Here is a 53,369-nt window from a genome sequence, read left to right as displayed (position 1 = left end):
GTTAAAAAGAAAGAAAATCCCTGTGAAAGAAGAACCATTTCCATTTCGCTGGTGATTGGAGATCTATTCCTAATCAAATCCCTGTACCAGCGAGGAAAAAGCATACTATAAATTCAGCTACCGAGCTTTAGTCCCTCCGGGACAATGGATTGTTGAATCTTATCCTTTGCGTCTTTGCGCCTCCGCGAGAAACCTTATGTGTCTATGTGGTTTTAATGTTGGAAGTTAGGGAGTTGGGATGTTTGATGGGCCGTATCTTTTTTTCTCTATGTGTCTATGTGGTAAAAGAAAGAAAATCCCTGTGAAAGAAGAACCATTTCCATTTCGCTGGTGATTGGAGATCTATTCCTAATCAAATCCCTGTACCAGCGAGGAAAAAGCATACTATAAATTCAGCTACCGAGCTTTAGTCCCTCCGGGACAATGGATTGTTGAATCTTATCCTTTGCGTCTTTGCGCCTCCGCGAGAAACCTTATATGTCTATGTGGTTTTAATGTTGGAAGTTGGGGAGTTTGGAGGTTCGGAGGCTGGGATGACCGATGTTTGATGGGGGATATCTTATTTTCTCTATGTGTCTATGTTGTTAAAAAAAGAAAATTCCTGTGAAAAAAGAATCAATTCCATTTCGCTGGTAATTGAATATCCATTCCCAATAAAATCCCTGCACCAGCGAGGAAAAAACATTATTTATTTGCCTACCGAGCTTAAGTCCCTCCGGGACAATTGGTATTGAATCTTATCCTTTGCGTCTTTGCGCCTTTGCGAGAAACCGTATGTGTTAATGTGGTTTTAATGTCGGAAGTTAGGGAGTTGGGAGGTTCGGAGGCTGGGATGACCGGTGTTTCATGGGAGATATCTTATTTTCTCTATGTGTCTATGTGGTTAAAAAGAAAGAAAATCCCTGTGAAAGAAGAATAATTTCCATTTCGCTGGTAAATGAATATCCAATCCCAACAAAATCCCTGCACCAGCGAGGAAAAAACATACTATCAATTAGGCTACCGAGCTTAGGTCCCTACAGGACAATTGGTATTGAATCTTATCCTTTGCGTCTTTGCGGTTTAAAGTGGGAAGCTAGGGAGTTGGGATGTCTGATGTTTGATCGGGGATATCTTATTTTCTCTATGTGGTCTATGTGGTTAAAAAGAAAGAAAATCCTTGTGAAAGAAGAATCATTTCCATTTCGCTGGTGATTGAAAATCCATTCCTAATCAAATCCCTGCACCAGCGAGGAAAAAACATTATTTATTTGCCTACCGAGCTTTAGTCCCTACGGGACAATTGACAATTGAACCTTTTTCTCTGCGCCTCTGCGGTTTAAAGTGGGAAGTTGAAAGGTTAGGAAGTTTGGAGGTTCGGAGGTTGGGATGATCGGTGTTTGATGGGATTTATCTTTTTTCTCTATGTGTCTATGTGGTTAAAAAGAAAGAAAATCCCTCCCGCTTTCTTATCTTGAAATCCTAATTCCCAAAACCACCAACCATGATCCAACTCTTACCCAATCGCTTTTCTGAGGATAAAAAATCCGCTCCAAATACCAAAGTCAGGGGATTTATCCCTATTCCCGGAACTCCCGTCGAAATGCCCTTTACTTTTATCCAGGGAGCCAAGCCGGGAAAAACCATCCTACTTACCGCAGGTGTACATGGTGGAGAATATCCTTGCATTGAAACAGCGATTCAATTGGCTAATGAACTGGATCCCGCCGAGGTAGCAGGTTCTATTTTGATCATTCATCCCGTTAACCCCTCCGCCTTTTTGGCAAAATTGCAGTATTACGGGCCCTATGATGGAAAGAACTTAAATCGGGTCTTTCCAGGAAAAGCCACAGGGACAGTCAGTGAGCGGATAGCCTATGAAGTTCACCAGCTTCAGCAAGCGGCTGATTTCTTTTTGGATTTGCATGGAGGAGACATTCATGAAGGCCTGGTTCCTTTTGTGATCTACTCCAAACTAGGCGGTTCGGCTACCGCAGAAAAATCAAGAGAGATTTCGGCCCTTTTGGGTTTTCCCTATGTGGTAGGTTCGGTTTCGGATAATGGTTCTATCGGAGCGGCTGCATTAGCTGGGACTCCTGGTTTTTTGGCAGAATTAGGCCAATGTGGACGTTGGAGTCCGGAAGAAGTAGAACAATACAAAAAAGCTGTTCGGAATGTCCTCAAGTATTTGGAGGTAATCCCAGGAATGCCAGAGCAATTTGCGGTAACTTATTTAGACAAAATGCTGGTCACCACCTCCTCCGTGGATGGATGCTGGTATCCTTTCGTGCAACTGGAAGAAGAAGTAAAAAAAGGGCAGAAATTGGGAGAAATCCGAGATTACTTTGGTACCCCAAAAGCCGAATACCTTGCTGATGAAGATGGAATCGTCCTGTATCTGGTTACTTCTCTAGCAATTACCAAAAATGATCCCCTCTGTGCTATCGGGGTGAGATAATCCCCTGCAAAAAACACTTTATATCATCCAACCAAACCAGAACTTATGCGTCAGCTTTTCCCTATCCTAATTTTCGCTCTACTTTTCACAGCTTGTGAAAAACCAAAAGAAACTTCCTCTCAACTAGACGAAGACACCCAATCCTGGTGGGACATTACCACTACACTTTCCAGTGATGAAATGGAAGGTCGGGATACCGGTTCACCGGGATATGCCCGGGCAGCAGATGTGGTTGCCAAAGCCTTTGCAGAAGCAGGCCTACAACCTTTGGGAGAAAATGGAGGCTGGTATCAGGAGGTGGCGATGGAAGAAACAGCCATTATTCAGGCAAGCGTCTTTGCTGGGGATAGAGAATTAAAATTCCTGCATGACATCTATGCTGGGGCGACAAGCGTTTCTGAGAGCGTTGAGGCCCCCATGATCTATTGCGGATATTGTGACTCAGCCAGTTTGGGAGAGGTAAAAAACAAACTGGTCATTTGCCACGGTTCCCAAAAGGAAGGTCTTCCCAGCAATGAAGACCGGTTCAAAGCCTTAAGCGAGGCAGGAGCATTGGGTATGATCCTGATTGCCGATCCGGGCTACACCATTGAACCTCCAAGATGGCCTTTTGCCTATAGCCGTAGCGTTCGTTTGGCTGGATCCCCTTCTACTCCAAGCTCTTTCCTAAACTTCAGACTTCATGCAGATGCATTGGGTAAACTGATTGAAGGAAGTAAGCAAAACGCCACAGAACTGATTGAGTTAGGAAGTCAGGGGAAGCCCTTGCCTACCTTTGAGATTCCTGATAGCTTCAAGGCTAGTTTTACCAAGGCAGACCGAACTTTAACTTCCCCAAATATCCTTGCTCGCTTGGAGGGTACTGATCCTAGTCTGGCAAATCAGGCAATTGTATTGACTGCTCATTTGGATGGCTATGGGTACGGAGAACCTGTGGACGGGGATAGTCTGTACAACGGAACTCTGGATGATGCTGCCTATGTCGCTCTTTTGGTTCAATTGGCGAAAAGGCAGAATGGCAAGGGTTTTAAGCGTCCTATAATTTTTGCGATTGTGACTGGAGAAGAAAAAGGATTATTAGGCTCCAGATATCTGGTTCAAAACCTTCCTGTTGCTAAAGAAAGTATTGCTGCCAATATCAATTTGGACCAGCTTCGGCCTATTTTTCCTCTGGACCTTATGACGGTTCATGCTTTGGATGAAACCACCTTGGGAGACGATGCCGCTGCTGTTGCCGCAAGTATGCAGATCCGAGTTCAGAATGACCCAGAACCTTCCCGAAACCTGATTCGGCGTTCAGACCATTGGAACTTTATCCAAGCAGGAATTCCAGCGATCAATTTTGTCTTTGGCTACGAACCCGGAAGTGAAAGTGAAAAGATCTATCGTCAATGGTATCGAGAGGGTTATCATACCCCAAAGGATGATCTCAAGCAAAAAATTGATTGGGAAGCTGCAGCCAAGTTTAATACGTTTTTCTATGGATTGGTAGAGCGAGTGGCTAACAGTGAGATAGCGCCTGCCTGGAAGCCAGGGAGTACGCTTAAGCCTTCGGTAGAGAAATAAACCAACTTTCATGCTTTAAATCCCCCCACCCCCTTATTAAGGGGGAATTGTGCTTTTTTGAACCTCAAAACAAATTGAATAACTCGAACCGAAATTCAGAATTTGGAGGAGATTGCTTACTAACTCCCCCTTTATAAAGGGGGCAAGGGGGATTAAATCAATTAACAAGTCTACTCAGAAATAGAAAACAAAAAAGCCCAAATCAAAGGACTTGGGCTTTGGAAAAAGTAGACAAAAAAGCTATCAAGGATCTATACAAAAAGATCCACTTACTTCAGCGTACTGATTATTAAGAGAGGGATATCCATCTCCCGAAGCTTTGAAGGAATAGGTCCCGGTAATTTTGGGGGTAACAGTCTTGATGGTTAGCGTTCCCATATTCTTGTTCTTTCCAAAATCCCTGTTGGTCCTCCAATCATCGGATACCGATCCATTCTTCGCATAAAGTATTCCTATTGCTCCAGCATTGGTTAACCCTGCTCCAGCACCTCCATTTTGAAAGTTGATGGTTTTATTCGCAACCAAATTAGCGGAGGTAAACAAAATCTGAACGACATACCGCGTACCGCCTGATGTCGCATCAATAAATAATCCCACGTCTGAGGCCTTTAAATCGGAAAAAACTTGGTTCGCTGCTATTCTTTTACCGGTACCCGTCGCTAGAGCAACAGGTTTGATTTGATCCCAATAAGCGACCAATTTTGGAGCTTTGATTTCATTGACACAAGTACCAGTACCCCCTGAGCCACCGGTTCCACCTGTAGATCCCGATCCACCACCGGTACTTCCCCCTCCTCCAGCGATTCCGCCAGTGCGACTGGTGTCAAAATCAAAATTCATTTGAAGAGAGAATTGCTTGATTGCCCCACCGGTCGTAAGTTGAATCTCTCCCACAGCTGTAACTCCAAATGATCCAGATCCTTCATAGGTATCTGTGGCCTCGACTGAAAAATTTGACAAGTTTCCAATACCCCCTAGGGTCCTATATCCTCCTCCGGTGAAAGCCATAACTTGTCCCTCATATTCATCAAACAAATCATATGTTTTTTCTACCGAAGGCACCGCCAAAAAATAAATATCATTCCCAAATTCCATGGTAATGAAAATCTCTTTGTCAGAAACAGAAAGATCAAGAATATCTTTGGTCGTGACATCTGTGGTCACCCCATCAATAAACAGGGTTCCATCTACAATCACCTGATTCATAGTTCCATCCGCAGCATTGAACTCTAATAGAAATTCTTTGACCTTTGTCTCGAGGAATTGACAGCCTGGAAGAAGAAAGCAGAAAAAGAGAAATAAAAAGCTTCTAACTAGTAGGGAATTAGCCTTTCCAAAAGATGAACTAATCCAATTTTTTTGAATTTTCATTTGACTTAATTTGAGTGATTGATTCTTGGAATTGGCATTTTACCAAGCCCAAAGAATTCTCACCCCAATATTCTACCCATTTCCTTTCACCCACAATACCTAAAAGTTGGTAATTTTTAAGAATAAACATTTTGTAAAATGAGCTCATGAAATTTCCTTATAGACCTAAAATTCTGTCTATTTTAATCCACTTTGGTAATTCATTTGGTAGAATAAAGGAAGATTTAAACTAGGTAAAAGGATTATACCGTCTTCAAATTTTAGGTTTTTTAGGAAGAATAATAAAGGCTTATTAACCCTGAAAAAAAACAAAACTGTATGTTTGGGTTTTGAAAGTTGGATTTCCATGAGTGATAAAAGAAAGATCTGTCTTGTTTCCGGGCATTATCCCAGCGGGGTGCTTTTTGCCGAACTTACCCGATTGAGTCTTGAAGAGTACGCCAAAACCCACGGTTATGACCTGTATTATGATGCCGAAACTCCGGTACCGAGTAAGGTTTCTGAATTACACTTCAGAAGATGTTTACTTCTATTAAAGGCAAGTGAAAAATACCCAGATGCTGAATGGTACATATGGCTGGACACAGACATATATGTACAATTCATGGACAGGAGAATTGAGGAATTTATAGACCTCAGTGATCCTAACATTCTTTACCATTTATTTCATGAACGACCAAAAGGCTTTCCAGTAAATACTGGCGTGAAATTGGTTCACCGATCCGCTATTCATTGGGAACAGGAAATTCATGATATGAGACATGATTGTCCTTTTCCTTTTGAGCAGAAAATTGTAGCAGAACATATCATTCCAAAGTATAAGGAAAAGATAATCGTCCATGACCCCTATTACCTCAATTGTATCTTAGGAAAACACGACACTTCCGGAGCCTTATTCGTCCATGTTTGCGGAAATTCTGAAGCTAACAGAAACGTAAAAATTCTGAAGAACACCAGAAAGATCTATCAATCCAGAAAGCATCTTCTTCAAACTCCCCACTACCAAAAATTCTATTTTCACTTCCTTACCAATTATTCCAAAAGGGTTTTTCAGGCAGGAATGAAAGCCTTAGGATTAGGTAACTAGTAGACATTTCTTGGATAATTAATTTTTTGGAATTGGTGTATTGCAAGCATGCATTTTGGAAAAGGCAAAAATCCTTTTTTCCAAATATCTTTACCCCATGCCCAAATGGTACTATACTCTTATTGCAATCTGGATTTTAATTGCGCTTGTAACCTTTGTGATTCTTTTCAAAAGGGTGGCCCCTTTTGGTAGACACACTCAAAAGGGTTTTGGAAAACTGATTCCTAATCGATTGGGATGGATAGTGATGGAGTCTCCCTCAATTTGGTTGATGGCTCTTTTGGTGATTTTGGGTCCAGGAGAGAAAACAAGCACGGTTTGGATCATCTTCGGACTTTTTGAATTTCATTACATTCATCGAACCTTAATCTTTCCTTTTCGCACACGAACAGCCGGTAAGAAAATGCCTATGGCAATTGTCTTTAGTGCATTTGGCTTTCAGCTGGTCAATGTGAGTTTGATCGGGTACGTTTTGGGATGGCATGGAGAAATGTTCCCTGATTCCTGGCTTACAGATGGCAGATTTCTCTTGGGTTTAGCCCTGTTTTTTGTGGGGATGATACTAAACATCCGATCTGATAATACCCTGATTAGTTTGAGGAAGCCAGGTGAAACAGGATATAAAATTCCCAAAGGAGGACTTTTCGAATGGGTGACTTGTCCGAATTTTACCGGAGAACTTTTGGAATGGGCAGGATTTGCCCTTTTGAGCTGGAATTTGGCCTCCCTTTCCTTTTTTATTTGGTCAGCTGCAAATCTTCTTCCACGAGCTTGGGCACACCATCGATGGTATTTGGAGAAATTTCCCGAATACCCTAAAGAGAGAAAGATTGTGATTCCTTTTTTATGGTAATTCAATAATCCTAATCGGATTTATCTCCAAATTATTAAAGTCCAATAATTAAAGAGGAGCTGATATAATTATTCAATTCTCAATCAATCCCAAATGGGGATACCTTGATTTCGAATCAAAACCCAATTGAGCCATGAAATCTTGTTATCTACTAATTTTCCTTATAGCAATACTTACCTCATGCTATTCCAACAAGCCTTTATCAAAAAACATATTGGAAGACATTTCTGAAGAAGAAAGGATTCTAATTCTCAACCAACAGCTACGTCAAATTGAAGAGGGAGCAAAAATTCAAGTAAAATCAATTTCAGGAAAAGCAATTGGCGTGAAGTATCAGTATGTATCCCAAGACACTTTGTATGCAAATTACAACATGCCCAAGAACAAATTCCCAACAAAAATTCCGCTTCAGGATATCAATGAAATCAAAATTTCAAAGTTGGATGTTCCGATTACAATTTTTGCAGCTGGAGCAGGAACTGCATTGTTGGTATGGATGGCAATGGATGGGTTATCCTTCTCTATTGGAGGTTCTGGCTTAGTATTCTAAACCAATCAAAATAATTACCTGAAAAATTCTACCAATTTCAAAAAATTAACCAATAACTACCCTTTAATCAAAACTCAAGGAATCCTCCTTTTTAATCCTTAACTTCCTTTTAAGAAATAATTCCCTGATTCAACAAGTTTATCCCCAAAACTTCAGGAAATCATGGTACACAAAAAACTTAAGTACCTCGCTCCTTTAATGGGCTTGATCCTTTTGATTTTTCCAAAAGTATCAAGTGCCCAGACTCAAATAGACCTTGGTCTAAGAAGTCAAAAAGCTTTCGGTTTATATTTTGAAAATGGTCCTGTAGCCAAGTTCTCTTTTGAAAGATTTGCTCCTGAAAGGTTGGCTTTGGGAATAGGCTATACCACAAGCAGACTTGGGTCAGCAATAGGTTCTAATGCTATCCGTCAGGACAATTACCAACTATGGCTAGCTTACTACCTGAAAAAAGAGCATAAACTCCGACCGGTATTCAGTCTTGGAACGGGATATTTCAACGCAGATTATGAATCTAATGACTTTGAAGTTCTCGATCATGGTTCTCCCTTGCTTTATGCCACTGCCGGATTAGAATATGCAACTGCGATTCCCTTGAAAATCAACCTCAGTCTAGGATATAATTTTATTTCTGGAAATGGTGATAAGGGTCCCGGAACTCTTTATCCAACATTTGCTCAGCTCAATTTCTTTTATCCACTAAAATGAAATCCTTCTCCTACTTCCGAAAAAGGTCAATTGTTCTATGTGGAATTGGACTAAGCCTTAGCTTAATGTTGGGTTCTTGTGGAGATCCTTCTGAGATTTCAGATGATCTTCTGGATGGAAAAATACTGGTTGATCCAGCCTTACTTTCTCCTGAAACTTATTTGACTTCTTTACGAAATCCAAATCCAACTTCTGAAGAGGCTACTCGTCCGGTTTTTATACTTTGCCACGGGTACAGCGCGACTACCTTTGAATGGGAGGAATTTGTTGATTGGTCAGATGGAACTCAAGAATACTACACATCCAGAGTATTATTGGGAGGACATGGAAGAAGTTATGAGGATTTTAAATCAGCCAGTTGGCAGGATTGGCAAAAGGCGATTTTTGATGAATATGAAGCGCTTTTAGAGGCAGGCTATACAAATTTACATTTGGTAGGTTCATCGACCGGAGGTGCATTGATTTTAGAAGCCATCTCTTCTGGATATTTCAAAAATAAAATCACTCCCAAAAGCATCACACTCGTTGATCCTATAGTTTTGCCATCTGATAAACTTCTTCCTTTGATTGGGGTTTTAGGTCCTTTAGTTGGTTATACCGAAACGGAAAACACAGCTGGTGAATCCAAATACTGGTATACCTATAGACCTCAAGAGACTCTTCAGGAACTTCAGGAATTAATCAAGAAAGTTCGATTAAACCTTCAAAAAGGCATTACCCTTCCAAGTAATACTTTTTTAAGCGTTTATAAGTCCACTGAGGACTCAAGTGCAGACCCGGCAAGCGCAGTGCTTATTTCAAAAGGGATAAGTCCAAACAATCAGGTGAAAATTAAAATGGTGGATTCGAAACTTCATGTATTTACCCGGCTTGAGTTTAGGGCCGATCCGGTTACTAGCAAAGATCGAATGAACCAATTGGAAACCTTTCAGGAAATAGTCGCTAGAGCTTTATTGAAATAAATAAAAAGGTTTCTGCCCTCAATAAATTCAAATACTCAGACCTTCATGATTTCTCAGCTGAAGTATTAAACTACTTCAGCAACCACTTTTTCTCTAGGCTCAGCCAGCTCTCCCTCCCACTTACTTACAGCCGTTGTCGCTAAACCATTACCCAAAACATTGGTAGCACTCCGGAACATATCACAAAAGTGATCGATAGGTAGAATCAAAGCGATTCCTTCTACCGGAATATCAAACATGCCACAGGTAGCAGCGACCACAACCAAACTGGCTCTGGGAACTCCAGCCACTCCTTTACTGCTTAACATCAATACCAAAAGCATGGTCAACTGTGTTCCTAAATCAAGTTCAATCCCATAAACTTGGGCAATAAAAATGCTGGCGAAAGTCATGTACATCATGCTTCCGTCAAGATTGAAGGAATAGCCTAAAGGAAGGATAAAAGACACGATTCGCTCGTTGCAACCAAAACGTTTGAGTTCTTCAGTAAGCTTTGGGAAAACAGCTTCCGAACTGGTAGTACTGAATGCAATGACCATGGAGCCGAAGAGACGCTGAAGTAATTCCCATAACCTTTTACCCAATACCAAATACCCAACAGCCATCAAGACCACCCACAAAGCTCCAATTCCTGCTATAAATGCCCCAAAATAACGCGCATAGGTAAGCAGAATATCCAAGCCTCGGGTAGCAATCACTGCTGATATGGCTCCAAATACGCCTAAGGGAGCTGTCATCATCACATAACCCACCATTTTCAAAACCACATGAGCCACCACATCCAAAGCCTTGATCAAAGGATAGCCATATTGTCCCATGCCTGAGAGCGCTATTCCAAAGAAGATGGAAAATACCACCAATTGCAAGATCTCATTGGTCGCCATGGCCTCAAATACACTTTTGGGAACGATATGCTCCACAAAGTTTTGAAGGGAAAAACTTTGAGTCTTACCTGTAACATCAGCCACACCTGAAGAATCAGCAACGGCCAGATTCATTCCCACGCCTGGTTCAAAATAATTGACCATTACCAAACCTATCAAAAGGGAAATTAAGGAAGCGGTAAAAAACCAAAGCATAGATTTTCCACCCAATCTGCTCACTGCCTTTACATCTCCTAGCTTAGCGATACCCACCACCAAGGTGCTGAAAACCAAAGGAGCAATAATCATCTGAACCAATCTGATAAAGATGGTGGCCAGTAATTTGATATTCCCTGAATAGGTGGTTATATACTCCTGTTGTCCGGTAGAATGAATGAAATAGCCCACAGCTACACCAAGCAGCATCGCCCCAATAATGGAGTAAGTCAAGAAGTTCTTTTTCATAAAATAGGTGGGCGATTCACTTTTTCCCACGCAAATAAAGTCAATTGAATTGATCAATTTTACATGTCCCTATTTCGGGAGAAAAGATTTTTTTGATCGGTAATAAAATTAAAAAACCACCCCTGATTTTCAGGATATTATAAATGCAATCTTCTCTATTGAGAGGCTTTAGAATTACTAGTATTTCTTCCAGAAGAGCTATTTGGAATCTAAAAATGAAGCCAATAGGCTTTGAAAATGATGCACTCCTTTTTCCATTTTCGGTGAAAACCTTCCGGTTTTATAAACTCGAGAAGACATCCCTTTAAATACTCCTTCTACCACGAATTCATCCTCGCGTTCGACTTTGTCCAAAGCAGCTCCTGCTCCGGTGTCCAACTTGGATTCATCGTAGACATAAGAGATAAAGCTGACCTTGGTTCGATTGACTGAAATTGGCTTGACCACATTGATGGAACATCCCCAAGGGTAAAAATTGAACATCATATTGGGAAAGATCCAGAAGTAATAGGCTGAAATCTGCTTTCCGTAATCCTCATGATCCTTTGGCAGATCAAATACATGTTCTCCTCCTGAAGAATGACCTACCTGCAAATTGCAATAGGGATAAAGAATCGTTTCGTATTTCCTATAATCCAGCACAGCATTTAATCCCTCATGGACAAAAGGAATATGAAATCCTTCCAGATAATTGTCGCAATACAAGGCCCAATGGGAATTGACCAGGTAATCCTTGTTTCTGCTTTTATCTTCTTTGAATTCCTCCAAAGGCAAAAATCCCACTTTTCGATCCATTGTATCCAAGACCGATTGAAAATCCATACTATCTTCCAAACCGGCAAACAACCAGGGACCCCATTGTTTAAAGGGAAAGCTGTGCAAATTATCGGCAGGTCTTGGAAAGTCTTTGGCCTCTTTGAATTCCGGCATAAACTGAAATTCCCCATTCAGATTAAACCTTCTGCCATGGTAAGCGCAGGTGATTTGTCTGGTTTTGCAGGGATCATGGCAAAGGATATTTCCCCGGTGGGTGCACACATTCGAAATACAGGAAATATTTCCATCAGCATTGGTTAACAAAAGAGGTTCCTCCAACCCAAATTCCAAAAATGAAACTGGCTTGACTTGCTGAGGAATTGCCACCATCGTTTTGTCCCCAATGAATTGCCAAGTTTTGGCAAATACCTTTTCGATAAGCTCCTCAAAAACTTCCTGAGAGCGATAAAAAGAAGAAGGAAGGGTTTCGGCTTGGCTTATATCGGGGTGGATGGTGTATTTCGACATATCTTTTTATCTTTCTGACAAGCCAAAATAGTTAAAACCCACCAATCCGTATTTTCTTTTGAAAAATTCTTCATCCCGACAGCTTGGACTGATTACAGTAGTTTCATTAGTAGCTGGAGGAATGATCGGTTCGGGTATTTTTTCTCTTCCATCAGTATTAGGACAATTTGGAGCTATAAGTTTGGTGGGATGGATTGTGGCGGCAGCAGGAGCTTATACTTTGGCCATCATCATGGGAAAACTCAGTAAGGTCATCCCTGAAAGCGGTGGTTCCTATGCCTACACCAAAACAGCTTTTGGAAACTTACCAGCCTTCGTAGTTGCTTGGGGTTTTTGGCTTTCCAACTGCAGTACGAATGCAGCGATTGCCTTAGCATTCACAGGATATTTAAGTGTCTTTTTCCCAGCTTTGGAAAGTTCTCTTCTCCTCTTTGGAATGACTGCTTTAGGGGCAATTTGGAGTTTGACAGCCCTGAATTGCTATTCTATAAGATCTTCAGGCAATCTACAGGTGGTCACCACGGCATTGAAAATTCTTCCCCTACTCATTATCGCCATTGGAGGAGTATTCTTTTTTGATCCTGATCATTTTGTGCCATTGAATATTTCTGGAGAATCAGATTTTCAAGCGATTACTGGAGCTTCGGTACTATGCTTTTTTGCCTTTATGGGAATTGAAGCTGCTACCATCCCAGCCGATAACATTAAGGACCCAGAAAGAAACATTCCCAAAGGAACCTTAATCGGGGTTTCCCTAGTCGTATTGCTTTATTTATTCAGCACGATCTCTCTATTCGGAGTCATGTCACCTGCAGAATTATCCCAAAGCATGGCGCCGTTGAGCGATGCAGGTGTACATATTTTTGGAAAGAATTCAAGCTATATTATCTCATTAGGGGCTTGTATTTCCACTTTTGGAGCTTTAAATGCTTGGATATTGATTCAGGGTCAAATATCCTATGCGATGGCCAAGGACGGTTTGCTACCAAAACCCATGGCAAAGAAAAATCGCTTTGGAATTCCAAGCAATGGGCTTATTGTCTCCAGTATTCTGGTGACGATCATTATGATTTTCAATTTCAGCGAAAGCTTCGGGAATCTTTATGCTTTTATGATTCGATTAACTACAGTGACCTCCCTTTACTTTTATTTGGCAGCCTCCCTGGCTTTTGGCTATTTCTGCTATAAAAATCGCTTTGGTTTTGAATTAAACTGGAAAACAATACTTCTCAGCTTTTTAGGCCTTTGCTTTAGCGTCTGGTTATTTGTGGGATCGGGATTAGAGGCTATTATCTGGGGAACATTGGGGATAATCTTGGGTTTGCCTGTCTACTTTTGGAGTATTCGGAAAAAATAAATTAAGTTTCAAAAGGGTGATTAAAATCAGAAGGGCTCTCTCTAATAAGGCCAAAAAAGAAAAACACACTTTTCATTAGAAAATTAACCTAATCATAACCCCTACCTCTTTCATTCAACCAAAAGAAAACTTCAATTTTATAACCAAATCTAACTCTACTTATATGATTAAAACTTTACGCGGATTACTCTTTTTCTTTTTTGCCTTTTGGGGCCTCACAGCTTCTGCCCAGCAGGTATTTATCAATGAAATTCACTATGACAACACTGGGGCAGATGTTGGAGAAGCAATCGAAATTGCCGGACCGGCCGGAACTGACCTGACAGGTTGGTCTATCGTGTTATATAATGGAGCAAATGGGGCAGTTTATGATACCAAAAACCTAAGCGGAACCCTGACAAATTCAGGAAATGGGTTTGGATTTGTCACTCAAACCTATCCATCAAATGGGCTTCAAAATGGGGCCCCAGATGGTATTGCTTTGGTAAATAATGGTGTTGTTGTCCAGTTTTTAAGTTATGAAGGAAGCTTTGTAGCAGTTGGAGGACCAGCAAACGGTATTACCAGTACAGATATTGGCGTTGCAGAGAATGGTACCGGGCCCGTTGGATTTTCCCTTCAATTAACAGGCACGGGATCCACTTACACTGATTTTACTTGGGCAAGTTCTATGTCAGCCACTTTTGGCTCATTAAATACTGGGCAATCTTTTGAGCCCGTTCTTTTTATCAATGAATTCCATTATGACAATGCCGGAGCAGATGTCAATGAGGGCATTGAAGTGGCAGGAACAGCAGGTTTGGATTTAACTGGATATAGTCTTGTGCTTTATAATGGAAATGGAGGAGCACCTTATAGCACCATTAATCTTACCGGAGTTCTCCCTAATCAGGACAATGGATTTGGCACCTTGTTTTTCTCTGCTTCAGGGCTACAGAATGGATCTCCTGACGGCTTTGCCTTAATTGGACCTGCTCCAAGTTCAAAATTGATTCAATTTTTAAGTTACGAAGGAAGCTTTGTAGCAGTCGGAGGCCCAGCTGATGGATTGACTAGCGTAGACCTTGGAGTTTCGCAGTCATCAACCTCTCCTGTTGGAGCATCCTTGCAACTTCAAGGAACAGGCAACAAATATGCTGATTTCACCTGGTCAGCTTCTTCTATAACAAGTACTTACAATGCAGTAAATACAGGCCAAAGCTTTGGCGGAGTTATTGTCGATCCAGGACCTGTGTTGATTACAATTGCAGAAGCTAGACAAAAGTCTCAGGGATCTGAAGTTTTGGTAAAAGGGATTTTGACCGCTACAGATCAATTTGGAGGCCCTGCCTTTATCCAGGATGCAACTGGTGGAATTCCGGTGTTTGATTCTCAGGTACATGGAGCAGGTCTATTTACAATTGGTGACGAAATCGAAATCACCGGTAAAATCGGAGCCTTCAACCAGCAAATCCAGTTGGGCACAATTACCAAATTGGAAGTTAAAAGCAATGGAAACCCTGTTACTCCAAAAGTTGTAACTATCAGCCAGATAAATGCTGGTTTGGAAGGCCAGTTGATTCAAATCCCTGCTGCCTCCTTTGCAGTACCTAAAGGGCTGTTATTCCCTGAAAGCAATTACATCATCACCGATGGTTCAGGCAATCTTGAATTGAGGATTGACGGACAGGTCAGCAGCCTAATCGGAAGAGTCATTCCTACAGGATCACAAACTATCACCGGGGTATTGGGAAGCTTCAGAGGAACTTTACAATTACTTCCAAGATTCATTGCGGATTTACCTGGTACTAATCCATATGAAGCAGAAGGATCAGATATCCCAGCCGGAGAAACCCTGGATGTAATGACCTGGAACATGGAATTCTTCGGAGCTACCATTTCCAACTTTGGTCCTAATGACGTAAGTCTTCAAGCAGCTAATGCTTTGAAGGTTTTCCAGGCTACCCTGCCTGATGTTATTGCAGTTCAGGAAATCAGTGATGAGAACTTATTGGCACAGATTGTGGCCCAATTGCCAGGATACGCAGTAATTTGTTCAGACAGGTTCTCCAGATCTTTTGAAGCTCCAGACCCTAGCTTCCCTCCTCAAAAACTCTGTTTGATATACAATACAGCTGTGGTGGAGGTGTTAAGCGAGAAGGTATTATTTGAGCAGGTATATGATGAGGCAAGAATGGGATTAAACTCTCTATTGGATAGTTATCCAACAGGTACAGCTTCATCATTCTGGTCTAGTGGTAGATTACCATGGATGGTAACTGTAAGAGCTGATATTAATGGGGTTAAGGAGAAAATCAACCTGATTAATATTCATGCTAAATCCGGTTCTGCTTCCGAAGATTTGGAAAGAAGAAGATTTGACAACTTAGCCTTGAAAGATACCCTTGACGCTTATTATGCAAATAATAACATCATTCTACTAGGTGATTACAATGATGATTTGGATGAATCAATCGGATTTGGTCCAAGTACATACGCGGTGATAACTAGCGATCCTGATTTTGATGGGGTTACTGTTTCTCTCAGCGAAGCTGGATTGAGATCATTTATTTTCAATGATAATATGATCGATCATATCACACTGTCCAATGAGCTTTATGACAATTACCTTGAAGGATCAGAAGTCTTGTATATTCCTTTCAATCAGATTGACAATTATGCCAATACCACTTCAGATCACTTGCCAGTTTCTGTAAGGTTGCTTGCAGGAGAACCATTGCTTTCAGATGCTGGAGAAGGTAGAGTTGTTTATTTAGGTTACCCACCACTTTCTAGCATTAAATTAAGAGCAGCTGATGCTATGGGAGGAAATGGGGCTTATACCTATTCATGGAGTGATGGGCAGGTTGGGCAGGAAATAACAGTTTCTCCTACTACAACTACCATTTATACCTTAACAGTAGCAGATGAAGCTGGAAACAGCTTTACTGACACTGTAACCGTTTGCGTTGTAGATGTGAGAAGTGGAAATAATGGGGACAAGGTTATTGTTTGCTTACCTGCCGGAAACTCAGGAAAGAGCAATACACTAAGTGTAGCGCTTGCAGCAGTACCAGCCTTGCTGGAAAAAGGTGCAACCTTGGGTGCTTGTGGTACTGTTCCTTGCGAAAGCCAACAAAATCAAGCCACTCCAGAAACAAACTTTAGGGGAGCCAAAATTCAGAGAACCTTCCCTAACCCAATGGATGATCAGATATCCGTTGATTTGGACCAAGCCTTAAGTATCGAGGTAGCCTATATTCTATTCAATGAAATAGGAGAAATGATCCAAAGCGGAGTTTCTGGATTTGAAAATGGAAGTCTCAAAATTCAGTTTAACAGCAATAGGCTTAAGAAAGGAACTTATTACCTGCACCTCAATCAGGGTCAGGAAACCAAGATAATTAGATTACTTAAGCGGTAAGATTTCTTTCAATAAAGAAGCCCGGCCAATCCTAGGATTAAGCCGGGCTTTTTTTGTTTTTGAGACTCCTGGATATTTCTAGGAATTCTAATAAGGGTTTGAAATTCAAAGGAAAGCCATATCTTCCAAAATGTATAAATCACCCACCAACTCAAAATTTAGCCTGACCTTCTTCAAAAGTAAATTAGGCTTAACCTTAGCATTTATAATGCTTTTACTTTCTGGTCAAATTTCAATTGCTCAGGAAAACATACCACCCCAATACGATGCATTTCGAAAAAATACCTTTCATGGCGGACTGGGTTTCGGAGGCTTAATTGTCACTGCCACTTTGAATTACGAAAGAATGGTTACCCAACATCTGGACAAAAAAGTGTCAGCTACCTTCGTTAAAGTTGGATTTGGAACTTATGGATCCATTGATGGTTCTGGGCAATATTTAATTCCCCAATATGGATTCCTGACTGGAAGCAAGGCAAATCATCTGGAAGTAAGCGTTGGTCCTAATTTTACCCTCAATGGCGATTTAAACCTACCTGTTTCCGCAAATGTTGGATATCGTCGACAGAAACCTGGAAAGCCATTTCTAATACGTACAGGAGTAGCTCTCCCTGAAGCTATTTATTTCGGAATGGGTTTATCCTTCTAAACGAATTGTTTTTTGTCTAATCAATACTAGGACTTTTATCCTTATTTACTTATTGAGCATTACTTCAAATGATTAGGTTTTCCATCTAATTATCAATATCTTATATTCTTACCAGACCCAAAATAGCTATGAAGAAAATTCACTTAACTGCTCGTTTTCATATTCATCCTGGAAAAGAAGCTGAATTCAAGGGGCTAATTCCTACCTGTGTAGCAAAAGTAAAAGCAGAAGAACCCGGAGTAGAACGATACCAATGGTTTTTAAATCCAGAAGGAACAATTTGTCATGTTTTGGAGACTTATTCGGATTCTGAAGCAGTCTTGAATCACATGATTAATATGGGAGAATTGCTCGGAAGGCTAATGGGAATGTCCACTCTGGAAGGCGAGCTATATTGGGATTTATCAGATCAACTCAAAGACGCAGCCTCTGGCTTACCTTTAAAAACCTTTTCGTTTTTGGAGGGATTCTGAACAAATCAAAATTACTCTTTTATCCTTTGGTAAAGAGCGTAACTATAAGGCCGCACTTGCCCAGAGGGCATCAGGTAATTGTGGATAAAAGTATCCATTAGCTTGAATTCTTCTCCAAGCCGTTCCTGATACATTTTTTCCTCGTATCGAAAAACTGGTAATCCAGAGCATTTTTCAGCTCCAGAAAGATGAAACTCTGCGAAAATCACATATCCACCTGGCTTTAGCTTATTCTTGAGTTGGTCGAAATAGAGATCCTGATCCTCTTTTTCGGTAAAAAAGTGCAGAACCGCCCGATCAAACCATAATTGGACAGGAGGGATATTTTCCAGCGTTTGGGGAGAAAGAATATCTCCAACCCCGTACTTGATTTTATCACCCATTCTATCCTTAACTTCTTGGATAGCCACTTCACTGATATCTGTAATCCAAAGGTTGGAAATCCCTTTTTCTAAAAGCTGGTCAGGCAATCGGCTACTTCCTGAACCTACAAAAACAATAGGATCTCCGGAATTCAACTCACATTGATCAATAAGCTTAAAACTCGGGCTAAAGTCATTTTCAAACCAGCCCAGTTTATCTTCTGGACTCTTGAGGTAGGCCTGATCCCAATGTCCTGCCAAGAAAGGTTTCTCTTCTAAGGCTAAGGTTGACGAGCAGCAGGACTTCGTTTTATCTTCTATTTTACAACTTGGAGCTTTAGACATAATTTTCTATTTAGGCCCAAAGTTCAGCATGGATAAAGCCTCAAACAGTGTCTTCTGTCACATTGGAGAAAAGGCTGAAATGAGGAAAAATTTAGTTTTTTAGGTTTCTATCGAAAAAATAAATCGAGTCTGATAGGCTCCAAACCCTGTTTTCAGAAAATAAAGACATAAGTATAGTACCAAGCCCGATTCTTTAGCCTACCTTTAATGCATTGGAATCGTAATAACCTAAAAGTAGATTATCCATTTCCAGTTTATTGCATCGGTAATTTCCCTGCCCCAAGTAGCATTTCAAGAGTTTTTCCACGGTAACAATTCTTTTCTTCCTACTTTTTAGTTCCCCACTAGACTTGTCTAGACGAAGAATTGAATTCCGCAGATTGATTTTAACAAACACCTTGAAAAGTAACCTTACCCCTATTAATTCCCCTTCTTATTAAAACCATTCGATTTTCGGAATCAGCTCTTTCTGATTTCTCTCTCACCCTGCGCAGCCGGGTCAACACCTATTTCAAAACAACAAATCAAAGTAAGTTTGGAAACCGGGAAATGGTCATCAAAACCATTGTCATGCTGTCCATTTATTTTGTCCCTGTTTTATTGGTAAGCTCAGGCCTGCTCACCCAAACTTGGCAACTCTTTGCCTGTTTCATTCTAAGCGGCTTCGGCATGGCTGGAATCGGAATGGGGATCATGCATGATGCCATTCACGGAACTTATTCTTCCAATCTCAAAATCAATAAGCTTCTAAGCTACACGCTAAACATGGTTGGTGCGAACGCGACCGTTTGGAAAGTACAGCATAACGTACTCCATCATAGCTATACCAATATCCATGAAGGAGACGATGACATCAATGCGCCTTTCTTTCTGAGATTTTCGCCTAATGTCAAGAAAAACAAATTGCATTCTTACCAACATTGGTATACCTGGTTTTTCTATGGGCTTTCCACGCTCTCTTGGGTGACGACGAAAGACTTTATCCGTCTTAATCGCTACTATAAAATGGGTTTGCTGAAAGGAAAGAACATTTATAGAAATACAGTCCTCAAAATCGTAGCCTGGAAAATAGCCTATTACCTATTCACCTTAGGACTTCCGCTTATTTTCTCTCCTTTTAGTTTTGGGGAAATTATCTTGGCTTTTCTTGCTCTCCATTTTGTAACTGGATTGGCTATATCCTTGGTCTTCCAAACAGCCCACATTATGCCTGATATGGCATTTCCACAAGCTGACGAAGAGGGAATGGTAGAAGGTGAAAGATTGGTTCATCAATTGGCTACCACTTGTAATTATTCTCCAAAAAGCCGAGTCTTTTCTTGGATGATCGGAGGATTGAATTATCAGGTTGAACACCACTTGTTTCCGGACATTTGCCATGTTCACTACCGAAAGATTGCCTCTATTGTTCAAAGTACAGCAGCTGAGTATCAACTGCCTTATTACTATAAAAAAACCTTTTTTCACGCTTTAAAGGCCCATTTTAAAATGCTCCATCAATTAGGAACGATGGAAGCAGTGCCTGTTAAAAGCCAAAACCATTAATCATGAATACTTCAAGAAAAAATAATCGCCCCAACTTTAGAGGGGCTCCAACTTCCCCGGGAAGACATCAACCTAAAAGAAAGGCTGTTTCTTCCTTGGACCCTAAGCTTTTGGTCAAAAAAGCTAAACCAACAGTTTCTCTGACTGGTCCCTCTTTAGGGAAAAAGTTCAGCGAACTACCTCTGGATTCTAAGCTTCAGCTTAATATCCAAAAGAAAGGATACACCAACCTTACACCTATTCAGGAGCAAGCAGTTCCTGTGTTATTGGATGGAAAAGATATGTTGGCGATCTCCAGAACAGGTTCTGGAAAAACTGCAGCTTTCTTGATTCCTCTGATCATGCGACTACTTAAGAAGCCTTTGGCCTCTTCGGTATTAATCGTTGCTCCTACCCGAGAACTTGCACTTCAGATCGGAGAAGAATTCAAAGGCTTGACACTGGGAATGAATTTTAGATGGGCCACCTTCATCGGAGGCACCAATCTTCAAAGCGATTTGAACCATTTGTCTCAGAAGCCTCAGGTTTTGATCGGTACTCCGGGAAGGCTATTGGATCTTGCGAGACAAAAAGTCCTTCATTTGAAACATGTCAACACCTTGGTTTTGGATGAATTTGACCGAATGCTGGACATGGGATTTATTCAGGATGTCAAGCGATTGGTGGAAATGATCGGGCCAAGAGAGCAAACGCTTCTTTTCTCCGCAACATTAGATCCTACTCAACAGAAGCTGATTTCAGGACTGTTGAATAACCCAGTGGAAATTCATGTGGATCCGGGAACAAGTGCGAATGAACATATCGATCAGGAAACCATTTTCGTCCCAGAAGGAGAAGATAAGTTTATGGTTTTGGAGAAGCTTCTTCGAAATCCTGAATTAAACAAAGTCATCCTTTTTGCAGAGACCAAAAGACTTGCTGATCGTCTTGCCAAGAAATTAGTCCAAGGTGGAATTACTGCCGGACAAATTCACGGAGACAAATCACAGAACTTCAGAAACCGAGTTTTAGGAGAATTCAAATCCGGAACTATCCGGGTTTTGGTAGCAACTGATGTAGCTGCCCGAGGAATCGATGTGGCTGATGTCAGCCATGTGATCAACTATCAAATGCCTATGACGATGGATGCATATATCCATAGAATTGGGCGAACAGGACGTGCCGGAAAAACCGGTAAGGCCATCACCTTTATCAATTGAGAATCCCTTTATGTCTAAGAATCAAAACACATTTATCAAGAAACAAAAGGCTGAACTCAAGAGAAGGAAGCAAAAAGAAAAATTAGAGAAAAAGCTTGAACGCAAGTCCCAACCCAAAGACGGGAGTCTAGAAAATATGACGGTGTATGTGGATGAAAATGGAAATCTTTCCGACCTCCCTCCTGCTCCGCCAGTACCAAAAAAACAATTAAATCAATCCAATTTCCTCAGCAGAAAAGCTGAACAAAACAAGTAAAATTATGAATGAAGGAACAGTAAAATTCTTTAATGATACCAAAGGCTTTGGTTTCATAACTCCAGATGACAACAGTGAAGATGTATTCGTACACCACACAGGTCTAGTACACGAAATCCGTGAGCGTGACAAAGTTACTTTTGACGTGGTTCAAGGTAAAAAAGGCGTTAACGCAGTTAATGTGAAGGTAGTAGGTTAATTCAAACCTATTTTATCAAAGCCCAGAAAGCTGGGGGTTAATCTTTATGAGATGTCCCTTGGTTTTCTGGGTTTTTATTTTTTCTAATTTTTTCAGATCCTGAAAGGTGAAAATAGAATACCAGATTACTCTTAGGTATATTTAAAAACCGTTTACCCAATCATTTTAAACCACTTACCCAGCTAATCCAAAAATTGTCATGAAATCTTTCAAGCTCCTACTGACTCTATTAATTCTAGCCTCTTGGGCATGTTCCGGTCCTGATGAATCCCAGAATAAAGTCATTACTGATGCTGCCAAGGCTCGCCTAGATTCTGCATTAAATGAAATGGTAGAATCAAGAATGGTGGCCGGAGCTTCGGCTTTGATTTTTGAAAAAGGCGAAGAAGTTTATTTCCATGCAACTGGCTTTGCAGATCGAGAGGCCCAAAAGCCCATGGGTAGAAATACCATTGCAATCATTTATTCCATGACCAAACCCGTAACCGGGGTGGCTCTGATGACCTTGTATGAAAAGGGAGCTTTTCAACTGGATGATCCTTTGGAAAAATATGCTCCTGAGTTTGCCAATATGCAGGTTTTCTCTGGAGTTGATTCCATTTCGGGAGTGATCAAACTGGAGCCATTAAACCGTCCAATAACCATCCGTGACATAACACGGCATACAGCCGGTTTTGCTATAAATCCTAATCAACCCGGATTAGGAGAATTGTTAAAAGCTGCCGATGCAGGAAATCCAAATAATACCTTGGTTCAAATGGCTGAGAAAATGGGTACAGTTCCCCTGATGTTTCAGCCGGGAACTCAATGGGCCTATGGACCATCTGTGGATGTTCAGGCATTTTTGGTTGAGAGACTTTCTGGAAAACCCTATGGAGAATATGTCAGGGAAAATGTCCTTGATCCTCTGGGAATGAGCGAAACCCGATACTTTGTTCCGGAGGCAGATAGAGGAAGAATGTCTGCCATGTACCGAAGAGGAGAAGATGAAAGTTTAAGCCAAGTCCCAGATTCCATTGCTCATGCATTCAATACCAAAGAATGGGCTTTGACTCCGGGAGGATATGGATTGACATCCACTTTGGATGATTACATGAAGTTTACCCAAATGCTAGTCAATGAAGGCACCTATAATGGAGTAACTATTCTAAAACCAGAAACTGTCCAATTAATGGCTACCAATCAATTGGATGACAGTGTTACCGAGCGGATGTTTCTACCTTCAAAAGGAAATGTAGGTTTCGGAATTGACTTTGCCGTAAGAGTGGCTCCTACTTCAAGTCCTGAAGAAAATATGGGTGTAGTTGGGGAGTTTTTCTGGGATGGAGCTGCCAGTACTTTATTCTGGGTCGATCCTAAGCATGATTTGACAGCAGTTTTATTTGTGCAAGTCATGCCATTTGCAGGACAAGTTCACAAGAAATTTAGAGATGCTGTCTATGGTCCCTATGTTGCCCAACCAGAAAAGAAGTAAACACTATAACTCATAATCTATTAAGCAAAAGGGTTGCGTTACTGCAGCCCTTTCTTATTTTGAAAACAAAGGAGGAAGCTTTTCCTCAAAGTCGGTGGCATCTTGGTAAGCTTTTGCCAGTTCCAAAATTTTACCTTCTTGGTAAAGATTCCCAAGCAAAGTCAAACTAGTTGGTCGACCCTTTTGATCCAAGCCATTGGGAATACTCAAGGCAGGATGTCCAGTCAAATTCGTAATTAAAAGTTGCCGACCTCTATTGGGTGGAGCTATGATCACATCAAAATCCTTGAATAGCGCATGTATATCCTCGATTAGTTGAGTCCTAACTCGATTCGCCTGAATGTATTCGACAGCAGGGATAAAGCGGGATTGACGCAGGGAATTAGCTCTAGAGCCTTCGTCCTGTTCCACCATTAAGTCCACCTCACCAGACCGAACCAATTCATCAAAAAAAGCACCTGCCTCGGCACGAAGAATAATGTCAAAAACCCCATAAGGGAAATTTTCCGGAAGTTCTATGGGAACCAACTCATATCCAATACTTTTAAAGACCTCCAATGAAGCCTGTAAATTCTTTCCTGAGTCTGTGGTGTCTTTTTCTATATCCTTTTTCAAATAAGCCAATTTTAAGGATTTGGCTTCTTTAGGGGAAAACTGAAAACCTACAGCATTTGTACTTGGGTCGCCAGAATCTTTTCCATAGATCGCTTGAAAAATGATCGCACAATCCTCGGCTGTTCTAGCCATTGGACCGATTTTATCCATAGACCAACTCAAACTCATGGCTCCAAAACGGCTCACTCGTCCATAAGTTGGTCGAAGACCTGTAATCCCTGTCCTTGCGGAAGGAGATGTTATCGACCCTAAAGTTTCTGTTCCAATTGCAAAAGGAACCAATCCTGCTGAGGTTGCTGCTCCGGAGCCTGCTGAAGATCCAGTTGCTCCTTGCGTTAAGTCCCAAGGATTTAAGGTCCTTCCACCAAACCAAACGTCTCCCCTTGCCAAAGCCCCCGAAACTAGCTTTGCAACCAAAACAGCCCCCTGTTCTTCAAGTTTTCTGACCACAGTGGCAGTTTCCTCGAATTCTTGATCTTTATAGGGCATTGCGCCCCAAGTGGTAGGATAGCCAGGGACTGAAAATAAATCTTTAATTCCATAAGGAATCCCATGTAATATGCCCCTAACCTTCCCGGCGGCTAATTCCTCATCTGCTTTTTTGGCCTGAGTAATCGCAAGCTCCTCCGTCAAAGTAATGACACTATGCAGTTGATTATCATATTTCTTGATTCGGGCGATAAAAAACTCGGTAAGCTCCAAAAAGCTGATTTTCTTATTTTGAATCAGGGATGCCAATTGGGGAATGGTATAAAAGGCCAATTGATTTCGATCTTCTGGGAGGTCTATATCCTTTGGAATTGAAAAAGTAGGAGCCTCCAGAAATTTAGGAAATTCAAATCCTTTCGGATGTGGGTCAAATTGGACGGCAGGAAAAGTCTCGTTGGAAATTGGATACATACGCATGCTGTCATATCCCAATTTATTTCTTGAGAGATAACCCTCCATGGTTTCGATTCTGCTTTTGTCAAACTCAATTCCTATTAATTTCTGAGCGTGGGTAATGTCCTTTTTGGTAAAACCATAAGGATTAGAGCGACATCCATAAATCAAGAGCCCGAAAAGAAATAAAAATGAAAACTTGAAAACTTTTCTCATGGTATCTATCTAGAGTATAGAATTAAAATTTGACTATAAGGCAAATTAGAAAAATTCAATTCCGGAAATAATTTTATTTGCCGATCGGCAAAATCCTAGATTGAAAACCTTTTCTTAAATAGTCAATCCATGAAATAATTCGCAATTTGAATATTCATTGCCACCCTAAACCCCATGGATCAATACCAATCTTTGTTCGAATACATAAACAGGTTGATTCCAATCGATAGGGATGAATTTGAGAAGCTAAGCCCTAATTTTCATTTTCAAAAAGCAAAGAGAAAGGAATTTATTCTTAGAGAAGGTGAGGTCTGTCAGGCCATCTATTTCATCCTAAAAGGCTCTTTTCGGATGTACCAAATCAACGAATCCGGACAAGAGATGATCAGGTATTTTGCCTTGGAGGATAAATTTGGGACAAACCTGACTAGTTTAATTGAGGGCAGTCCTTCCATGGAATTTATCCAAGCGATCGAAGAAACAGAATTCCTCAAAATTCATAAAACTGATTTTTTTCGATTGGTAGAAACCTCTCCACATTTCAATAAGGTCTACCGAAATATTTTAGAAAATGCCTACATCACTTCTCAGAAGCGGATTTACAAGCTTCAGGGAATGTCTGCTCTAGATAAATTAAAATGGCTTAACCAGCACTATCCCGGAATATTAACAAGAATTCCGAGCCGGATGATTGCTTCCTATTTAGGAATCACCCCTTTTACCCTAAGTCGGCTCAAATCCGAATTGAACTGAGACAAAGTATTGTTCTAGAGCAAGAATCAAGAAATTTTCAAAGCTTAGGTTTGTAGTGAATTAAGTTTCACTTCCCATGACTAAAGGCTTTCTCTCTAAAAAATTCCTTCTTTTTTCTTTAGCATTCCTCAGCGGTCTAGCTTCATGGGCTCAAAGCCCTGTCCCTCCCACTCCAGTTGAATTTATGTTTGGGAATAGAAAATTAGATTTTCAACTAGTCTACAAGAAAAACTTTACACCAGAAAGCAAATTCAGCCTTTTGACGATTTCTGTTTTTAGTCACAATTATGATCCAGAAGTCACTCTGGGAAATTCCATTGTGGTTCCGGTACAGGTAAATTATGCTTTAGGAAAAAAAGGATTTGCATTGGCTGGAGGTGTTGAGGCAAACTCAATAGCAGGAGTCAATACATTTGGAGGACTAGCTCACAATTTTGCCAACCGAAAGTTTCTTGCCATAACTGTCTGGAGTTTCTTCTTTAATGAAGGAAAAGACATGAAACTATTTGGTTTATATGAGTTTAAACCTCAGTTAAACGAAAAATGGACTTGGTACAACAGAATGCAATTTGTCTACAATACCAGCCTTTCGGAATCAGTCCACAATCGAAGTTTCCTTTATTTACGTTCGGGTTTGAAAACCGGACCTTTGGCCTTTGGTTTAGGAGCAGATTGGGATGCTTATGGTCCAAATAAGATCAATAAAGGCAATTTTGGAGTATTCACCCGCTGGGAATTTTAAAAGAATTCAGATAATTCGATGCGGTTTGTTTAACTTAAATGAGTTAAAGCCAATTTTAAAACAAAACCAGCACGTATGAAAACCCAACTATTATCCATTGCGGCCTTGGCATTGGCCGTTTTTTCCTGCAGTCCAAGATCTCAGGAAGACTCCGACAATCGATTTGAAGAAACCAGAGATATTTCTGGAGTTTCAAGATTGAAAATCAGCGGAGTATTTAATGTAAATCTTATCCAATCGGATCAGGAATCCATCAGCATCGATGGGAGCCAGGAACTATCAGAGAATTTGAAAATCACTCAAGAAGGAGATCTTTTGACCCTGGATTTGGAGGAATTGAAAGGTGGTTTCTTTAAAGATCAAAAACTGGAGGTGAATCTGAGTATTTCAGACCTGAGAAGTTTTGAATTTGAAGGCGTCGGAAATATTAAAACTCAATCGGCATTTAACTTGGAAGAAATTACCATCAACGGTGAAGGAGTTGGAAATATCTCCATGGAAATCAATGCGAAAAAGATTGATGCTGATCTGAATATGTTGGGAAATATGAACCTGAAAGGAAAAGCGGATCTATTCAATTTAAAAAATGAGGGTATTGGAAATATTGATGCTTCAGAATTGATTGTTCAGGATGTGAATTTGCAAAGCTCTGGAATTGGTCGAGTTGCTGTCCACTGTGAGAATGAAATTTCCCTGGATGTTTCAGGTATCGGAGAAATTAAATACACCGGAAATCCAACTGTTATCAGAGATAATGTAAGCGGAATCGGCAGGGTAAATAGAAATTAACCCAATTTCCCCTAAGTAATTAGGGTTTGCTTTTCAGCAAACCCTCTTTTGTTTTTCTCAATTCTGGGTAAAAGCACATTGGGAATTTTCAGGCTTCCAAATCACTTTTCCTTCCTTCACATCATCAGGTTGAATTCCGTCTTGTTGCCCAATATATCCCAAACTATTTCCCTGACAATCAAAAATCGGTACCGCATAACTGCAGAAAGGGCAACAGCTTTGTACCAAAAAAATGGTCTTTCCCCTATAGGTAGATTGGACTACGTAATTGTATTCACTTAAGGAATAGCCTTCAATTTCTGTAATTAGATTTTTGAGCCAGGCTAAATCTTCAATTGGATTTTCCGTTCCGCAAGCTCTAGGTCCCTCTTGATCTTGGCAAGACCACAATCCTAGAATGAGAACAAGAATTGGGAAAAGTTTTTTCATGAGTTTGTCTTTTGGAACTAGACGAAACATGGGACAATTGAGCTACACCCAAAGGGGAATTTCACCATTTTTTCAGTTGCTCATAGACTAGATGCAAGGGAAATCCCATCACCGTAAAGTATGAACCCTGAATTGAACTCACTCCAATAAACCCAATCCATTCCTGAATCCCATAGGCTCCAGCCTTGTCAAATGGTTTGTATTTCCGGATATAATGCCAAATTTCATCTTCTTCCAAAAATCGAAAAGTCACTTTTGCCTCATCTTCCAAAGTGGTACTTTTTGATTTATCCTTCAGTGTAACCGCCGTCATTACCGTATGGGTGGATCCAGATAAACTCTTGATCATATCAAAAGCTTCTTCCTCGTTCTGAGGTTTTCCAAGAATATGCCCCTTTTCGATTACCACCGTGTCTGAGGTAATGAGAATTTCTCCTTCTAAAAGCTCCTGAGGATAACTATCCGCTTTTAATTTGGACAAATAGGCTGCAACATACTCAGCAGGAACTTCATCAGGAATTGTTTCGTCCACATCCAAAGACTGAACACGAAATTCTACCTCAAGCCCTTTGAGCAACTCCTGCCTTCTAGGTGATCCAGAGGCCAAAATGATTTTTTTATCCTTGAGTTTATTTAAGAAAGGCTCCATAATCGTAGTCAAATTCAGCTTGATTGATGCTTGCAAAGAGCAAACCTCCCAGCGCTTTTGGATAAAAGTAAGTAGATTTTTGTGGCATTACAGTTCCGGACTTACAAACATCCAGAACTTGAGACAATTCTATTTCTCGGGTGATTATGGCAAAGCTTGCCTTACCGCTTTTCACCTCACGTATGCATCTGGAGAAATTTCGTTCAAAGGCCAATTGATCTGATTTCCGTTGATCTTCGGGACTAAGGCCAAGGATTTTCTCAAAAAGCACATCATGCAAAACCACCAAATCCAGCTTACGAAGGGCTTCTGGAAGTTCGGGTCTCACCAAACCCCATTTTTCAGGTTTTAGCTTGATGATCCAGGCCACTTCTTGAAAAACCAAACCAAAGGACCATTGTCTTTGAAACGTATAGGTAGTCAATTCCTCAGGATCTCCGAAAACACGCATATCAAACCACTCCCCTAGCTTTTCTAACAACTCCTGCTCCCCAATCTCTAAACCATAAAATAAACGATGGGTAGGAAGAATTTTAAGATGATTCCCATGCACATTAGTCAAATACATCAAGTGATAATCAGAACCTTTCCATTTGGCATCTGGGAATGTATTTTCTTGTTGCTTTCGGTAAGCAATAGCTCCTTCCAGTCTATGATGTCCGTCAGCCAGAATTACTTTTTTTTCTTTCAAAACGGCCAAAAACCTGGAAATAACTTTTGCATCATGGATCACAGCCAAGACCTCGCGAACACCTTGGTAATCCTCCAACTCATAAATCGGCGAACACATAGCCGCATCCATGTAGGCTTCAAGTTCATTGCTTTCGTCTTCATACAAGCCATGGGTCGGGCTTACCTGGATTTCAGTGGCTTTGAGCAAATCTATCCGGTCATTAACAGCAGAGACAATAGTACTTTCATGACGAAGGATTTCTTTCTCTTCCCAATCATAGGCCTTTATCTGAGCGATAAAACCCTTTCTGCATCGCTCCTCCAAATCTCCCGGAAGTCGGAAATACTGATAATACACATAGATTCCCGGAAGATAATCTTGAACGAGGATCTTGTCTTCTTTCCATTTCTTTAGGATTCTTGCCGCATTTTCAGCTGGAAAATCTCCCTGAGGTACTGAAAGGTGAATGCTATTCAGAGGATTTTGATACAATAATTCCCGCTGCTTCGCAGAAACTACATCAAACAAAGGAGCAGTTAATTCTTCGATAGTTCCATTAAACTGATCTCCATACCTCCAAGCTTTTAGGGGTAAAATCTCCGCCATCAGATCAATCTATTTTTCCAGTTGGTGGTAGGTAAGGTGTTTTTTGGAGTTTTTGGGTTGATTCTATTCTCTTCTTTTTCATAGAAAACCACAGCCATTGCAGCCAGAATCTGCTTTTCTTCATCAGAAAAAACAGGTTCTAGTTTCTCAGGAGTAAAATACCTCTCTACAAATTTGGTATCGAACATCCCTGAGGTAAAGGCTTCATGCTGCAAGGCAAATCGGCAAAAATCCAAAGTGGTTTCAATTCCCGTGATTCTATAATCATTGATGGCGCGAATCATCCTGTCGATCGCATCTTGACGATTTTCTCCATGCGTGATCAGCTTGGCAATCATCGGATCATAATAAATCGGAATATCCATTCCTTCCTCAAATCCATCATCTACCCTAATTCCAGGTCCTTGAGGTCTTCTGTAAGTGATCAACTTTCCGATATCTGGTAAAAAGTTGTTTTTCGGATCTTCTGCATAAACCCGAATTTCCACCGCATGCCCGTAGATTTTTAAGTCTTCTTGGGCAAATGGAAGGGGATTTCCTTCGGCAATTCGAATTTGTTCTCGTACCAAATCTTTCCCAGTGATCATCTCCGTCACCGGATGCTCCACTTGAAGACGGGTATTCATCTCCAAAAAGTAGAAATTCAATTGATCGTCGACGATAAACTCCACAGTTCCTGCACCATAATAATTACACGCCTTGGCTACACCAACAGCTGCTTCACCCATGGCTTTTCGCATTTCAGGCGAAACCACCGCTGAAGGGGCTTCCTCAATTACTTTTTGATGACGTCTTTGGATGGAGCATTCTCTTTCAAAGAGATAAACAGTATTTCCATGCTGATCACCAAGAACCTGAATTTCAATATGTCTCGGAGAAGTAATGAATTTCTCAATGAAAACAGCCCCATCTCCAAAAGCAGACTGAGCCTCTGATACAGCTCGCTGCATTTGCTCCTCAAATTCGACTTCGGATTCTACTATCCTCATCCCTTTTCCTCCTCCCCCAGCAGAAGCCTTGATCAAGATCGGATAGCCAATTTCGGCGGCTTTCTTTTTCGCAGCAGAAATATCCGAAATAGCCTCTTCTGTACCCGGCACCAAAGGAATATTGTATTTGGCTACAGCTTGCTTTGCTGCCAATTTACTTCCCATCACCTCAATTGATTCAGGAGAAGGACCTACAAAAATGATCCCTGCATCAGTTACTTTTTTTGCAAAGCCTGCATTCTCTGAAAGGAATCCATATCCTGGATGGATTGCATCTACATTTAATTCCTTACAAACCTGAATTATTTTGTCTCCCAATAAATAGGATTGATTGGAAGGCGGAGGCCCTAAGCAAACGGCCTCATCTGCAAATTTTACATGGGGAGAAAGTCGGTCAGCTTCGGAATAAACCGCAACAGTGGAAATACCCATTTCACGGGCTGTCCTCATGATTCTGAGGGCAATTTCCCCACGGTTGGCGACTAGTAGCTTTTTAATATTTGGCATAGTTCACTAAAGATTATTTGGGTAGACAAGAAGTCCAAAAGCGAAATAAGGAAAATAATCTGAGGATTTGGGGACAGAAATTCCAAAAAACTGATTTTTGGTTCAAAGGTAGAATAATCTTATTTTTGGCCGATTTTAATCCAAAATCACTCAACTCGCATTTACACTAAATTCAAACTGCTTTGGATCTATTTGCAAAATTAAAAACGAATATGGGACCCTTGGGCAAACACTCTGAGTTTGCTGACGGGTATTGGTCATTTCCTAAACTTGAGGGCGAAATTGCTCCCCGCATGAAATTCAAGGGAAAAGAAGTTCTCACTTGGAGTTTAAATAACTACCTCGGACTTGCTAACCACCCAGAAATCAGAAAGGCTGATGCCGACGCTGCTGCCAAATGGGGCGCCGCCTATCCTATGGGAGCCCGTATGATGTCCGGCCAAACTAATCTTCACGAACAATTAGAAGACGAATTGGCTGCATTCGTAGGCAAAGAAAAATCCTACCTGTTGAATTATGGCTATCAGGGAATCATGTCTGTGATCGATTCTATCTTGGATAGAAAAGACGTGGTGGTTTATGACTCCGAATGTCATGCCTGTATTATTGATGCCTTGAGGATGCATTTGGGTAAGCGCTATGTATACCCTCACAATGATATCGAGAGCTGCGAGAAGCAATTGGAAAGAGCTACCAAATTAGCCGCTGAAACTGGCGGTGGAATTTTGGTGATCACTGAAGGTGTATTCGGAATGACCGGAGACCAAGGAAAGCTCAAAGAAATTGTAGAGCTAAAGAAAAAGTTTGAATTCAGACTTTTGGTTGACGACGCCCACGGATTCGGAACTTTGGGTAAAACCGGAGCTGGTGCAGGTGAAGAGCAAGGAGTTCAAGATGAGATCGATCTTTACTTCTCCACTTTCGCAAAATCTATGGCATCTATTGGTGCATTTATCGCCGGAGATGCTGATGTGATTTTGTTTTTGAGATATAATATGCGTTCTCAGATTTTCGCGAAATCTCTTCCAATGCTTTTGGTTGAAGGTGCTCTTAAGCGTCTTGAACTAATCAGAACACAGCCTCAGCTGAAAGATAACCTTTGGAAAATCGTCAATGCACTTCGCGATGGCTTGCATAAAAATGGCTTTAGCACCGGTAAATCAAATTCTCCGGTAACTCCAGTGGTTTTGAACGGAACTGTGGGTGAAGCCGCAGCACTTTCCATGGACTTGAGAGAAAACTACGGAATCTTCTGTTCAGTGGTGATTTACCCAGTGGTGCCTAAAGGCATGATTATCTTGAGATTAATCCCAACTGCTGTTCATACCTTGGCTGATGTGGAAGAGACCATAACGGCTTTTGCTGCGGTAAAAGACAAGCTGGTTTCTGGAGTTTACAAGAATTCTGAGATCGCTCTTTCTTTTGGAGAATAAAAAATTTTTCAAAAAAAAAGGCCTCTGGATTGAATTAGAAAGTATTTGGACTATATTCGATCACAGTAAACTTATCATCAACCTAAAAAATAAACTTTTACTATGAGCAGATTTAGTGAAGTAAAAAATCTAGTAATGAGCTTAGAAGCTGATTTCGAAAAATTTTATGACAAGGGAAATCAGGCTGCTGGAACTCGAGTGAGAAAAGGTATGCAAGAGCTAAAGAATTTGGCTCAGGATATCAGAACCGAGGTTCAGAACAAGAAAAACGCCGGTTGATCCGAAACAAGATAAAAAAGGGTGGTTCGAAAGATCACCCTTTTTTTATGCCATTTAATTTTTTGAATTTTCTAATCTATCGATGCCAATAAATGGTCTAAGGCAATTGAAAGCTTTTCCTCGTCAAATCGATTTCCTGTTGTAAGAACCCCTGTTCCAACCCCCATCCAGGCAATTTCCAAGTTATTGGCATCCTGAATTAAAAAAATCACTTTTCCGATCATCCCCTTATTAATTACAAACTTACTTCTTCCTCCCGAGGAGCCACTGATCCCATTGGGCGAATAAATAAATGGACCGGGTGAAGCATAAGTTTGACCAAGTTCTTGGATAAACTCCCTAGTCACCAAAACAGATTGAATCAAAAAGTCTGGATTTTCATCTGATTGCTCAAATCCATATTCCAGAAGACGATCTTGAAATACCTTGGTGAGTTCATTATTTCGCTTTTCCTTGAAAGGAGTCTCTACCATTTTAAAAGTTTGATAGCCCTTGATATTCTCTTTGTCGGATAAAGAATCAATGGTTATGGTATCGGAAACTTTGCAAGAGAACATTAGGGCTGCAACTCCCATTAGTATAAAAATTCGTTTCATCATTTTTTGGGTTAGGTTGAAAATTAAGAAAGATTACGTTGATTTTCTACCTAAAGTTTCACGGATCAGAATTTAAAGCGGAATAATCAAAGAAAAACCATTTGGACCTAGGCTTAAATTCTGAACTAGCCCAGGCAAATCTTTGGCATGCGCATGATGAAAACCATACATAACTCCGTCAAAAGCCATTAAAAATGCCCCCTGAAGGATAATAGACTTCCCAAATCCCACCAATCGTTCGTTGTCTTTTCTCAGTCCTCTTTCTTTTAAATACAAGCCACCAGCCATGTAGGCTACATCGAGAGCAGCATTCACCAAAAGAACTTTCTCAATTCCTTGCTGAGCTTCAAGGGTTGCCCAAAAATCAGTTCCGGGAACTTCCTTAGTAGCTTGCCAATATCCAAAACCAGCAATGGCTAAATTGACAGTATTCCAATAGAGGTTCATTTGGTGAAAAGCTTTCACTTCCCCAGAAGTCTGACTGGCCCCTATCCCACCCCATATCATATTTCCAACTGCCCAGGAACCCAAAATCAACATTCCTTTTTGGTTGTAATCCAGTCTAACCGAATTGAAATCTTTGAGAGCGGGAATTTCTTGGGCCAGCAAAGGAATAACTCCAAGTCCGAAAAAAACCAGTAGAAATATTCCGAGACGGATTGAATTGGATGCTTTCATAGGTTTAAAACTAGGAATAAGTTGATTGGTTTTTATTTTATCCAAGTCAGGTAAATCATCCTCACTCCATAAAAAATAATCAAGAGGCCTACGGTTTTATTCAGGATTCCCATCACCCTTGGAGTTACAAATCTCGAAAGCTGCTTGGCTATAAAAGCCTTGAGAAGGTCAATACAAAAGACCGTCACTAGTATTCCAGAATAATAAGCAAACACATTTCCTTTGGTCCAATTCACCTTCAGGGAAACCAAACTTGCAATAGAAATCCAGAATAAAAGGACAAAAGGATTAACCCCATTGACTCCAAATCCTTTTGCAAATGCAGTCTTTTTCGAGAGGTTGGAAAAACTCAAACCACCTGTATTCGGTCTTTCAACCCTCTTTTTAAGTAAAGACTTTAAGCCAAAACCTATTAAAATAAGTCCTCCAACATATCCCAGTATTTTCTCAAAGAGAGAAACATCCGCTAATAGCTTCACTCCAAAATAGGTAAGCAAAACATACAGGGTATCGCTGCACAAAATCCCAAGGGCCAAAACCATCGCATACCGAAAGCCATGCTGGAGGCTATTAGTGATTAGTGTGAAAAATACGGGACCAACTATTACACTTAGCAAGAGACCCATACTCACACCTTCCAGAAGGGAACTTTCCATTTAACTAGCTTTTGGAGTGATTGGAAATGAGCAACCCAAAGTTTGATTCATAATGATTCTTATTCGAGGGATTGAGCTTGTTTTTAAACAAATTGCTAAGGATTGCGATATCTTTGTTTGAAGCCTTTTGGCAAATGTGAATACAAAAATTTGAAAATGGACATCAAAGCCAATCTCGAAACAGTAAAAAAATCATTCATTAATCCAGGTTGCAAATTAATTGCTGTCAGCAAAACCAAACCCATTGAGGATCTCAAAGCTGCCTATGAAGCTGGAATTCGGGACTTTGGAGAAAACAAGGTTCAGGAAATCCAAGCGAAACAACCCCAAATGCCTAATGATACTCGCTGGCATATGATTGGACACTTACAGAGCAATAAGGTAAAATACATCGCTCCATTTGTCTACCTGATTCATGGGGTAGATTCATTTAAGCTGCTCAAAGAAATTGATAAGCAGGGCAAAAAGATTGATCGAAAAATTCCTGTTTTGCTTCAAATTCACATTGCTGAAGAAGAAAGTAAATTCGGTTTTGACTTAAAGGAATTGGAGGAAATGCTCAACTCTCCTGAATTTTCAAACCTTACCCATGTGACCATAAAAGGCCTAATGGGAATGGCAACTTTTACAGAAAATGAAAACCAAATCAGAAAAGAATTCAAAGGTCTGAAATCTCTTTTTGAAAGCTTAAAAACAAGAAATCTTCCTGACTTTGTAAAACTGGAAGAGCTATCCATGGGTATGAGCGGAGACTATCTTATTGCCCAAGAAGAAGGGAGTACGATGGTGAGGATTGGTTCAGCTATTTTTGGAGCTAGAAATTATTCTGGAGCATGAAAGGAAAAACAATTTTGATGATCGCCGGACTATTTGGTGCCTTGGCCGTTGGTTTGGGAGCTTTTGGAGCGCATGGATTGGCTGATATTTTACAAAAAACCGGAAGAACAGAAACCTATCAAACAGCGGTTAGCTATCACTTTTATCATTCCTTAGCCCTATTCCTTTTGGGTATTTTAGCTCTGGTCAAGCCAGAATGGAAGAGTTTAAACTTCGTGGCTTGGTCTTTCATTCTTGGAATTTTGATTTTCTCAGGCTCCCTTTACATTCTTTCTTTAAGTGGAATCACATGGCTGGGAGCCATCACTCCACTTGGAGGAGTTGGGTTCATCATGGGATGGCTAGGATTGTTTTATGCTGCTTTGAGACATGATCAAATCCTTACCAAATAAACTCTTTACCCTCCTTTTTTTCCTTTTGGTTTCAAAAGGACTGGCCCAGACAAGTAGGGAAAACTACATTGCCTTGGACCGGGCCCTCGGGGATCAAAGCTTTTTTAGCGGGCATCTCACGGGATTCCTGCTTTATGATTTGGATTCCCAGCGTGTACTTTTTGAAAAAAACTCTCAGATCAGATTTATCCCTGCCTCGACAACCAAGCTTTGGACCTTGTTCGCAGCAAGCCTGATCCTGCAAGACAGTACGCAAACGCTTCGGTATGTGAGTTCAGGAGATACTTTGAAAATCTGGGGAAGCGGTGATCCAAGTTGGAAGTACAAGGAATTCAAACAACCTGATTTTCAAAAATTTCTTTCACCCTACAAAATCATCCAATTTTCAGATGCCAATCAAGTTTCTCCAGCTTTCGGGTATGGATGGCAATGGGATGACTACTATTATGACTATTCTGCAGAGCGAAGTAGCCTGCCGATATATGGGAATTTAGTAGAGGTCAAAAAAGTCGGCAATCGCCCCGAAGTCTTCCCTAAAAGATTTCAATCCTCCATTTCTATAACTGATAGGACCATTCGAGAATTGGAGCGAAAATTCCATTCCAATGGGTTTGAATACAATCCAAACAACTTCTCAGGCGGAGAAAGATTTATCCCTTTGATCACCAGTCCTCAATTGACGGTGGAATTGGCCACAGAAATCACCGGTAAAAAATGGATCTATAAACCAGAAAAACTACCGGCAGAAAATCAGATTTGGAGAGGTGCTGCATTGGCCCCTTTGCTCCAAGAAATGATGCTGGAGAGCGATAATTTCATTGCTGAGCAGATGCTTTTTATGGTTTCCGATCGCCTGTTCCAAACTTTGGATACGGAGCGAGCCATTGAATACATGGTAAAAACCTACTTAGGAGACTTACCTGATTCGCCAAAATGGGTAGATGGTTCCGGCCTTAGCCGACACAATTTATTTACTCCAAGGTCTATGGTGGCTTTGATGGAAAAGCTTTACAGAGTTCTTCCAGAAAGTCAACTTTACTCGCTTTTACCAACCGGAGGACAAACAGGAACTTTGAAAAACAGCTTTCAAGCTGCTCAGCCTTATATTTTTGCCAAAACCGGCACCATGAGTAACAATTACAGTCTGGTAGGTTTGATCAAAACCAAAAGTGGTAAAACCTATTGTTTTGCCTTTATGAATTCCAATTATCCTTACTCTGCTTCAGTTGTCCGAAAAGAAGTAGAAAAGGTGATGATTCTGGTCAGAGATATTTTTTAAATTTTTTTCATTTCTCTGTAAGGTTTTTCACCTAACTGGGTCTAAAGAAGAAAAAACTAAACCCATGAAAAAGTTTATTCTTCTATTCTTTGTGATTTTCTCCAACGTATCCTTGAGCTTTTCCCAAGAGCTTCAAGTAAAAGTTTCCGGAAAAGGACCTGCTGTTTTACTGATTCCTGGACTCGCTTCTTCCGGAGAGGTTTGGGATGAAACTGTGGAAAATCTTTCCCAAAATTTCGAATGTCATGTAGTTACCCTTCCAGGATTTGGGACTAATCCTTCCACAGACTTACAGGCTGGTTTCATTTCTACTATGGAAAACTTGCTGGAGGAATATATTAAGAAGCAACCCAAACAAATTATCCTTATTGGACACAGTTTGGGAGGATTTCTTTCTCTTCACTTGGCAAAAAATCTTCCCGATAAAATCGAAAAAGCAGTCATAGTGGACTCCTACCCCTTCTATTCCGCAGCCTTCAATCCCGCAGCTTCAGCCGAAAATATGAGGCCAATGGCCGAGCAAATGAAAGAATTAATGCTTGCTCAAAGTCCAGCTCAATATCGGGCTCAGCAAGAAGCTACCCTACCAATCATGACCTCCAATTCGGAAAAATTGCCTTTGGCGGTAGAATGGAGCCTGCAAAGCGACAGATTGACCACGGCCCAAGCTATGTATGAGTTGATGACTAATGACTACCGAGAGGATTTAGCCGAAGTGAATACTCCACTATTGGTTTTAGGTGCTTGGTATTCTGGGAAAAACTATGGTTTGACAGAGGAAAGTGTGCTACAAAATTTTCAAAATCAATACCAATTGGCTCAAAATGTCCAAATTGAAATGGCTCCCACAGCTCATCATTTTATCATGTGGGACAACCCTGAGTGGTTTTTGGAACAATTAAATCAGTTTCTTAAATGAAGTCCCAGAAAGAAATACAGTTTGAAAAGATCTACCAGGATCACAAGGACAAGGTCTTTAGACTCTGTTTGGGATTTATGAGAGATCCAGACCTTACCAAGGACCTCTTTCAGGAGATTCTGATCAAAATCTGGAGAAATCTAGACTCATTCAAAGGTGAAAGCGAAATCAGCACCTGGATCTACAGAATCGCTTACAATACTGCTTTGACCTTTTCGGCAAAAGAAAAAAAGAAGGAGGAGAAGAATTCTGAAATACCAGATCATCTGGATTTTGCAGAGCCTGAAAACAAAATTTCAGAAACTGAAAATCAGCTTCAGCTACTTTATTCCGCTATTTCCGAACTCCCTAAACTCGACAGGGTCATTGCAACCCTTCTTCTTGAAGGAAGTCCTTACAAAATGATCTCAGAAATCACTGGCATTTCTGAAAACTATGTGGCAGTCAAAGTCAACCGAATCAAAGCCACGCTTACTCAAAAACTCAATCCTCAAACTCATGGAAACTAATTTCAACGATATACAGCAACTTTGGCAAAGCCAGAAAGCCACTAATTTTGACCTCAGTGGACTAATTCAGCAAATGAAAGCCACTGAAAAGAAGCAAAAAATGGAATGGATGATTGGACTGATTTGCACTCCGATTACCATTGTAATTTTGACTTTTGTTCTTCCGCTTAAAGACAGTGTATTTGGTCTACTCGCTCTCTTACTTATCAGCCTTGGAATGGGATGGGTAATCTGGCTAAACAGCAAATCACTCCTTAGAAAGGTGGAAAATTCTGACCTATACAATCAACGGGACTATTTGGAGGAACATATCCAAAAGCTAAAACTCCGCGGAAAAATCATCCAAAAGCACATGATAACCTATGGTGTTTTATTGGCTGTGGCCATTAATCTGGGATATTTGGCAGTTTTGGCTCCACTTAGCTTACAAGCTAGGCTGAGTGCCCACATTGGTGCTACGCTATTGATAGCATTCGTCATGTGGTTTACTTTAAGAAAAAAGAGAAAGGCCTTTGAAAAAAATTCCCAACCTATCATCGAGAGTCTGGAAAAATTACTGTCAGAATTAAAAAATTGAATTCAAACCCTGTCAATGGACAGGGTAATTCATAAAGCATGTATCAGAAAAAGAAAGTATTTTTCCACCTGAATTTCTCTGAACATGAACAAACGATCTTTTCTCAAATCCATAGGATTGGTAGCTGCCACAGCCCCGTTTCTGAGTTTTGATTCAAAAAAATCCTCCTCGCCCATTCGACTTTTACCCAATCCTATCAAAAAAGGAGATAAAGTTGGGATAATCAGTCCCTCTGCGGCTACTGCTGACCGAATGGAATTCACCTATGCCAAGGAAGCGATGGAGGCCTTGGGATTTGAGGTAGTTTTGGGAGAAAATCTCAAAAATCGGTTCGGTCATTTGGCTGGGACTGATGAGGAAAGAGCCGCAGATCTTAATGCGATGTTTGCGAACCCCGAAATCAAAGCTATTATCTGCATTCGAGGAGGATCTGGAGCAGCTAGAATTCTGCCTTTGATAGATTATTCTGTTGTCAAAAACAATCCTAAGCCGATTCTAGGCTATTCGGATATCACGGCTCTACATTGTGCTCTTCATAGCCAAACTGGTTTGATTTCTTTCCATGGACCAAATGGATCAGGAAGCTGGAATAGCTTTAATGTAAAGCAATTTGAAAAAGTGTTTTTTGAAAAGTCATTAGTCACTTATAAAAACGAAGCAAGCAAAGGTGATGAATTGGTAGTCAAGGCCAACAGAATCCAAACCCTTACTTCCGGCATCGCTGAAGGAAAGATTTTGGGAGGAAATTTGACCGTGCTTTCAGCTTTATCAGGGACTCCTTATTATCCTGATTTTCAAGATGCTATTTTATTCATTGAAGACATCGGAGAAGACCCTTATCGAATCGATCGGATGATGAGTACCTTACAATTGAATGGCACCTTAAGCAAAATCAAAGGCTTTGTTTTTGGACAATGCAATGACTGCAAACCCGGAGGTGGATATGGGGCAATGACCGTAGATGAAATCATGGACCAATACATCAAGCCTTTAGGAATTCCAGCCTATATCGGTGCTATGATTGGTCATATTCCCAAACAATTTATTATCCCTGTAGGTGCCCAAGTCAGACTAAATGCTAACGAAGGAACTATCACTTTAACAGAGCCTATCTTTCAATCTTAAATACGATGAATCTATTTTCCTCCTTTTTCACTTTTGGTTTACTGATAATTTCCATGCTTCACACTACTGAAAACTCAATTCCTCAAGAAGAAAAACTCACCTATTTAGCGCTAGGCGATAGTTATACCATTGGTGAGGGAGTTGCAGAAAACGAGCGATATCCGAATCAATTGGTATCAGCATTAGCCCAACAAGGAAAATTTTCCTTTTCCAAACCTCAAATCATAGCCAAAACAGGTTGGACAGTGGACGAATTGGAAGCAGGAATTCAAGCGGCGAATACTTCTTCTGAAGGGTATGATTTGGTCACCTTACTCATTGGCGTAAATAATCAATACCGAGGCAGACCAGTTTCAGATTATGAAAAAGAATTTGAGGCCATGCTTAAAAGAGCTATTTCTTTAGCCAGGGGCAAAAAAGAGCACGTGGTCGTGATTTCGATCCCAGATTGGGGAGTTTCCCCTTTTGCAACAAATAAAGGAGTAGATCCTAAAAAGGTAGCCAGTGAAATTGACGCCTATAACTCCGCAAAAGAAAAGATATGTAGCCAATATGGAGTAGCCTTCGTTGAGATCACTAAAGACTATAGAAAGATCGGAGCGAAGCCTGAAATGGTGGTCGACGATCAACTTCATCCCTCTGGCTTAGTCTATTCCAGATGGACTGAAAAAATTCTTAAAGAGGTTCAAAAAATGAAATTCTAGCATGAAAACTATCCTACTCCTCCTCAACCTTCTTTTAATGGCTACAACTTGTCAAAAAGAACAAACAGAAGAATTCGAAACAGAAATCTGGTGGATTAATTCCGCTCGGGTTGATTGTGTTGGAGTAAGCCAAATGACCTGCTTTCAAATTCAAAAAGAAGCAGAATGGGAATCAGGGAAGTGGAAACTGTTTTATGATGCAATTGAAGGATTTGACTATGAACCTGGATTTTTATACCAAATCAAAGTAGAGGTAACCAAAAAGAAAGAGCCTATTCCAGCAGATGCCTCTTCCCTTTCTTACAAATTGGTCGAAGTAATCAGTAAAAAACCGGATCCAAGATTGGCACTGACGAATATCTGGAAGGTGATTTACGTGGGAAGATTTCAAGACCCGAAATCTTCAAATAAAAACGAACCCTTGATTTTTGAATTCCAAGGATCCGAGGGTACTTTTTTCGGAAATATGGGTTGCAATACTGTCAGAGGGGGATTTTCTATTCCTGGGGATTCTAAAATTCTGCTTGGCCCCGGGGCAAGCACGATGATGGCATGTCCTAATATGGAAGTGGAACTTGATGTGCAAAAAGCACTAGAAAAAATCAGAACCTATAAAATCGAAAATAGGATTCTTTACCTAATGGATGAGGAGGGTAAAAATCTGATGATGCTACAGGCGGTGGATTAGGAGAAGCATTTTTGCAAAATCAACAAAAATTTTGTTCGTGCTTTGCGTTTTCTGAGAGTTGATTTGAATGGATAGGGTTTAGTTTTGAATTGTTCTATTTTTAAAATTCAGTGAGAAGAAACGCATATCTGTTGTTTTTATGTCTACTATTTTCCTGTACTGAAAAAGAGACAAAAATCATTTGGGTCTATCCGTATCGACTTGGTACCGAGTTTTACCCCAATGCCGAAGCAGGAATTTTTTTTCTTACTCAAGATAAAGAAGAGCTGGATTACTCTAGCTGGAAACGCCGAACTGAGAGTTTCGAGATTAAAGGGTTTGAATATGAAGAAGGGTATTTTTACAAGCTAAAAGTAGAATATGAAGCGGATCAGCCTCCTCAAAAACTGAAATTGAAATCGGTACTTGAGAAAAGGAAAGATTATATAGGCAATATCGAGGGGGCCTGGAAAAATATCCCTCTACCCGACCAACCCTATTTTCCAATTTTTATTCGAATACAAAAACTAAGCAGAACGCTCGAAACTTATGGAGGTTGTTTTAGGGGAATCACAGGTATGGGGGAAGTAGGGGAAAGAAAAATCCAATTAGTGGATACCTATTATCGATTGGAGGCCGATAAAATTTGCTTAGCCCAAAGCCCAATTCAAGAAGGAGGTTTTAGCTTTGTCCAATCCACCACACACTATCAACTCACACCGGATGGCTTTTTGGAGTTTTTTGATGAAAAAGGAAATCTCCTGATACGATTCCAGCCATCCGAGTAAAAATCTCTTTTATCCGTCCTTTTTGACCGCTTTTTGAAAAGGATATGCTTATTTTCACATCGGAAAATTTTCAAAGATTTCCCATCGGATAAAGTACATCAACCCATGAAAATCATCTGCATCGGCCGGAACTACGCGGCTCATATTGAGGAACTGAAAAATGAAAAACCTGGCAAACCTGTCGTTTTTCTTAAACCAGATACTGCTTTGCTTAAAGCAGGAGCACCATTTTTCTACCCTGATTTTTCAGAAAATATTCACCACGAAGTAGAACTAGTCCTCAAAATTTCCAAGGAAGGAAAATACATTCAACCTCAGTTTGCTCATCGCTATTTTGAGGAGATTGGTTTGGGCATTGACTTTACTGCGCGAGACCTTCAGGATCAATGCAAAGCGAAAGGCTTGCCTTGGGAAATTGCAAAGTCATTCAATGGTTCAGCACCTATTGGGGAATTCAAATCAGTTTCTGATTTCAAGGATTTAAAAGACATAGATTTTCATTTAAAAATCAATGGGGAAGTAAAACAACAAGGAAATACCAGCTTGATGCTGTTTGATTTTGCCACGATCATTTCCTATGTCTCTCAGTTTTTTACTTTGAAAAAAGGAGACTTAATATACACAGGAACCCCTGCCGGAGTGGGCCCCGTAAAAGTGGGTGATCATTTGGTTGGATTTATTGGAACAGAAAAAATGCTGGATTTTGAAGTCAAGTAAGCTTATTCTCTTTTTTCTCTTTCTAGGATTTTTGATTTCAACAGGACTTTTAGCCCAAGAAATCCAAAAAGGCTATTTCCGATCTCCTGTCAAACCAGGGGGAAGAAATTACTTATCCGGTAACTTCTCCGAACTCAGGCCAAACCATTTTCATACTGGCCTGGACTACAAATTTGGAGGAGTAGAAGGAGAGCCAATTTATGCAGCTGCAGATGGATGGGTTCATCGGATTAAAATTTCCTCATTTGGGTATGGAAATGTGATTTACCTGAAACACCCGAGTGGAAACATCACGTTGTATGGGCATTTGAGAAATTTCAATCCCAAACTCCATGACTGGATGGTAGGGAAAATGTACGAGGCCCAGCAAAATGAGTTAGAGGTCTATCCTCAACCGGGAGAATTGCCAGTAAAAAAGGGTGAGTTAATCGCTTACGGAGGAAATACCGGAAGCTCTGGTGGCCCTCATTTGCACTTTGAGATTCGGGACAGTTTGGATAGAGCAATGGATCCTTTATTGGCTGGCTTACCGGAGATTTTGGATAACATACCCCCTACTCCCCAAAAAATCGCAATTGTTCCTCTAGAAATAGACAGCAGAGTAAATGGAAAATTCCAAAGAATTGAACTCACTCCTATTCTTAGCGGCTCAAGTTATCGAATTCCTGAGACCATAAAAGTGACAGGAAAAGTGGGATTGGAAATCCAGAGTTATGATAAGCTGGATGGAGCGGAAAATCAAAACGGCTTTCCAAAATTTGAAGTTTCTGGAAATCAAGGACCATTATATACTGTCCTAATTAATAAGGTAGATTTTAATTTTACCCGTCATTTTTTGCTTCACACCCATCAAAATCGTTTTACCAAACTTTACTTCCAACCAGATCTGAAGTTTGATTTCTTTACTCCAAATACCCCCGGAACAGGTGTTTTCGTGGTAGAGGCAGGACAAAAGGAAAATATTCAAATCAAGCTTTCTGATGCCTACAACAATTCCAGGTTAGTGAATTTAACTCTTACAGGAGCAGATTTAGATTCTACAGTTTCTGACGGTTCAGCTCCGGCAAAAGCCCAAACCTCCTATTACAAGCATCACATGAAAATACGGGTTGCCCAAACTGATAAAGGTGGATTGGCTCAGTTTTTCATTGGAAATCAGGTCTATGAAATTCTTCCTGCCTACCAAGATGCTCAATCAAGAACCTATTTGTGGGATCTCAGATTTGGTATCCCATCCAAAATTGACCTTTGTTCAGAGATTCTTGTTCCAGACCTTTTAGGACATTTTCCAGTTGGAAAAGAGCACCTACATGCCACTGATAAGCTTCGGGTAAAAACAGAGGAAAACAGTTTATTGGAAGACCTCTACTTAAGAGTTGGTTTTTCTGGTTCATCCTCTGCACCTGTATTAAGATTACAGGAAACGACTGAATACCTATGGAATCCGATTGAAGTCACTTGGGATGTAAGTGGATATTCAGGAGATAAAGCAAAAACTCATGTCTATTTGCGATCGGCAAATGGGGCCAGATCTTTCGTAGGGGGAGAATGGGAAGGAGGCCAAATCCGATTCCAAACCAGAAATTTTGGTAGCTTTGTTTTAGCCGAAGATCAAGTCAAACCGACCGTTTCACCTATCCGGGTAAACAGTCAGGGAATCCGATTTACTATCAAGGATAATCTTTCTGGAATCAAAAGTTTTGAGGCTTGGGTAGATGGAAAATGGGTTTTGATGAGATACGAGCATAAACAGGCCGTGATTTGGTCAGAAACTCCCAAAGGACAAACGCTTAAAGGTCCTGTTATTTTGAGGGTTACCGACATGGCCGGCAACGTAAATGAATGGAAAGGAACAATTGCATAATCTAAGTTTTACCAAAAAAGAATAAAAATTATGGCAGTAGAAGTAGGCCAAATGGCACCGGATTTTGAGGCGAAAAATGAAAAAGGAGAACTGATCAAACTTTCAAATTTGAAAGGAAAAAAAGTTGTTTTGTATTTCTATCCCAAGGATGCTACCCCAGGCTGTACCGCTCAAGCTTGTAATTTGAGAGACAATTACGATGCACTTTTGAAAGCTGGCTATGTGGTTTTGGGAATCAGTTCGGATAATGAAAAATCCCACCAAAAATTTATTGAAAAGCAAGCCCTGCCTTTTTCTTTGATCGCAGATACTGACCTTAAAGTCCATGAAGCTTATGGTACCTGGGTGGAAAAATCTATGTATGGAAGAAAATACATGGGTACTGCGAGAACAACCTTTGTAATCGATGAGCAGGGAAAAATTGCTGAAATCATCGAAAAAGTTGACACCAAAAATCATACTGCTCAAATCCTAAAATAAACCTACCTAATGGAAAAAAAATCTATTGAAGATCTTCAAAAAATTTGTACCCAACTCAGAAGAGATGTGCTGAGAATGGTTCATGCAGTCCAATCAGGACATCCCGGTGCACCTTTGGGCTGTGCTGAATTTTTCGTTGCACTTTACTTTGATCAACTCAGACACAATCCAGATTTCAAGATGAATGGTAAAGGAGAAGACCTATTCTTCCTTTCCAATGGCCACCTGTCAGCTGGTTGGTATTCAGTTCTTGCCAGAAGTGGATACTTCCCTGTCGAAGAATTGAAAACTTTCAGAAAACTTAACTCCAGACTTCAGGGTCACCCAGCTACTCATGAGCACCTTCCAGGAATCAGAATAGCCTCAGGATCTTTGGGTCAGGGTCTTTCTGTAGCCTTGGGAGCTGCCCAAACCAAAAAGCTAAATGGAGATGATAAATTGGTTTATATCCTTATGGGTGACGGGGAGCTTCAGGAAGGCCAAGTTTGGGAAGCAGCTATGTATGCAGCTCACTACGGAGTGGACAATCTTATTGCTACAGTGGATTACAACGGTCAGCAAATTGATGGGCCTACCACTAAGATTATGGACCTGAAGAATCTAAAAGCCAAATGGGAAGCTTTTGGATGGGAAGTAATCGAAACAAAAAATGGCAATGACCTAAAATCGGTTATGGAAGGGCTAGAAAAAGCCAAATCCCTTACTGGAAAAGGCAAACCAATCATGAATTTATTGTACACTGAAATGGGCTATGGGGTAGACTTTATGGTCGGCACCCACAAATGGCACGGCTCTCCTCCTAACGACGAGCAGCTGGCAAAAGCCTTGGGACAGTTGGAAGAAACCCTAGGTGATTATTGATAACCCATTTCAAAAGACAACAAAATGAGCTTAGACTTAAAATTTACCTATACAGAAAAGAAAGATACCCGATCAGGATTTGGAGATGGATTTTTGGAAGCAGGAAGAAGAAATCCGAATGTAGTCGGACTATGCGCGGATTTGATTGGCTCCTTGAAAATGGGAGATTTCCAAAAAGAATTTCCTGAGAGATTCTTTCAAACCGGGATTGCAGAGGCGAATATGATCGGCCTTGCCGCTGGTATGACCATAGGAGGAAAAATTCCATTTGCAGGCACTTTCGCAAATTTTGCTACTGGTCGTGTATATGACCAAATCCGTCAATCAGTTGCCTATTCAGACAAAAATGTAAAAATCTGTGCTTCTCACGCTGGTTTGACATTGGGTGAGGATGGAGCAACTCACCAAATCCTTGAGGACTTGGGCATGATGAAAATGCTTCCTCACATGACTGTGATCAATCCTTGCGATTACAATCAAACCAAAGCTGCGACTTTGGCTATTGCGGAGCATGAAGGACCGGTTTATCTGAGATTCGGTCGTCCTAGCTGGCCGATCTTTACTCCTACTGATCAAAAGTTCGAAATTGGAAAAGCGTGGAAGATGATCGACGGAAAAGACGTCACCATCTTTGCAACAGGACACTTAGTTTGGGAAGCAGTAGTTGCCGAAGCCATGCTTAGAGCTGAAGGAATTCATGCCGAAGTAATCAATATCCATACGATCAAGCCTTTAGACGAGGAAGCAATTTTGGAATCTGTGGCTAAGACAGGTTGCGCTGTATCTGCCGAAGAGCATCAAATCAATGGTGGCCTCGGAGATAGCATAGCCCAAACTTTAATCCGACATAATCCTGCTCCTTTGGAGTACGTAGGCGTTAATGACAGCTTTGGCGAGTCAGGAACTCCTACCCAGCTTTTGGAAAAATATGGCTTGAATGCTGAGAATATTGTAAAAGCTGCCAAAAGAGCTTTGGAAAGGAAATAACCTATTCTTTCCTTTAGTTTTGAAACCACAGATTTTCAGTCTGTGGTTTTATTTTTTCTGAATTTTCCGAGCCTAAAACCGTAAATTCATTTAATCCAAATATTTACAACTATGCCCAACTACGAACCCACACTTGTTGCAACCTTGGAAAAATTGAGAAAAGAAGGCTATACGGAAGATTTTAACATCCGGTTTGATAGTTTGATTTGCAAGGATGTCTGCCTGCTTCCCTCCCAATTTGAAGTGGATCAAACCTTCCGATTTGAGGGAAATACCAATCCATCTGATGAAGCCATTTTATTTGCTATTTCCTCAATAGATGGAAAAATCAAAGGAGTTTTGGTCAATTCTTATGGAACCTACGCTGACTCCATGACCGAGGAACTTATCAACAAATTGAAGTAAGGAATACTGTTTTTCTCGCATGATAATTTCCCTCTTAGATTCAAATCAACTCATTTTGAATCCCGTTCTACTTGAAGATCAACCAATTTTATACCGCCTGATGGATGAAGTTTATCGGGCTAGTTATCATTCCATTTGGGAGGATAAAGGCGATTGGTATGTAGAATTGATTTATAATCCTGAAACAGTCAGAAAGGAATTGGCCAGAAGCAGGAGCCATTACTTTTTTGTGGAATGGAAAGAAGAAAAAATCGGAATCCTGAAATATGATTTTCCCTTTTCTCCCAGAGAAATTGAAATCCCAAATGCCATGAAATTGCATAGGCTTTACCTTCATCCCAAGGCTCATGGAAAAGGAATAGCTCAAGAATTGATGAAACATTGTGAGCAAGTTGCGAAAGAAAACAAGCTGGAAGCGATTTGGTTGGAAGCTATGGAAAGCCAGATTCAGGCCAAGCGGTTTTATGAAAAAATGGGCTTCTCTGAAGTTTACAGCTATGTATTAGACTTTGAGAGGATCTATCCAGAGTACAGGGGAATCCAAATCTTAAAGAAAGTCATATCCTAAAAGCAGGTTTTTTGGCTGATTTGGGTATTTTTAGTAAAAGACTTTTCCTATGAAAAAATCAGCATTCCAAATTCTTTTACCTGCTTTACTCTTCATCTGCTTCTCCTGCCAGCAATCTAGTCCAACAAAGAATGAAGCAGGAATTTTATCCTTAGGGTCTTTTTCCTCTTTTCAGAATCCCGAAGAGAATGAAATGGTTGGGGTATATTTTATGCCGTCCTGGAATACCTCACCTGATCCGAATGTAGACCGGGATAGTTTTTGGTCATGCCTAACGGGAAAGGAGGACTGTTCTAGTCTTCAAAATACCGGGACTTGGGGACCAAGAGGAAGAGTTTACAATGCCCGATTTCCTTTTGAAGGTCCTTATTTGGATAGGAAACCAATTGCCGAGCTCAAAGGATTTTACAATCGAACAGATCCAGAAGTAGCCAGAAAGCAATTGCAATACATGAAAAGCTATGGGATAGACTTTTTTGCATACGATTGGTTTTATGGAAGGCATTACTACTACCATTTGTACTTTGGACCACAGTCGAAAATCTATTACCCCCAAGGTTGGCAAATAGATCCCAATAGAGATGGAAGAGTTGCCGTTCCGGGATTGGTGGAATGGGGCGATCAATTAGAGGTTTTATTGGCTGAAAACGCCAAGCTTCCTCCTGAGCAACAAATGAAATTTGCCATCAACTGGTGTGATGACAGTCATGAGCGATGGATGAACTGGCTTAAAATAGGCTCTCCGGATGAACTGGCCAGAAAAGCAAATTATGATGGAGAAAAGCCTGATCGTGAGCTTTATTTAAAAGTCCATGAAAAAATAACCCAGCTTTGGATAGACCAATATTTTTCCAGACCAGATTATTTAAAAGCAAGTGACGGCCGGCCTGTAATCTATTTTTATTTCCCTCAAGATGCGGAATCGAGAGCTGCTTACTACGGATTGACTTTGAAAGATTTATTGGACCTTTCTCAACAAACAGCTCAAAAGGCGGGAATTCCTGGAATCAAGTTTATTGCTGTGACAGCTGGTCCTATGCTGGAAAGGGAAAGAGCTTATGGATTACCTACTCAATGGAAAGCCAAAAACCCAGCTAGGCCTTGGGAAGGTGGAGATTACCGAAACCGAATGCTTTTACAGGAATATGTACCGAGACTAAAAGGAATGGGCTTTGAAGGGATGACAGCTTATGTTTACCATAATTTCATGGACAAGGATAATAGAAGCTATGCCGACATGAGAAATACCTATAGAGGTCATTGGCAAATGTGGAGTGAAAAGTTTCAGGCCGATCCCAATTTTGAATATCAGGTTCCAGTAGCCATGGGTTGGGATATGCGACCTGCCGGAGGGACTTGGCCTCAACAAACTGGTTTTCCTTCTGAACCTTACAAAGACAAAGTCCATAGCGACAAGTCTTCATTCTTGGCGAAGCTTAAAGAAGCCCAGCAAGTTTCCAGAAAATACCGAAACACCAATGGAAACACAGTGATGATCTGCTGCTGGAACGAATACTTGGAAGGGAATTATATCGAACCCACAGAAGGACATGGATTTGACTACTTAGAGGCTATTCAGGAGGTTTTTGGGAATAAATAGGCTTTTCACTGATCCTATTTATTCCCAAGGTTGATTTTTATCATATTTTTTGATTCGTAATGGGTATAGGTTTGGCAAAAAAACTCATACCCTATGAATAACCTTCTACTCTTGGGAAGAATTTCCCTCTTCGTAATCTTCTTTTGGTTTGGCCTTTTGAAAGTTTTAGGGATCTCTCCTGCCGAGCCTTTGGTTCATAATCTATTCGACCAACTTCTTTCAGGATGGATTCCATTTAGTACTTTCAATAAACTTTTTGGATTGGCCGAGTGTGGGATTGGAATTATTTGGCTAATTCCGAATTTGACCAAAATGGCAACCATAATTCTATTGGTTCATATGACTGCAACCTTTCTTCCTGTATTTTTTCTACCTAATGATACCTGGCAAGATTGGTTTACTCCTACTCTAGTCGGACAATACATCATCAAGAATTTAGCGCTGATCTCTTTGGGATTGTTTATTTTAAAACTAAATGAAAACAAATCTTTGATTCCAGCCTAAACTTTAAACCATGCTCATACAAACAAAAAATCCCCTTTCAATCGAAAGGGGATTTTAATTTATAACTGGAACTTGATTTACTTTTTAATCAATCGCTTGGTCATTACCATATTTCCAGCTTCCACTTGAATGGTATACATACCTGCGGCCAAGCCTTGAAGGTCAATTTTCTGGGTGAAGGATCCTTCTCTAACAGCCTGGTTCTCCATCACCAATCTACCTACAGCATCGAAGATTCGGATTGCAACAGTTGAACTTTGATCCATTTCAACCATTACATTGGTTTCTTCGGTTGCAGGGTTAGGATAGACGAAGAACTCACCTGGCTTCATTTCTCTTCGAAGTGTGATTTCTCTAGAAATGGTCTGACCAGCCCTATCCGAACTGAATACTGTCAAGTCGAGTCTTGCAGGAATTGTGGAACCTTTCCAAACCAGTTTATCACCGTCCAATTCTACGTCTGGATTCTCACCTAAGGTATAGGTATGGATATTATCCACTGGATCGAGAGTTCTCATGATTCCGATAACTTCCCCAGCTTTCATTCCTTTAGCAAGCTTGTTATTATCGATCGTGATATCCAAAGGCATAGGTTTGTTTTGAACCATCACCAGGATAGAAATCGGTTCATCCAAGGAATAGAATTCATTTTCCACCAAATCTGCTTTCAACTCATAGATGCCCGGAACCAAAGGATTGTAAGAATCAGACTGAATAGTCATTGGCAATTTCTTAGCCTCAAACCAAGTCAAACTCATCTTCTCTACTTCTTTCTTCACGGTTTCGATCGGCGTATTCCAAGGCACTTCAATCATTTCGGTAGATACACGTTTGTTGCCTTTTGTAACAGGTTTATGGATTACAATAGATCCACCTCCCAACAGAGTGGTAGCTTCTGCATTTTCGGCCAAACTGTACTCATTGTCATAAATGACATCACTTGAGGAGTTATTAGCCCAAACTCTGATTCTAAACTTATCCAACTCTCCTCTCAGGTCGCCGTCAATTACAGTTACCATGAATTTATGGGAACCCAATCCATTGACAGTACCCTCACCTCGGTAGGTAGCTTTTGCTCCTGAAATGACAAGAGACATGTTTTGGTGGGATGTACTCTTGAAGTGGAAATCCCCTTCCTTAAACTGGAAGTTGGTATTTCCTTCCACCTGATCCACCAGATTCTTACCAGTCTTGTATTTGGCTACAAATCCAAAGTTTGCTCTACCCTCAGCTTCAGGCTTAGTTCTCAAATCCCCTGGCTTGGAGTAAATCCAACCACCACCAGTCACAAATCCACCGTTTGGATCATAGACGGTTACAAATTCAAATTGCTGGCTGGCCTTCAAACCACAATGATCCTCAACCTCCAGTATGATCGTATAAACCCCAGCTGGTAGGCTAGTAAATGTATAAGCTGTGGAGGTTCCTGTAGCAGAAATAGTAGCAGTTTGAGTTACGATGTTTCCATCAAAAGCAGTCCATTTTGCGGATTTAATATTCTCATCCACGAAGGTTGCGCTGACATTAACAGCTGTACCAATTGCTTGAGGAATTATTGGAGCTGTGATTACCAGATTCGAAGGTGCGTTATTGGTTACCGTCACATCAAAGCTTGCGGTTTGCACATTTCCATGAATATCCTCTGCAGTGTAAGTCACAGTGGTCGTTCCAACTGGGAACAGGCTTCCCGGTGCATGACTGGTTGTGAAGGTTTTGACCTCACAGTTGTCTTTTGCTGTTGGTGCAGTCCAAGTTACAATAGCTCCGCACTTATCTGCATCACTGCTTACGCTGATATTTGCAGGCATACCTTCAATAACCGGATCCTCGGTGTCATTCACCGATACCGTGAAGCTTGCCGAATACGTGTTGCCTGATGCATCGGTAGCAGTGTAAGTCACGGTGGTCTCTCCAACTGGGAACACCGAACCGCTTGCAGGACCTGCAGTTTGTAGAATGGTACTTCCGGAACAGTTATCACTTGAAGTTGGAGCTGTCCAGCTTACCAAAGCTCCACAAACGCCCTTGTCATTGTTTACCACAATGTTTGATGGAAGGCCAATAACAGATGGTTTCTCAATATCAATGACAATCACATCCTGAGTCGCCTGGCTTTCATTGCCTGACTTATCCGTGGCTATCCAAGTGATTGTGGTCTTGCCTACCGGGAACGGTGCAGTTAAACTGGTCTCCCCATCAGATCGGGTAATCTTAAATCCAGTCGCTACCTCACCACAAAGATCTGTCACTACCGGGTTCGGTACAGATACCACTGCCTGGCATACTCCCGCATCCTGATCTACTACAATCGGATTCAACGGCTCGAAAATCGGTCCTTCGGTATCCTTGACAATCACATCCTGTGTCGCCTGGCTCTCATTGCCTGACTTATCCGTGGCTATCCAAGTGATTGTGGTCTTGCCTACCGGGAACGGTGCTGTTAAACTGGTCTTCCCATCAGATCGGGTAATCTTAAATCCAGTCGCTACCTCACCACAAAGATCTGTTACTACCGGGTTCGGAACAGTCACCACTGCCTGGCAAACTCCCGCATCCTGATCTTGAACAATCGAATTCAACGTCGGGAAAATAGGTCCTTCCGTATCTCTTACTATCACGTCCTGGAAGGCTGTTATTGAATTGCCGAAATTATCTCTTGCCGTCCAGCTTATCCGTGTAGTTCCCA

At 40.8% G+C, this 53,369-nt stretch carries 53 protein-coding genes; 40 read left to right on the top strand and 13 right to left on the bottom strand.

Features of this window, described 5'->3' with window-relative positions; translation table 11 throughout:
• Window positions 1-1,483: 1,483 nt before the first annotated feature.
• On the top strand, window positions 1,484-2,437 hold the full coding sequence (locus DFQ04_RS03465) for a succinylglutamate desuccinylase/aspartoacylase family protein (RefSeq protein ID WP_133552716.1): 954 nt from the start codon (window positions 1,484-1,486) through the stop codon (window positions 2,435-2,437).
• 45 nt (window positions 2,438-2,482) lie between these two features.
• Window positions 2,483-4,003: a M28 family peptidase gene (locus DFQ04_RS03460; RefSeq protein ID WP_133552714.1), complete on the top strand. Its 1,521-nt coding sequence runs from the start codon at window positions 2,483-2,485 to the stop codon at window positions 4,001-4,003.
• Window positions 4,004-4,246: 243 nt separating this feature from the next.
• On the opposite strand, the gene DFQ04_RS03455 is transcribed toward DFQ04_RS03460, so the two are convergent.
• A complete protein-coding gene (locus tag DFQ04_RS03455; RefSeq protein ID WP_133552713.1) occupies window positions 4,247-5,374 on the bottom strand; it encodes an immunoglobulin domain-containing protein in 1,128 nt (375 codons plus the stop codon).
• A gap of 346 nt (window positions 5,375-5,720) precedes the next feature.
• Here DFQ04_RS03455 and DFQ04_RS03450 point away from each other — a divergent pair, with 346 nt between their 5' ends.
• The 5 genes from DFQ04_RS03450 to DFQ04_RS03430 all read left to right on the top strand — a co-directional run bounded on the left by DFQ04_RS03450 (window position 5,721) and on the right by DFQ04_RS03430 (window position 9,534).
• Entirely contained in the window at window positions 5,721-6,461 is a 741-nt protein-coding gene (locus tag DFQ04_RS03450) for a glycosyltransferase family protein (RefSeq protein WP_133552711.1), read from the top strand.
• Window positions 6,462-6,558: 97 nt separating this feature from the next.
• Window positions 6,559-7,314: a DUF1295 domain-containing protein gene (locus DFQ04_RS03445; RefSeq protein WP_133552709.1), complete on the top strand. Its 756-nt coding sequence runs from the start codon at window positions 6,559-6,561 to the stop codon at window positions 7,312-7,314.
• A gap of 133 nt (window positions 7,315-7,447) precedes the next feature.
• A complete protein-coding gene (locus DFQ04_RS03440; RefSeq protein WP_133552707.1) occupies window positions 7,448-7,864 on the top strand; it encodes a hypothetical protein in 417 nt (138 codons plus the stop codon).
• A gap of 162 nt (window positions 7,865-8,026) precedes the next feature.
• The gene (locus DFQ04_RS03435; RefSeq protein WP_133552705.1) at window positions 8,027-8,572 is read left to right on the top strand and encodes a hypothetical protein; all 546 of its coding nucleotides are present in this window, start codon (window positions 8,027-8,029) and stop codon (window positions 8,570-8,572) included.
• Entirely contained in the window at window positions 8,569-9,534 is a 966-nt protein-coding gene (locus tag DFQ04_RS03430) for an alpha/beta hydrolase (protein ID WP_133552703.1), read from the top strand. The genes DFQ04_RS03435 and DFQ04_RS03430 overlap by 4 nt, the downstream gene beginning before the upstream one ends.
• 65 nt (window positions 9,535-9,599) lie before the next feature.
• On the opposite strand, the gene DFQ04_RS03425 is transcribed toward DFQ04_RS03430, so the two are convergent.
• Complete coding sequence (locus DFQ04_RS03425; protein ID WP_133552701.1) at window positions 9,600-10,862, bottom strand: dicarboxylate/amino acid:cation symporter; 1,263 nt, start codon at window positions 10,860-10,862, stop codon at window positions 9,600-9,602.
• 198 nt (window positions 10,863-11,060) lie between these two features.
• A complete protein-coding gene (locus DFQ04_RS03420; RefSeq protein WP_133552699.1) occupies window positions 11,061-12,146 on the bottom strand; it encodes an aromatic ring-hydroxylating oxygenase subunit alpha in 1,086 nt (361 codons plus the stop codon).
• Window positions 12,147-12,204: 58 nt separating this feature from the next.
• Here DFQ04_RS03420 and DFQ04_RS03415 point away from each other — a divergent pair, with 58 nt between their 5' ends.
• The 4 genes from DFQ04_RS03415 (at window position 12,205) to DFQ04_RS03400 (ending at window position 18,028) form a co-directional block, all read left to right on the top strand.
• Window positions 12,205-13,503 (top strand): APC family permease, encoded by a 1,299-nt coding sequence (locus DFQ04_RS03415; protein WP_133552697.1) that lies wholly within the window; start codon window positions 12,205-12,207, stop codon window positions 13,501-13,503.
• A 163-nt stretch (window positions 13,504-13,666) separates the two neighbouring features.
• Window positions 13,667-16,906 (top strand): DUF5689 domain-containing protein, encoded by a 3,240-nt coding sequence (locus DFQ04_RS03410; protein WP_133552696.1) that lies wholly within the window; start codon window positions 13,667-13,669, stop codon window positions 16,904-16,906.
• 130 nt (window positions 16,907-17,036) lie between these two features.
• Entirely contained in the window at window positions 17,037-17,555 is a 519-nt protein-coding gene (locus DFQ04_RS03405) for a hypothetical protein (RefSeq protein WP_133552694.1), read from the top strand.
• Between the two features lie 128 nt (window positions 17,556-17,683).
• Complete coding sequence (locus tag DFQ04_RS03400) at window positions 17,684-18,028, top strand: putative quinol monooxygenase (RefSeq protein ID WP_133552692.1); 345 nt, start codon at window positions 17,684-17,686, stop codon at window positions 18,026-18,028.
• An 11-nt stretch (window positions 18,029-18,039) separates the two neighbouring features.
• Here DFQ04_RS03400 and DFQ04_RS03395 read toward each other — a convergent pair whose 3' ends face one another.
• Window positions 18,040-18,735 (bottom strand): methyltransferase domain-containing protein, encoded by a 696-nt coding sequence (locus DFQ04_RS03395; RefSeq protein ID WP_133552690.1) that lies wholly within the window; start codon window positions 18,733-18,735, stop codon window positions 18,040-18,042.
• 570 nt (window positions 18,736-19,305) lie between these two features.
• On the opposite strand from DFQ04_RS03395, the gene DFQ04_RS03390 reads away from it, so the two are divergent.
• The 5 genes from DFQ04_RS03390 (at window position 19,306) to DFQ04_RS03370 (ending at window position 23,408) form a co-directional block, all read left to right on the top strand.
• Complete coding sequence (locus DFQ04_RS03390) at window positions 19,306-20,280, top strand: fatty acid desaturase family protein (RefSeq protein WP_243739623.1); 975 nt, start codon at window positions 19,306-19,308, stop codon at window positions 20,278-20,280.
• Between the two features lie 2 nt (window positions 20,281-20,282).
• Window positions 20,283-21,479: a DEAD/DEAH box helicase gene (locus DFQ04_RS03385; protein ID WP_133552686.1), complete on the top strand. Its 1,197-nt coding sequence runs from the start codon at window positions 20,283-20,285 to the stop codon at window positions 21,477-21,479.
• A 10-nt stretch (window positions 21,480-21,489) separates the two neighbouring features.
• On the top strand, window positions 21,490-21,735 hold the full coding sequence (locus DFQ04_RS03380) for a cold-shock protein (RefSeq protein ID WP_133552684.1): 246 nt from the start codon (window positions 21,490-21,492) through the stop codon (window positions 21,733-21,735).
• A 4-nt stretch (window positions 21,736-21,739) separates the two neighbouring features.
• Entirely contained in the window at window positions 21,740-21,934 is a 195-nt protein-coding gene (locus DFQ04_RS03375) for a cold-shock protein (RefSeq protein WP_133552682.1), read from the top strand.
• 199 nt (window positions 21,935-22,133) lie between these two features.
• Window positions 22,134-23,408 (top strand): serine hydrolase domain-containing protein, encoded by a 1,275-nt coding sequence (locus DFQ04_RS03370; RefSeq protein ID WP_133552680.1) that lies wholly within the window; start codon window positions 22,134-22,136, stop codon window positions 23,406-23,408.
• 54 nt (window positions 23,409-23,462) lie between these two features.
• Here the strand turns inward: DFQ04_RS03370 and DFQ04_RS03365 are convergent, their stop codons facing one another.
• The gene (locus tag DFQ04_RS03365; RefSeq protein ID WP_133552678.1) at window positions 23,463-25,121 is read right to left on the bottom strand and encodes an amidase; all 1,659 of its coding nucleotides are present in this window, start codon (window positions 25,119-25,121) and stop codon (window positions 23,463-23,465) included.
• 174 nt (window positions 25,122-25,295) lie between these two features.
• Between DFQ04_RS03365 and DFQ04_RS03360 the strand changes: the two genes are divergently transcribed.
• The 3 genes from DFQ04_RS03360 (at window position 25,296) to DFQ04_RS03350 (ending at window position 27,405) form a co-directional block, all read left to right on the top strand.
• Entirely contained in the window at window positions 25,296-25,874 is a 579-nt protein-coding gene (locus DFQ04_RS03360) for a Crp/Fnr family transcriptional regulator (RefSeq protein WP_133552676.1), read from the top strand.
• A 76-nt stretch (window positions 25,875-25,950) separates the two neighbouring features.
• The gene (locus DFQ04_RS03355) at window positions 25,951-26,616 is read left to right on the top strand and encodes a hypothetical protein (RefSeq protein WP_133552674.1); all 666 of its coding nucleotides are present in this window, start codon (window positions 25,951-25,953) and stop codon (window positions 26,614-26,616) included.
• Between the two features lie 75 nt (window positions 26,617-26,691).
• Window positions 26,692-27,405 carry a GIN domain-containing protein gene (locus tag DFQ04_RS03350; RefSeq protein WP_133552672.1) on the top strand — a complete coding sequence of 238 codons (714 nt, stop codon included), beginning with the start codon at window positions 26,692-26,694 and terminating at the stop codon, window positions 27,403-27,405.
• A gap of 57 nt (window positions 27,406-27,462) precedes the next feature.
• Here DFQ04_RS03350 and DFQ04_RS03345 read toward each other — a convergent pair whose 3' ends face one another.
• The 4 genes from DFQ04_RS03345 to accC all read right to left on the bottom strand — a co-directional run bounded on the left by DFQ04_RS03345 (window position 27,463) and on the right by accC (window position 31,258).
• Window positions 27,463-27,834 carry a hypothetical protein gene (locus DFQ04_RS03345; RefSeq protein WP_133552670.1) on the bottom strand — a complete coding sequence of 124 codons (372 nt, stop codon included), beginning with the start codon at window positions 27,832-27,834 and terminating at the stop codon, window positions 27,463-27,465.
• A gap of 61 nt (window positions 27,835-27,895) precedes the next feature.
• Window positions 27,896-28,483, bottom strand: a complete 588-nt coding sequence (locus tag DFQ04_RS03340; RefSeq protein WP_133552668.1) for a Maf family nucleotide pyrophosphatase — start codon at window positions 28,481-28,483, stop codon at window positions 27,896-27,898.
• The gene (locus DFQ04_RS03335) at window positions 28,464-29,762 is read right to left on the bottom strand and encodes a DUF1015 domain-containing protein (protein WP_133552666.1); all 1,299 of its coding nucleotides are present in this window, start codon (window positions 29,760-29,762) and stop codon (window positions 28,464-28,466) included. Before DFQ04_RS03335 ends, DFQ04_RS03340 begins: the two co-directional genes overlap by 20 nt.
• Window positions 29,762-31,258 (bottom strand): acetyl-CoA carboxylase biotin carboxylase subunit, encoded by a 1,497-nt coding sequence (gene accC / locus DFQ04_RS03330; protein WP_133552664.1) that lies wholly within the window; start codon window positions 31,256-31,258, stop codon window positions 29,762-29,764. Before accC ends, DFQ04_RS03335 begins: the two co-directional genes overlap by 1 nt.
• Before the next feature lie 182 nt (window positions 31,259-31,440).
• Here accC and DFQ04_RS03325 point away from each other — a divergent pair, with 182 nt between their 5' ends.
• Both DFQ04_RS03325 and DFQ04_RS03320 read left to right on the top strand, forming a co-directional pair.
• Window positions 31,441-32,691 carry an aminotransferase class I/II-fold pyridoxal phosphate-dependent enzyme gene (locus tag DFQ04_RS03325; protein ID WP_133552662.1) on the top strand — a complete coding sequence of 417 codons (1,251 nt, stop codon included), beginning with the start codon at window positions 31,441-31,443 and terminating at the stop codon, window positions 32,689-32,691.
• Between the two features lie 102 nt (window positions 32,692-32,793).
• The gene (locus DFQ04_RS03320) at window positions 32,794-32,970 is read left to right on the top strand and encodes a histone H1 (protein ID WP_133552660.1); all 177 of its coding nucleotides are present in this window, start codon (window positions 32,794-32,796) and stop codon (window positions 32,968-32,970) included.
• Between the two features lie 71 nt (window positions 32,971-33,041).
• Here DFQ04_RS03320 and DFQ04_RS03315 read toward each other — a convergent pair whose 3' ends face one another.
• From DFQ04_RS03315 to DFQ04_RS03305, 3 genes are all read right to left on the bottom strand, one after another.
• Window positions 33,042-33,566 (bottom strand): DUF4136 domain-containing protein, encoded by a 525-nt coding sequence (locus DFQ04_RS03315; protein ID WP_166637243.1) that lies wholly within the window; start codon window positions 33,564-33,566, stop codon window positions 33,042-33,044.
• 72 nt (window positions 33,567-33,638) lie between these two features.
• Window positions 33,639-34,244 carry a DUF6992 family protein gene (locus DFQ04_RS03310; protein WP_133552656.1) on the bottom strand — a complete coding sequence of 202 codons (606 nt, stop codon included), beginning with the start codon at window positions 34,242-34,244 and terminating at the stop codon, window positions 33,639-33,641.
• Window positions 34,245-34,276: 32 nt separating this feature from the next.
• Window positions 34,277-34,900 (bottom strand): LysE family translocator, encoded by a 624-nt coding sequence (locus DFQ04_RS03305; protein WP_133552654.1) that lies wholly within the window; start codon window positions 34,898-34,900, stop codon window positions 34,277-34,279.
• 156 nt (window positions 34,901-35,056) lie between these two features.
• Between DFQ04_RS03305 and DFQ04_RS03300 the strand changes: the two genes are divergently transcribed.
• From DFQ04_RS03300 to DFQ04_RS03210, 19 genes are all read left to right on the top strand, one after another.
• On the top strand, window positions 35,057-35,737 hold the full coding sequence (locus DFQ04_RS03300; RefSeq protein ID WP_133552652.1) for a YggS family pyridoxal phosphate-dependent enzyme: 681 nt from the start codon (window positions 35,057-35,059) through the stop codon (window positions 35,735-35,737).
• Window positions 35,734-36,129 carry a DUF423 domain-containing protein gene (locus DFQ04_RS03295; protein ID WP_133552650.1) on the top strand — a complete coding sequence of 132 codons (396 nt, stop codon included), beginning with the start codon at window positions 35,734-35,736 and terminating at the stop codon, window positions 36,127-36,129. The genes DFQ04_RS03300 and DFQ04_RS03295 overlap by 4 nt, the downstream gene beginning before the upstream one ends.
• On the top strand, window positions 36,107-37,408 hold the full coding sequence (locus DFQ04_RS03290; RefSeq protein ID WP_133552648.1) for a D-alanyl-D-alanine carboxypeptidase: 1,302 nt from the start codon (window positions 36,107-36,109) through the stop codon (window positions 37,406-37,408). The genes DFQ04_RS03295 and DFQ04_RS03290 overlap by 23 nt, the downstream gene beginning before the upstream one ends.
• A 64-nt stretch (window positions 37,409-37,472) precedes the next feature.
• Complete coding sequence (locus tag DFQ04_RS03285) at window positions 37,473-38,327, top strand: alpha/beta fold hydrolase (protein ID WP_133552646.1); 855 nt, start codon at window positions 37,473-37,475, stop codon at window positions 38,325-38,327.
• A complete protein-coding gene (locus DFQ04_RS03280) occupies window positions 38,324-38,836 on the top strand; it encodes an RNA polymerase sigma factor (RefSeq protein ID WP_133552644.1) in 513 nt (170 codons plus the stop codon). The genes DFQ04_RS03285 and DFQ04_RS03280 overlap by 4 nt, the downstream gene beginning before the upstream one ends.
• Window positions 38,826-39,413, top strand: coding sequence for a hypothetical protein (locus DFQ04_RS03275; RefSeq protein ID WP_133552642.1), 588 nt, complete (start codon window positions 38,826-38,828; stop codon window positions 39,411-39,413). Before DFQ04_RS03280 ends, DFQ04_RS03275 begins: the two co-directional genes overlap by 11 nt.
• A gap of 84 nt (window positions 39,414-39,497) precedes the next feature.
• Window positions 39,498-40,538, top strand: a complete 1,041-nt coding sequence (locus DFQ04_RS03270; RefSeq protein ID WP_133552641.1) for a S66 peptidase family protein — start codon at window positions 39,498-39,500, stop codon at window positions 40,536-40,538.
• A gap of 5 nt (window positions 40,539-40,543) precedes the next feature.
• On the top strand, window positions 40,544-41,242 hold the full coding sequence (locus DFQ04_RS03265) for an SGNH/GDSL hydrolase family protein (RefSeq protein WP_133552639.1): 699 nt from the start codon (window positions 40,544-40,546) through the stop codon (window positions 41,240-41,242).
• A 1-nt stretch (window position 41,243) separates the two neighbouring features.
• Complete coding sequence (locus DFQ04_RS18380) at window positions 41,244-41,930, top strand: DUF4377 domain-containing protein (RefSeq protein ID WP_133552637.1); 687 nt, start codon at window positions 41,244-41,246, stop codon at window positions 41,928-41,930.
• Between the two features lie 110 nt (window positions 41,931-42,040).
• Window positions 42,041-42,697 carry a DUF4377 domain-containing protein gene (locus DFQ04_RS03255; protein WP_133552635.1) on the top strand — a complete coding sequence of 219 codons (657 nt, stop codon included), beginning with the start codon at window positions 42,041-42,043 and terminating at the stop codon, window positions 42,695-42,697.
• Window positions 42,698-42,802: 105 nt separating this feature from the next.
• A complete protein-coding gene (locus tag DFQ04_RS03250) occupies window positions 42,803-43,414 on the top strand; it encodes a fumarylacetoacetate hydrolase family protein (protein WP_133552633.1) in 612 nt (203 codons plus the stop codon).
• Window positions 43,401-45,278, top strand: coding sequence for a M23 family metallopeptidase (locus DFQ04_RS03245; RefSeq protein ID WP_133552631.1), 1,878 nt, complete (start codon window positions 43,401-43,403; stop codon window positions 45,276-45,278). The genes DFQ04_RS03250 and DFQ04_RS03245 overlap by 14 nt, the downstream gene beginning before the upstream one ends.
• 30 nt (window positions 45,279-45,308) lie before the next feature.
• The gene (gene bcp, locus DFQ04_RS03240) at window positions 45,309-45,758 is read left to right on the top strand and encodes a thioredoxin-dependent thiol peroxidase (protein WP_133552629.1); all 450 of its coding nucleotides are present in this window, start codon (window positions 45,309-45,311) and stop codon (window positions 45,756-45,758) included.
• A gap of 9 nt (window positions 45,759-45,767) precedes the next feature.
• Window positions 45,768-46,619, top strand: coding sequence for a transketolase (locus DFQ04_RS03235; protein ID WP_133552627.1), 852 nt, complete (start codon window positions 45,768-45,770; stop codon window positions 46,617-46,619).
• A gap of 24 nt (window positions 46,620-46,643) precedes the next feature.
• A complete protein-coding gene (locus DFQ04_RS03230; RefSeq protein ID WP_133552625.1) occupies window positions 46,644-47,606 on the top strand; it encodes a transketolase family protein in 963 nt (320 codons plus the stop codon).
• 111 nt (window positions 47,607-47,717) lie between these two features.
• A complete protein-coding gene (locus DFQ04_RS03225; RefSeq protein WP_133552623.1) occupies window positions 47,718-48,011 on the top strand; it encodes a phosphoribosylpyrophosphate synthetase in 294 nt (97 codons plus the stop codon).
• Between the two features lie 55 nt (window positions 48,012-48,066).
• Window positions 48,067-48,579, top strand: coding sequence for a GNAT family N-acetyltransferase (locus DFQ04_RS03220; RefSeq protein WP_166637242.1), 513 nt, complete (start codon window positions 48,067-48,069; stop codon window positions 48,577-48,579).
• 49 nt (window positions 48,580-48,628) lie between these two features.
• On the top strand, window positions 48,629-50,179 hold the full coding sequence (locus tag DFQ04_RS03215) for a glycoside hydrolase family 99-like domain-containing protein (protein WP_133552619.1): 1,551 nt from the start codon (window positions 48,629-48,631) through the stop codon (window positions 50,177-50,179).
• 93 nt (window positions 50,180-50,272) lie between these two features.
• A complete protein-coding gene (locus tag DFQ04_RS03210; protein WP_133552617.1) occupies window positions 50,273-50,683 on the top strand; it encodes a hypothetical protein in 411 nt (136 codons plus the stop codon).
• A 77-nt stretch (window positions 50,684-50,760) separates the two neighbouring features.
• Here DFQ04_RS03210 and DFQ04_RS18285 read toward each other — a convergent pair.
• The coding region (locus tag DFQ04_RS18285) for an HYR domain-containing protein (protein ID WP_166637241.1) at window positions 50,761-53,369 on the bottom strand (2,609 nt) is incomplete at its 5' end.

The sequence above is a fragment of the Algoriphagus boseongensis genome (genome assembly GCF_004362805.1).
Taxonomy (GTDB): domain Bacteria; phylum Bacteroidota; class Bacteroidia; order Cytophagales; family Cyclobacteriaceae; genus Algoriphagus; species Algoriphagus boseongensis.
Note: the sequence above shows the minus strand (reverse complement) of the source record. Positions and strands in the feature narration are given on the sequence as shown.

Coding starts and splice junctions, on each gene's coding strand:
- DFQ04_RS03405 (WP_133552694.1), top strand. CDS start 17,037: ATGTATAAATCACCCACCAACTCAAAATTTAGCCTGACCTTCTTCAAA.
- DFQ04_RS03315 (WP_166637243.1), bottom strand. CDS start 33,566: ATGAAACGAATTTTTATACTAATGGGAGTTGCAGCCCTAATGTTCTCT.
- DFQ04_RS03350 (WP_133552672.1), top strand. CDS start 26,692: ATGAAAACCCAACTATTATCCATTGCGGCCTTGGCATTGGCCGTTTTT.
- bcp (WP_133552629.1), top strand. CDS start 45,309: ATGGCAGTAGAAGTAGGCCAAATGGCACCGGATTTTGAGGCGAAAAAT.
- DFQ04_RS03265 (WP_133552639.1), top strand. CDS start 40,544: ATGAATCTATTTTCCTCCTTTTTCACTTTTGGTTTACTGATAATTTCC.
- DFQ04_RS03460 (WP_133552714.1), top strand. CDS start 2,483: ATGCGTCAGCTTTTCCCTATCCTAATTTTCGCTCTACTTTTCACAGCT.
- DFQ04_RS03230 (WP_133552625.1), top strand. CDS start 46,644: ATGAGCTTAGACTTAAAATTTACCTATACAGAAAAGAAAGATACCCGA.
- DFQ04_RS03385 (WP_133552686.1), top strand. CDS start 20,283: ATGAATACTTCAAGAAAAAATAATCGCCCCAACTTTAGAGGGGCTCCA.
- DFQ04_RS03400 (WP_133552692.1), top strand. CDS start 17,684: ATGAAGAAAATTCACTTAACTGCTCGTTTTCATATTCATCCTGGAAAA.
- DFQ04_RS03390 (WP_243739623.1), top strand. CDS start 19,306: ATGCTGTCCATTTATTTTGTCCCTGTTTTATTGGTAAGCTCAGGCCTG.
- DFQ04_RS03215 (WP_133552619.1), top strand. CDS start 48,629: ATGAAAAAATCAGCATTCCAAATTCTTTTACCTGCTTTACTCTTCATC.
- DFQ04_RS03355 (WP_133552674.1), top strand. CDS start 25,951: ATGACTAAAGGCTTTCTCTCTAAAAAATTCCTTCTTTTTTCTTTAGCA.
- DFQ04_RS03440 (WP_133552707.1), top strand. CDS start 7,448: ATGAAATCTTGTTATCTACTAATTTTCCTTATAGCAATACTTACCTCA.
- DFQ04_RS03360 (WP_133552676.1), top strand. CDS start 25,296: ATGGATCAATACCAATCTTTGTTCGAATACATAAACAGGTTGATTCCA.
- DFQ04_RS03365 (WP_133552678.1), bottom strand. CDS start 25,121: ATGAGAAAAGTTTTCAAGTTTTCATTTTTATTTCTTTTCGGGCTCTTG.
- DFQ04_RS03210 (WP_133552617.1), top strand. CDS start 50,273: ATGAATAACCTTCTACTCTTGGGAAGAATTTCCCTCTTCGTAATCTTC.
- DFQ04_RS03310 (WP_133552656.1), bottom strand. CDS start 34,244: ATGAAAGCATCCAATTCAATCCGTCTCGGAATATTTCTACTGGTTTTT.
- DFQ04_RS03225 (WP_133552623.1), top strand. CDS start 47,718: ATGCCCAACTACGAACCCACACTTGTTGCAACCTTGGAAAAATTGAGA.
- DFQ04_RS18380 (WP_133552637.1), top strand. CDS start 41,244: ATGAAAACTATCCTACTCCTCCTCAACCTTCTTTTAATGGCTACAACT.
- DFQ04_RS03465 (WP_133552716.1), top strand. CDS start 1,484: ATGATCCAACTCTTACCCAATCGCTTTTCTGAGGATAAAAAATCCGCT.
- DFQ04_RS03300 (WP_133552652.1), top strand. CDS start 35,057: ATGGACATCAAAGCCAATCTCGAAACAGTAAAAAAATCATTCATTAAT.
- DFQ04_RS03275 (WP_133552642.1), top strand. CDS start 38,826: ATGGAAACTAATTTCAACGATATACAGCAACTTTGGCAAAGCCAGAAA.
- DFQ04_RS03370 (WP_133552680.1), top strand. CDS start 22,134: ATGAAATCTTTCAAGCTCCTACTGACTCTATTAATTCTAGCCTCTTGG.
- DFQ04_RS03455 (WP_133552713.1), bottom strand. CDS start 5,374: ATGAAAATTCAAAAAAATTGGATTAGTTCATCTTTTGGAAAGGCTAAT.
- DFQ04_RS03345 (WP_133552670.1), bottom strand. CDS start 27,834: ATGAAAAAACTTTTCCCAATTCTTGTTCTCATTCTAGGATTGTGGTCT.
- DFQ04_RS03235 (WP_133552627.1), top strand. CDS start 45,768: ATGGAAAAAAAATCTATTGAAGATCTTCAAAAAATTTGTACCCAACTC.
- DFQ04_RS03425 (WP_133552701.1), bottom strand. CDS start 10,862: ATGAAAAAGAACTTCTTGACTTACTCCATTATTGGGGCGATGCTGCTT.
- DFQ04_RS03305 (WP_133552654.1), bottom strand. CDS start 34,900: ATGGAAAGTTCCCTTCTGGAAGGTGTGAGTATGGGTCTCTTGCTAAGT.
- DFQ04_RS03430 (WP_133552703.1), top strand. CDS start 8,569: ATGAAATCCTTCTCCTACTTCCGAAAAAGGTCAATTGTTCTATGTGGA.
- DFQ04_RS03295 (WP_133552650.1), top strand. CDS start 35,734: ATGAAAGGAAAAACAATTTTGATGATCGCCGGACTATTTGGTGCCTTG.
- DFQ04_RS03290 (WP_133552648.1), top strand. CDS start 36,107: ATGATCAAATCCTTACCAAATAAACTCTTTACCCTCCTTTTTTTCCTT.
- DFQ04_RS03335 (WP_133552666.1), bottom strand. CDS start 29,762: ATGGCGGAGATTTTACCCCTAAAAGCTTGGAGGTATGGAGATCAGTTT.
- DFQ04_RS03280 (WP_133552644.1), top strand. CDS start 38,324: ATGAAGTCCCAGAAAGAAATACAGTTTGAAAAGATCTACCAGGATCAC.
- accC (WP_133552664.1), bottom strand. CDS start 31,258: ATGCCAAATATTAAAAAGCTACTAGTCGCCAACCGTGGGGAAATTGCC.
- DFQ04_RS03320 (WP_133552660.1), top strand. CDS start 32,794: ATGAGCAGATTTAGTGAAGTAAAAAATCTAGTAATGAGCTTAGAAGCT.
- DFQ04_RS03380 (WP_133552684.1), top strand. CDS start 21,490: ATGTCTAAGAATCAAAACACATTTATCAAGAAACAAAAGGCTGAACTC.
- DFQ04_RS03270 (WP_133552641.1), top strand. CDS start 39,498: ATGAACAAACGATCTTTTCTCAAATCCATAGGATTGGTAGCTGCCACA.
- DFQ04_RS03410 (WP_133552696.1), top strand. CDS start 13,667: ATGATTAAAACTTTACGCGGATTACTCTTTTTCTTTTTTGCCTTTTGG.
- DFQ04_RS03435 (WP_133552705.1), top strand. CDS start 8,027: ATGGTACACAAAAAACTTAAGTACCTCGCTCCTTTAATGGGCTTGATC.
- DFQ04_RS03450 (WP_133552711.1), top strand. CDS start 5,721: ATGAGTGATAAAAGAAAGATCTGTCTTGTTTCCGGGCATTATCCCAGC.
- DFQ04_RS03395 (WP_133552690.1), bottom strand. CDS start 18,735: ATGTCTAAAGCTCCAAGTTGTAAAATAGAAGATAAAACGAAGTCCTGC.
- DFQ04_RS03340 (WP_133552668.1), bottom strand. CDS start 28,483: ATGGAGCCTTTCTTAAATAAACTCAAGGATAAAAAAATCATTTTGGCC.
- DFQ04_RS03285 (WP_133552646.1), top strand. CDS start 37,473: ATGAAAAAGTTTATTCTTCTATTCTTTGTGATTTTCTCCAACGTATCC.
- DFQ04_RS03445 (WP_133552709.1), top strand. CDS start 6,559: ATGCCCAAATGGTACTATACTCTTATTGCAATCTGGATTTTAATTGCG.
- DFQ04_RS03250 (WP_133552633.1), top strand. CDS start 42,803: ATGAAAATCATCTGCATCGGCCGGAACTACGCGGCTCATATTGAGGAA.
- DFQ04_RS03375 (WP_133552682.1), top strand. CDS start 21,740: ATGAATGAAGGAACAGTAAAATTCTTTAATGATACCAAAGGCTTTGGT.
- DFQ04_RS03420 (WP_133552699.1), bottom strand. CDS start 12,146: ATGTCGAAATACACCATCCACCCCGATATAAGCCAAGCCGAAACCCTT.